This is a genomic window from Pseudomonas sp. PGPPP4 (assembly GCF_002256045.1).
GTDB classification, from domain to species: Bacteria; Pseudomonadota; Gammaproteobacteria; order Pseudomonadales; family Pseudomonadaceae; genus Chryseomonas; species Chryseomonas oryzihabitans.
In genome coordinates this window covers 1-40,564 of the sequence record NZ_NKID01000020.1, presented here as the reverse complement: position 1 = coordinate 40,564, position 40,564 = coordinate 1, and the positions used below count along the sequence as shown (strand labels likewise).

Here is a 40,564-nt window from a genome sequence, read left to right as displayed (position 1 = left end):
CGATGGCCGGAATTCGACGTTGATTTGGGGGGTAAACCGGCAGGGATGCCGGTTTAGCCGCCCTGCGCCATGGATGGCGCGTGGCGGCGGCCCCCCAAATCAATGTCGGATTACGGGCATGCCGAGCCTAGGCGAGGCACCGAGTGGTGGGGCGAAGGCCTTTTGGTTACTTTTGTCTGGGCCGGCATTCCGGCCTTTACAAAAGTGACCCGCTGTAAGAGCGGAACCCTAAGCCGCCGTTACCCAAATAACGGATATGTACACCAGCAAAAAAAAACGGGGCAATCAAAGATCACCCCAAAAGTCCAACGAGAGGCCCTACCAACCCAACTACAACGAAATCTGCTTCCTCTCCTCGTCCGTCAACCGCGCCCGCGCCTGTTCACTCAGCGGCCCCGCGCCCAGCACCTGCACCGGGCTGTTGGGGTTATACCCCGACGTCTTCTGCCCCTCTTCAACCCCACGCTGCACCGGCTCAGTCCCAAACCCGAGCACTTCCACCGTCACGATCGAAGCCCTGCCCTGCTTGGCCGCCGCCTGCTGACTGCGCGCCGCATCTTCCGCCGCCTGGGAGGCCGCTGCCCCGGCCGCGCTGGCCGAGCTCATGGCGCCGGTATTAACAGAGGCCGTTACAGGCACCCCGGACGATTTGCCCTGGGACTGGATATTCGCCGCGTTCACCACCCGCAAAGCCGCGATGTTGACGTTACCCGACACCCGAATCCCCGCCTCGCCCGCGTCGATGGTGCCCAACGGCGCGATCAGGTCGATGTCTCCCGCCGGTACTTCCGGGATCGGGTTCAGCGTGGCAATCCCCGCCCCCGTACTTGGCACCGACGGCGACAGGCCCACGTTGCCCCAGTTGTCATAAACACGCTTGGGCGGTGTGTACACCACGGTGGTCTTGGAGCCGCGACCGGCGTTGATGTCGCCCTCGGCGGTCCACCCCATGATCGAGCCGCCAAAGGTGGTCATGATGCGGCTCTGCCCCAAGAGGATGCTGCCCATGGAATACAGCTGAATGTCACCGGCACCCTGGGTGATCACACCCGCCGTGGACGGTGGCGCCGCGCCTTCGATGCCGAAGGTCTGGCCGCCGCCGGGGGTGAGCATCTGGATCGACCCACCGGCATTGGTGTGCACGCCCGAGCCGTTGAACAGTGTGATGTCGCCCTGGTAAGTGATCGGGTTGCCGGCCACGTCCCTGGTCGGGAACAACGCCGCGATCGCCGCACGGCCACGCAGGTAGCTGCCCTCGCGGACGCCGCCGTCCTGGTTGTACTCGCGGCCAGCGGCCTTGAGTTCGGCAAAATACACATCACGGGCAAACACCCGTTGTTGCTCAGCGGGTAATGCAGCGTAGTAAGCGCGGGCCTGCTCGCTGTCGCCGGCAAACCCGAAGCGCTCGGCCAGCCAGGTGGCCAGTTCGTCCTCATAGGTCTTGGCCACTTTGCCGCCCTGCAAGGACTCGCCCGTTTGTGCCTGGTTGAGCGGGTTCAGGTAGCTCTCGACGAACCGTTGGTAATCCGGTCCGGTGGCGCCGACACCGGCCTGCATGACGATGCTCGCGCCAGGGCGGTTGTCGCCCGTCAACACCGCGCCGAGGCTGGTCACGCTGTGCTCGCCGCCCGTGCCTGTCAGCAGGATATTGCGCCCGGCCGAGACTTCCAGCAGGCCGGGGCCGGCTACCTGGAAATTGCTGTAGAGAATGTCGCGCCCGGCAGACACGATGGAGATGTCCTGCGTGTTTTTATGAATGAACAGATTGTCGCTTGGCGACGCGACGGTAAAACCATCAGTGCCAAAAGTACGACCACTGCTGACGATATCCCGCCCAGCCATCATGCGGACCGCGCCATTCCCTTCATACCAGGTCTCACCTTCATGCACTGACCCGGGTGTCTTCTGGAACGTGATTATCCGACCACTGCTCACCCCGACAAGGTCGCCGTCCATCGCATAAAACCGCGCCGGTTCAGCACTGCCCGCAGATGAAGCGGCTGTGGTGCCAGACCCGAATGCGAACAATGAGAGGTTGCCCGCGTTACCCGTGACCGACAGGTTGCTGGCGACCACGGCGTTGCCCACCCGGCCTTGGTACGCAGGATTCCACGGCGTCGCCATCGCACTGTTCGCCGTGCCGGACTGGCTAACCGGCATGCCGCCGGCGTAGATCGAGTCTTGGGCGAGGAACTGCAACTGGCCGTTTTCCCCAGGCGCCAACAGCAAGGGATAACTGTAGGCGCTGTCACCGTTGGTCTGCGTCTGCGCGGCTTTACCGTAATACAGGCTGCCGCCCGCTGCGGTAGCGTTAAGGATGGACGGGTAGACCACCGCCAGGTCGGCCGTCGCTTCGGAGCGGGTGAAGGGTGTGAGGTTGCCGCCCAGTGAAAACAGATCAATCGCGGTGTCTTTAGTCCACAACGTAAACCAGCTTGAACCGCTGCCGACTTTCGCGCCTTGGGCAAAGGGTGATACGTGCGAAAGCTGTACCCGGCCCGGGTCTTCGACGTTTTGCACCACCAAGTCGCCCAGGGTCTGCAGGTTGAACGTGGCATCACCGGGCACCAGGGTCATGCCACCACGGGCAACGCCACGGGTCGCGACCAATGGGTCGAACGCGCGGGTTTCGCCCGGGCTCTGGGTGGGGGAAATGCTGCCGTAGAGCATGTCGACGCTGCCCACGCTGGTGCTGCGCAGTTGCACATCGCCGCGCAGGTTGACCAGCACACCATCACGATGGTCCGCAGTCGCGGCCACGCTGGCCGGGTTCAGCGCCCCACCGATGCGCACGCGCAAATCGCCGCCGCCGGTCAACTGCTGGCTGCCATCGCTGGCGATCCGGCCCGTGCTGCCGACCGCCAGGGCCAGGCCCTGACTGTGGGGGTTTACAGTGGTGTTGTTGAAGCCATAGCCCAAGGTATCCAAGACCCCGGCATCACCGACCACGTTCACGTCCAGATTGCCGCCACCCAAGGTGCCGAAACCGGTGAAGCCAAGCATTTTGTCCGCCGCCGTGGTCGCGGTGTAACTGCCGAAATTGATCCACCAGGCGGTGGGTTGAGCTTGCCCGCCCGTGGCCACGTCACCACTGCCCTGGCGCCACAGCCAGTTGCCGACTGCGGCCGAGTCCACTCCGGCGTCCTTGGGGTTGGGACGCGCATTGCTGGTCGCAGTGCTGGTGATATTACCGGTCAGGTCACCGCCGACATTCAGGGTCAGATTGCCCCCAGCCTCCGGGTACCAGGCCCGGTAGCGGCTGGTGGGTGAGCCGTTGACGAATTGCTCAAAGTAGCTTCCCGGATCGTTGAGCACAGCGCCGGACGGTTGAGCGTTAGGCTGGTTGTACGGGTCACCCGCAAACGTGCCGGTCGATGAAGTACCGGCGGTGTACACGCCGTACAGCGAATCCATGCTCAGGTTGCCCGCACTCAACAACTCCAGGTCGCCGCGGCCGGTGCGGATCACACTGAAGCGTGTACTCGAAGGCGTCGCCCCGTATTCGGTCGTGCTCTGGGCCGCGCAATATTCGGGAGCCAGGGCGCAGACTTCATCCACCGTAGGCAGCTCCAGGCTGGCGAGAAACTCATTGGTGATCACCGCGCCCACGGGGATGATCACACCGGACTGGTTCAACAGATCGTCAGCCGCTTGCTGCGTCCACACGTAGGTCACTTTGATCGCGCAATACTCCGGCGCGCCGGCGCAGAAGTCCTCGATCGACCCCAGGCTCAAGTCATCGAGCAATTGCTGGTCGATGGGGTCGCCCTCTTTGATGTCCAACCCAGCCTCGGTCAGCACCGCCACCGCTTCGGCCGTCCAGGTCTGAACGCCTTTGCTCGGCAATTCCTTGGCATACATGCCGTAGTGATTGTCGGCCAGGTGAATATCGCCGCTGCGCGGATGGGCTTGCAGCAGACGGCTGTCCGCGGCCTCGGTGTCGGCACCCGCCACCAGGCGCAACGACCACGATTGGGTGCCTTCGGCCAGCATCGGCGAGATGGCCCACACCTGACCGGCGTCGCCAGACACCCCAACCCGCAACTGCACCGAGGCAGCCCCGTTGGGCAACTTCACATCGGTGCCGGCGGGGATCAGCGCGCCCTTCGGCAGGGCTTTGCTGCCACTCAGTTGCACGATGTTATTGGCCAGGTTCGCCCCGTGCACCGTCGGCAGCGGTACACCTTTGGGCCAGATCATGTCTTGCAGACGGGTGCCTTGGGTCAACAGTGTCCCAGCGCCCAATTGCGTGCCCGCCACGAGGGTGTGCGCCTCGGCGAGCAACGTACCGGCGGCGAACAACAGGTTGCCCCCGGCATCACGCACGTCCGCCGCCAATACGCTGCCCGCCGGCAGAACCAGGTCCTGGCCCAATGTCGCGGCCACTGGCAAACGGGTGCCGGCGGCGACCGTCAGGCCTTTGATCGGCAGGTCGTAGTTGAGCGTGCTGCCCGCCGGGAAGGCCGTACCGTCTGCCAGGGTCACACCGTTGCCCGGCACCACGATGGTGCCGCCGCTGAAGTCCACACCGGGCAGCAGCACCCAGCCTTTGTCATCCTCGGACACCGGCGGTTTGGCGAAGCCATCGTTGATGCTGCCGTAGATGTTCAAGTCCCCACCGGCGCGCAGCGTCAGGCTGCCGGACTCGCCGGAGCCGTAGACGGCATTGTTCTTCTGGCTGTTGGGATTGAGGCTGGCATAGCGATAACCGGACAAGTCCAGGTCGCCCTGGACCACCAGGTCGCCGTCCGGGGTCTTGCTGACGATTTCCACACCGGGGCGCAGGTGGAAGGCGTCGGCGTAGGTCGCGTTATTCAAGCCGGCGAGCTTGTTATCCAGCAAGTTCGTATTGAGCAGGGCGGCATTGATGAAGGCCTCGCTCAAGGCGTGTTTCGCATCCAGATAACCTTGAGTGATTTCCTGATACGGCCTGCCACTGGCAGTCGGATCGCTTTTTTCGGGTGCATCGTCGTAGGTCGCCATGCCGTTGAGGGTGATCGAGCGCGCGCCCTGAATGGTCAAGCGTCCACTGGCGTCGATCGCCACGTCATTGCCTGCCAACCGTGGTGCATTCAGTTCCAGGGTGCCGCGATTGCGTCCGTCATTACCAGCAGCCGCGCCGGTACCGTGGCGCAGGTCGATGCGTACGCCGTCGGCGAGGGTCAGTTGGCCGCTGCCGGAGCCCAGCACCACTGTGGCGCGGTTCGGCGAGTCGATGATCTTGCCGTAGCTGTCAACGCGCAGCTTGCTGCCGTGAGCGTCGAGAACGGCTGTGCTGTCCAGGGTGAGGCCGTTCCTGCCGGCCAGGTTGATACTGCCGACGCGCTCACCGCTGGCGTCCACCAGGCCGGTCACGCGCAGGCTGCCGTTGTCCACGGACACGCTGACGGTGCCGGCCTTGAGCCCGTTGCCGATGGTCAGGTCGCCCTGCTTGAGCTGAAAGCTGCGCGCACCGAACACTTCGCCCTGGTTCAGGCGTTGGTTGAGGTCGGCAAACTGCTGGTCCAGGGAGCCGCTGCTGCCCAGGCGCTGCGCCTGGATCTCCACGGTTCCGGCTGGTTGCGGCATAGAGGTGCCACCGGCGTTGTAGTAACCACTGCTGCTGCCGAGGATCTTGCCCTGCAGATCGACGATTCCACCCGCCGCATCCGTGGCCACCGCACGCAACTTGCCGGCTTGGTTGTGCTTGGCGGACAGGTCGATGGTCGAGCCAGCCGCCTGCAGGATATTGCCGCTGCGGCTGTCGAGCAGCACATCGCCGCCCCACCCGTATTGGGTCACATCGTTGAAGGTGATCCCACGACCGGCCACGTCAATCAGCGCGTCGTCGGTCAACACCACATCGCCACGGGCACTGAGGCTGACTTTACCGCTGGGCAACACCACCGCACTGGCCACGCGGATGCTGTCGCCTTGCAGGGACAGTGCGGCACCCTGGCCGCTGGCGTTGCCACGGGGGCCTGCCGAGGCGCCGATATCGATCGCACCGCCGGCTTTGATCGTGTTCACCGAACCGGCCTCACCGGTCATCAGCGGGGTGCGAATGGTCAAGTTGCCGCCGCTGTACTGGAAGCCGCTGACCGGGTCATAGGCACCCTGGCGCTGGTACACCGACAGACTGCCCTTGTGGTTGGCGGTGATGCGCTCGCTGGCGTTGAGAGCAACGTTGGCAAAGCCCAGGGCCAGGCGGTCGAAGCTTTTTACAGTGCTGGGCTGGCCAAATTCGCCATAGCCAAACTCGATGCGCTCGGCATTGATATCCAGGCGCCCACTGCCAGTGCCTGCGCCGCCTGCCACCACCGCGCCGGGAGCGTTAGTAGCACCCAGCCAAATCAGGTTAGCGGTGTGAATGGTCGCGACATCGCTGGCACCACCGGCGCCATAGATGGACGGGGTGGACAGCATCAGGTTGCTCAGCAGCGACTTGCCGGTCAGCGGGTCATAGGTGTCGAGGCTGGCGCTGCCGTAGAAGTTAAAACCGTCACGCGCCGACAACTGCAGGGTCTCCAGGGCCGGTGCGCCTAATTGCGTGTCGCCGCGCAGCAGGCGGTCGAGCAGCGCCTGGTTCAGGGTCAGGCCGGCTGGCAAGTGGTTTGCGGCAGCCGCCGCGGCGAGGGCTTCGACGCTGCCCAGGTTGATGGTGCTCACGCCCAGGTTGAGGTGACGAGTGCCATAGCGCACTTGGTCGCCCAGTTGGAAGGTGCTGTCGGTCAGGGCCACGATGCTGCCATCGGAATACAACCCGGTCTGGCCGGTGCAGACGCTCGTGCTGCATGCGCCGATGTTGATACCACCGCTGGTCACACCGCCGACCTGAGGGGCACTCACCACGTTCAGCAAACCGTTGGACACCGCCAGCATATTGGCAACCTGGTAGATAAAACCGTCGCGGGCATCGTAGCTGGCGGCACCGCGCCCCAGGGTGTTGATCGAAGCGCCCTGCTCTACCACGATGGCGCCGGTGTTGCTCACCAGGAACACTTCGGGCGCGGCAAGGGTGGCGCCCGCACGTAAAGTCACGTTGCTATCGGCGGCGTTCACACCCGATGCCAGGCTTATGAAGTTGCCCGACTGGCCATACTCCACCATGGTCATGCCCCCCACCATCAGCCGTGAAGCACCGATGGCATTGAGGGTGTCGGCTTTAAGCGTAATGCCGGAAAAACCGGCGGTAGCCGAAGCGTCAGCCGCGATCACTTCAATGCCGAGCTTGCCAGGGTCCAGTACCGCTACCGTACCGCCATAGCCTCCCGTCGCGGCATCAAAACGTCCGATACCCTCGAAGGAGAATGCGTCGCCCCCCTGGCCGGGGCGCAGTGCCAGTTTCAGGGTCTTGGCGTCGGCTTCCAGCATGGGGCGCGGTACGCCTAACCTGGCCGCATCGGCTTTGGCGAATTGGGCGTAACTGGTTTCGTTGTATTGGGAATAACGGCGCAGGGTGTCCGCCGAAGTCAGGATCAACTGGCTGGCAGTGCTGTTGCGGATCCCGGTGTGGGCAATCGACAACTGCCCGGCCGTGGCCCACGAGCCATTGCGCATCAAGGTGGTCGCGGCGTCGCTGCCGACTCCGGCCAGGCCATTGATCTCCACGCGATAGGCGCCGGGCATCAAGGCATACGTCGACGGCATCAAGGTATAGGTGCCTGCCGGCAACCCTGGCACACCCGCGCCGATGGTGACCTGCTGGCCAACCAGCGGCGCCACGGCACCGCCCTCCGCAGCCACCGGCGCTACGCCGGGTTGCACGCCCGGCACGATGGCGTAGATCGGGTTGGTGGACAGCCCCGGCAACACAAACCCGCCGTTGGCACCAAATTGCACCAGCGGGTTGTAACGCGCATCCGTGGAACCGCCGCGCCCGGAAACAAACCCGGCGCCGAGTAACTCGCCACCGCCCGACAGGTCCAGGATGGCATCCGGCTGCACCGCAACCGACTGGCCGCCCAGAATGACGCCCACGCTCAAGTCGCTGTTGGTATTGGCCAGCCCGCCTTGGCCGAGGAATGTCACCGTCTTGCCGTTGTACTTGTAAACCTGCCCGTCCAGCGTGCCGCCATAGGGCAACACCAGGCCCTTGCCGCTCACCGAGGTGACGCTGCCCGGCAGCAATTGCACCAGGCTGCTACCCATGCTGCCGATATCGATCAGGCCCAATGGCGCGCGCACCACACCGCCTTGCTTGACGGTGGCAGCGCCCAGTTGCAGGCGTCCGAACGCCGAATACGGCAGGGGCGCGTCCGTGCTGCCGACGCGGCCAATGGTCAACGTGCGTAAAGGGTCAAACGTCAGGCCCTGCACAGCTGATGACTCGCCCAGGTAACCGGCGATGACACGGGCACTGACTTCCGTGCTCGGGTACACCTGCGCCGCCCGCAGGGTCATGTCGCCCTGAGTCAGTAACTGGGTACTGACACCGGTGATGATGTCGTTCGCGGAGGCGCCCACCAGAAAGCGCAAATCGCCCTGGCTGGTCAGGTTGACCTGATCGAAGCCACGGCGCTCAAGGCTCGCCAGGCTATTGTCGGCGCCGTACAGGCTGCTGCGATTGCCGAAGATCACATTACCGCGCACTTCCACCAGGTCGCCGTCGGCATTGAACTGCGCCTCGGTTGCACGCTGGGATGGCGCCGGCAACACCGGCACCGGACGCACGTATAAATCCTTGCCCGTCTCAGGAGGCGCAAGGTAGCCCGCCAGCAACAGGTGCGGCGCCGTCAGGTTGACACGTGAGTTGCCTGCCGCGTTTTCACTGAGGCCATAACCACGGCTGTAAAGACGCAGGCTCTGGCCCATGTCCAGGCTCACATCACCGTCAAAGCTCAATAAGCCATTGCTCAACAGCGCGAGGTTATCGAAGCCGCCGGCAGTGACTTGATCCACACCCAGGCGGCCATGCCCGTACTCCAGGCTGTCGCCCAGCGCGGTCGGTTGGTGCACCTGGCTCAACACCAGGTCACGGACCTTGAGCACCCGATCGGTGACCCCGGCTTTCTGGTAATACGGGCTCTCCAGCGCCAGGTTGAGGCTACCGCCCGCCGCGCCGGCGCCACCGGCCTTGGCGACCAGGCTGCCATCCAGGTACAGGCCATTGTTGGAGGCCAGGCTGATGCTGCCGCCGTTACTGGCGACCTGCACCGCGCCCTGCCCTGCAATATTCAGCAAGGCCTGGGTGCCGGACGCGTCCAGGCGCGCACCGTCGCGCACGACCACGAACATGTCGCTGGCCGTGGCAAGGCCGGTGTTCAGGTCAAGCGAGCCGCCAATGTTGATAGTGCCGCCGTCGCGCACCACGCCGTAAGTGCGGCCACGGTAGTCCACCGCCGTGGCCGCCCGCGCCGCCACGTCGATCAACGCCTGTTCGCCAATCCAGATCGAGCGGTCATGGCCGATGGCGTTCACCGCCTCCGAGGCGCCGGTGGTCACACCGCCCAGGCTGACACTGCCGCCCCAGGCATTGAGCGTTCCGTCCAGGGTCAATTGGCCGATGCTGCGCAGCTTGATGGCCTGGCCGGGATCGACGTTGATCACCGCGCCGTGGCCCACCGTCAGGGCTGTGCTCGCCAGTTGCGCAGCCGTGGCGTAGACCGTACCGGCGGTGAGGCTCAAACCGGCACCACGGCGTTGGGTCAGCACGCCCTTGGTCGCGTCCTCCTGGTACAGCGGCGGCGTCCATTGCTCCAAGGCCGTGGCGGGATCGCTGCCCGTTGGCGTGGTGGACGCTTGGGCGCCCAAACGATAGGTCGGCAGGCTCACATCCACTTGCGTACCGTCGGTGACGATCAGCCCTTCGTTGCCGGTGATGTCGTAGGCCGAAAAACCCTTATTGAAGAAGTCGCCAGCCAGTTTCAGGGTGTCGCTGTCCACCGCAGCCGCGCTGTTGCCGATCTGCACCTTGCGTGCCTGCAAGGCCAGGGTGCCGCCGCCACTCACGCCAAAGCCACGCACCTCGCCCTCCAACGCCAAGGCGCCGAGGGCGCCCAGGGTCACACTGCCGCCCTTGCCGCCGGTGAGCTTGCCGTCGACGCCGAGGGTCGCACCGGAGGACACATCCACCACACTGCCGGCCGCCAGGTTGACGTTGTTCGAACTGCGCAACGAGACCTTGCCGCCGTTGACATACGCCACGCCGGTGCTGTTGGTCGGGTCGAGCAGTAGGTTGTTCCAGCGGCCACGGGCGTCGAGCTTGACGCCGGCCGCGACACTCACACTCGAACCACCGGCCAGGGTCGTGTCTTCGACCTCGCCCGCTTTCAGCGGGTTGACCTGGCTGAGGATGTTGCCCGCATTGATGCTGCCACCCAGGGCTGTCAGGTTGGCGTTGATATCAACCCTCGGTCCGAACAGGGTGATGTCGCCGCCGTCGGCCACGCTGAGCGCGCCATTGAGGGTCACCTGCTGCCTGGCCGCGACCTTGATCGCGCCCAACGGGTTGCCACTGAGCTGCTCGCTGTCGAGCAGGATTTTGCCCTGGCGGTCCTGGGGCAACGCGGTGGCGAGGTCCAGGCCATCGGCGATTTTTTCCAGGCTGCCTTCGATCGACACCTCGTCGGCGTTCGCCCCTAAGGCGTAGCGCAAGGTGCCGGTGGTCTTGTTGTAGATCGGCGTGTACTGGCCAATGATCAACTGCGCGAGCTGGGCCATGGCTTTTTGGGATTGCTGGTAACCGTCCAGGTTGATGTTCGGCGCCTGGGTCTGGCGATCACCCTGGAACACCGCGCTGATCATCTGGCCTTCCAGCACTGCGCTGGCGGTGCTGACCACCAGCTTGCCGGCGTCACGGCCCACGGTATAACCGGCCTCGTTACGGCCCTGCGGAGCAATCATCGGGTTGTAGTAGTACTCGGTCTGGCCCCAGCGAACACTGGTGTCTTCATAGCCCTTGTAAATGCCGGAATAGAGAATGTCGCCGGGTGCTTTGGACAACTCGTACAACCGTCGATCCGGGCCCTTGAGCCAGGTTTGCCGGATATAGCCCCCTTGCACATCCACGGTGCCGCCCGACAAGTTGATCTGCGCGCCTTGCTGAGTCACGACATCTTTGCCGGTAAAGGTCACGGTGCCGCCCTGGGCCATCCATTCGCCCACCGAATGGCCCTGGGTGCCGAGGTAACCGCCGACTTCCAGCAGACCACCGGCGGTGTACCAGCGATCGGTGGCGTAGCCGTTGGTGCCGGCCGGGACAAACACCAGGTCGCGTAAGTCGACCCACACGTCGTTATTGATCAGTTGCCCATTGTCGCGGTTGATCGGCGCATCCCGCTGCTCGTTGCCCTGTACGTTGATCTTGATGTTGTTGGCTTCCATCGACACCTTGACGCCCACGGCGCCCGACACGTCGATCATCGCCCCATCGCGCACCAGGCTGCGTTGACCGGCGCTGACCGCCACCTGGCCGCCGGTGGCGAGGGTGATCGAGCCTTTCTGGAAGTCCACGGTGCCACCGCTGACGATCTCGATACGCGACTGGTCAGTGCGGTCGGCCACGGCGCTGAGGTGGTTGAACTGCCCCGTGATCAGGTTAGCCGGCGTGCCGTCGAGCTTGATCAGGCCGTTGTCTTTCTGGCTGTTGAGGGCGGTGCTGCCACTGGCGTCCAACAGGATTGCAGTGGTGCTGCCCTCCCCCAAGGTGACGCTGCCGCTGGTGTCGCTGGCCGAGTTGAGCAAGTGAATGGAGCCGCGGGTGTCCACCGAAGTGCTGGCCAGGACCACGCCGTTTTGCTGAACCTGGTGCCCGGTCAGGGTGACGTCGCCGGTGGAGGCAATGATCAGGCCGTTGTTGATCACCTTGCCTGCGCTGCTGCCAGGCTTGAGGCTGGCGGCGACTTCATTGCCACGGGTGGTGGAACGCTCGTTGCCCGCCGTGCCCACCCCTTTGCGAATATAAAAGCTGTCACCGGCCGCCAGGGTGGTCTGGCCCTTGGCGGTGATGATCGTGCCGGCGTTTTCCACTTCGGTGCCGAGCAGCAAGGCATAGCCGCCCGCGTCGGTGGAGGTGGCGGCGTTGTGGGTCTGGATCAACGCACCGCGCTGCACCTCGACCTTGCCCGCCGCGTCGGTGAACGTCGGTTGAGTGCCATTGGTGTCGACATAAAGGCCGCGCTGGATGAACTGGTCATCGGTGATCGTCGCGGCAGCCGCCACCAGGTTGCGCACATTGACCTGGCTGGTGCCGCTGAAGACCACGCCGTTACGGTTCATGATCATCACCGTGCCCGCGCCCTGAATCTTGCCCTGGATTTCGCTGGGGCGTGCTTCAGGGTCATTGACGCGGTTGAGCACCGCCCAGGTGGACTGCTGCTGGAAATCCACCGTGGTGTTGCGCCCGACGTTGAACGTCTCCCAATTGAGGATCGCCTTGTCGGCGGTCTGCTCAATGCTCACCGTGGTCTTGCCGCCCGCCTGGGTCTGGGTCGGCGCCTTGGCATTGGTCCAGCCCTGGGTCAGGCTGTTGTCCACCTGCAAGCCGCCCTTGCCGAGGCCATCGGGAATCGTCGAGACCTGACCGAACGCCGCCTGCCGACCGGCCGCCTGCGCCGCCTGCTGCGCCGCAATCGCCGCGACCGTGGTGTTGAGCGTGCTGATGGACCGCGCCAACTGCTGGTTGACCCGCGCCTGCTGGTTCAGCGTCGGCACCGACGGCATCTGCCCCGCATTGATCCGCGCCGCCGTCGTCGCCTGGGTCGCCCCCTTGGCCGCGAACCACGCTGGGCTGAACGCCGTCGCCGCATGGGCATTGCCCGCCACCACCAACAAGGCAATGACCTGAGCCAGAGGCTTGAGGCGCAACACAGTCTGGGCGTGCGAGCCCTGGGCATTCAGCTTGAGCGTGGGTTTGCAGCGGACCATCGGGAATCTTCCTTCTTTGTAATCGCCAGGAGCAAGACAGGCTCACGTATGAGGGTTAGGCGGTTGGCGAGGGGCGGGACTGAACTTCTGTCATGCAAAGTTCATAAAGGGCTGCTAACGCAAAAAAAATCAGCAACGGCACAGGCCGTTGCTGATCGGGGTTGCGGGTCGTTGAAAGCCTGGGTTACAGCGGACGACCGATGGCGTTGCAGACGCTGGTGTTACCGATGCCTTGAGCGCTGGAAGCGGTGGCAAAGGTGTCACGCACGGCTTTTTTCCAGTTGGCTGGCAGCGGCACGAAGCGGTTGTTGTTGATGGCGGTGTCGTTGTTGATCAGGTTGCCGTAGTGGCGGTTGAAGAACGCACGGACCTGGGTGGTCTGGGTGGCGTCGGCGTAGCACTGGCTGAAGATCACGTTAGTGAAGCCCAGGATCGGGTAGCCGCTGGATGGGTAGGCGAACGTCGCCGGGCCGCTGGCGGTGGCAGCGAATACCGGTACCCAGTTGTCCGGGTTAGTGGCGTCGATGAACGAACCATCGGCACGGGCTTCGGTTGGCGCAGGGATCTGGCCAATGGCGGTGGAAACGTTGGCAGGCGCTGGCGAAACACCGCCAATCTTGGCCACTTTGGTGGCGTCATCCAGACCGGCCAAGGTGGTCGCCGCGTAATCCGGGCTCATGTAGGTGATCGCGCCATCTTGAGCGTTCAACGCGGTCATTACGCCTTGGCTGCCGGTAGCGGCCACTGCGCCAGCAGGCAAGCCTGCACCGTAGCTGGACGAAAAGGTGGTGGTCACGGCGAACGGTTGCGTCTCAGCGCACTTGGCGTTGAGGAAGCGCGTGAACAGTTCGGTGGTACCGCTGGACTCGCTGCGGTAGATCACTTTGATCGCGCCAGTGCGACCCGAACCAGTGATCTGGCTCCAGTCGGTCAAGCGGCCCGAAAACACGCCGCACAGTTGGTTGACGCTCAGATCAACCGCGTTGGCGCCAGCCTTGTTGAATGGAATGGCGACCGAAGTGGCCACCGAAGGCGCCTGGATCAACTTGCCCCAAGTCGCTTGTTTGTTGGTTTGGTAAGCCAGCAGCTCAGCAGCCGTCAGCTTGGAATCGCTGCCTGCCCAGTGCACGTTCTTGTTAGTCACGCCCGCCACGAACTTGGTGTAATCGTTGTTCAGGAAAGCCGCCTTGCCGTTGCCGCTGCCCACGCCGACGTAGGCGGCGAAGCCAGTGGTGAGGACGCCGGAGGTTTGGTACAGCGGCTGTGGCAAGGTTGCGCCGCCGCCGTTGATGTCAGCCATTGCAGCCTGGGCCGAGCACAGTGCAGCGAGGGTCATGGATACCGCGAGAACGTTGCGCTTAAACATGAAGAATCTCCTTTCGTCGTGTTTGTACGTTTGGGGTAGATGGCTCTTGCATGACGCCATGGCTTCGGTCCCAAGCCGTGATAAAGGGGTGGCCGGGGGTGAAAACCATGGAAGAGAAAGTCGCAGTTTCCGATGACAGATGTAGGAAAAAACCTCGGGAGGAAACACTTGATTTTTAAAAAGATTCTCGGGTGTTTTGGTCATGATTCTGAGCGATTTCAGCCCAGGTGACAGCGAGGTTTCAGAGGCCCTGCCGTGGAGGCGTCAGGAACCGTTGGCAGATGACGGAATGAGGAACCCGAGGTTGGGACCCGGACATCGGGATACCAAAAAAACAACTGAAAAACGCGTTGAGTGGTGGAGGACGCTCGCCCCCCAATAGAACTGGATTTCCACGCAATGGATCTGCCCCCCGACAAAACGCGGTGTCTCAGAGAGGGTGCCGTGTCAGGTTTTGGGGTGGCTTCACCACCCAGCGCGGGGCAAGCCCGCTCACCCCAGTAAGCCCGCTCACGCCGTTTGATCAGGTAACGAGTTGGTTGATCTCGATGATCGGCAACAGCACCGCCATCACAATCACCAGCACCACCGCCCCCATCACCACGATCATCAGCGGCTCCAGCAGCGCGGTCATGCCCATGGCCCGGCGTTCGATATCCCGCGACAGCGTCTGCGCTGCACGTTCAAGCATCGGCGGCAGCGAGCCGGTTTTTTCGCCGCTGGCGATCAGGTGGATCAATACCGGCGGAAAGACTTTCTCCACCGCCAGCGCCGGCGCCAGGTTGACCCCTTCGCGTACCTTGGCAGTGGCGTCGTTGACGCACTGGCTCAGGCGCTCGTTGGACAAGGTCTGGCGAGCCGCCTCCAGCGCCCGCAACAGCGGCACGCCAGCACCGCCGAGGATCGCCAGGGTCGAGGCAAACCGCGCCGTGTTCAGACCCAGCACAAAGCGCCCTATCAGCGGCAGGCGTAGCACACGACTGTGCCAATTCAAGCGCGCCACCGGGTTGCGCAGGTACAAACGCCAACTCCAGAAACCGCCGACAATCCCGGCGAAACACAGCCAGCCCCACGCGCGGATAAAGTCGCTGGCGTTGAGCATCGCCAGCGTCAGCCCTGGCAGGTCCTGACGCGCCTGGGAAAACGCACTGACCACCTGGGGCACCACGTAACTGAGCAAAAAAATCACAATGCCGATGGACACCAGCCCCACCACACCGGGGTAGATAAACGCGGTGAGAATCTTGCCGCGCAGGTTGTTGCGTTCCTCGATGTAGTCCGCCAGGCGCTCCATCACCTGGGCCAAGTCACCGGACTCCTCCCCCGCCGCAATCAACGCACGGTAGATCGACGGAAAGTCCCGTGGCCGCGCCGCCAACGCATCCGCCAGGCGCATGCCGCCGCGCACATCCCCACGCACGGCCGCCAACGTCTGGGCGATGTGCTTTTTCTCGGCCTGCTCCACCGTGGCACTCAGCGCCGCCTCCAACGGCAGGCTGGCGCCGAGCAGGCTCGCCAGTTGCCGCGTGGCCCAGGCCAAGTCGTTGTCCGAGAGCTTGGGCGTGAACAGGCTACTGCCCGCCGCCGCTGGCTGGCCGCCTTCGATCTGCACCAACAAGGCCGTCAAACCCCGCCCGCGCAAGTGGGCAAACGCTGCGCTCTGGCTGTCGGCCTCCACATGCCCGACCTCGACTTTGCCGCTGGCATCCGCGGCTTCATAGCGATAGCGATTCATCAGGCGTCCCGTGTCACGCGCAGGATTTCTTCGGGGGCCGTGGCGCCGCTGCGCACCCAGCGCTCACCGTCTTCACGCATGCTGAACATCCCGGCCCGCCGCGCGGCCAGGCGCAAATCCTGCTCGCCGGCGCCCTGATGAATCAGGCTGCGTACATCGTCGTCGACACAGAACAATTCATGGATACCGGTACGCCCGCTGTAACCGACCTGGTTGCAGTGCGAGCACCCCACCGGACGCCAGGTGCCCGGCGCGGCAGGATCTTCCTGCTTGCAATGGGGGCACAGGCGGCGCACCAACCGCTGGGCCAACACACCCAGCAATGACGACGCCAACAGGAACGGCTCGACGCCCATGTCGATCAAGCGGTTCACCGCCGACACCGCATCGTTGGTGTGCAACGTGGCGAGTACCAAGTGACCGGTGAGCGAGGCCTGCACGGCGATCTGCGCGGTCTCCAAGTCGCGGATTTCACCAATCATGATGATGTCCGGGTCCTGACGCAGAATGGCCCGCAGCGCCAGGCCGAAGGTCATGTCGATCTTGGCGTTGACCTGGATCTGGCTGATGCCCGGCAAGTCGTATTCCACCGGGTCTTCCACGGTGAGGATATTGCTGGTGCTCGCGTCCAACCGCGCCAACGCCGCGTACAGGCTGGTGGTCTTGCCACTGCCGGTGGGCCCGGTGACCAGCACAATGCCGTGGGGCTGGCGGATCAAGGTATCGAGGCGCGCGAGCAACTGCGGCTCCATGCCCAGAGTCTCCAACTGCAAACGCCCGGCCTGCTTGTCGAGCAAACGCATCACCACCCGCTCGCCATGCCCGGTGGGCACCGTCGACACTCGAATATCAATCGGCCGCCCGGCCACACGCAACGCAATGCGCCCATCCTGGGGCAGGCGTTTTTCGGCGATGTCGAGTTGAGCCATGATCTTGATCCGCGACACCAACGCGCCATGCAGCGCCTTGCGTGGCGACACCACGTCGCGCAGCGTGCCGTCGACGCGGTAGCGCACCACGGAATGGGTTTCGTAGGGCTCGATATGAATATCACTGGCCTCGTCCCGCGCTGCCTGGGTGAGCAAGGCGTTGATCATGCGGATCACCGGCGCACCGTCCTGGGTGTCGAGCAGGTCAGTGATCTCGGGCATGTCCTGCATCAAGCGGTCGAGGTCGACCTCGTTTTCCGCCGCACCCACCACGGCCGCGGCACTGCCGGTGTCGGCGTAGGCACTGGCCAGGAGACCGTCGAGTTCGTCATCGCGTATCTGCTCAATCCGCGACTGGCCGAACTGCCGTTGCACTTCGCTGATCGACCAGCCGGGAGTTGAGGGGCAGACGGTCAGCAACATGCCGTCCTCGCCGGGGCGCAGGAGGATGCGTTGGGATTTGGCCCAGGCGTAAGGGAGAAGGCTCACAAGGTATCCTCCTGACCGAGCACGGTCCAAATGTGGGAGGGGGCTTGCCCCCGATAGCGGTGGGTCAGTGTGTACATCTGTGGCTGACACACCCTCATCGGGAGCAAGCCCCCTCCCACATTCAAATCTTCATTTGGATTCATGGCCGTGCACCTACCGGTACAGCCCGAATCACCGCCCTCGGCCCCGGCTGCTGCCCCCCCGGAATCGCCTTCTCCACCGAAGGCAACTGCGGCGCCTGCACATCCGGCATCGCCCAACTGTGTTCCGGCTGCAACCCACCCTGCGCCCGACGCATAAACTCATAGCGGTTCAAGGTAATACTGCGCCCCGCCCCACTGTCGCGAATGATGTAAGGCCGCAAAAACACCATCAAGTTGGTCTTGCTCACACTGCGCTTCTCATTGCGAAACAACGCCCCCAACCCCGGAATATCCGATAGCCACGGCACCGCGTCGTTGCTCTGGCTATAGCCATCCTGCAGCAACCCACCCAGCACCATGATCTGCCCGTCATCCAGCAGGATGCTGGTATCGATCGCACGTTTGTTGGTCACCGTGCCCGCTGCCACCGACGCCCGGGAATCCACACTGCTGACTTCCTGATAGATATCCAGCTTCACCGTGCCGCCCTCGGAAATCTGCGGGCGCACGTTTAGCTTGAGCCCCACTTCTTCGCGCTGCACGGTCTGGAACGGGTTATTGCTGGTGCCCCCGCCGCCGGTCACATAACTGCCGGTGACAAACGGAATCGTCTGCCCCACAAAAATGCTCGCCGCTTCGTTATCCAGGGTCAGCAGGTTGGGCGTGGACAGCACGTTGGTGCCGCCCTTGCTCTTCAAGGCGCGGGCCAGCACCTTGAGGTCGAGCACCTTGCCGATCCCTGGAATATCCACAGTGCCGTTGACCAGGCCAATGTTCAGGCCCTTGGGCAACACATCAATGCTGGTAGGACTGGCGGGCGTGCCATTCACACCGCTGCCGCCGAGGTTGACGCCGCCAAACCCGCCTTTGCCCGCCAGGTTGCCGGCCTGCCATTGCACGCCGAATTCCGTGGCGTCGTCCTCGCCAACTTCGACGATCAGGCTTTCGATCACCACTTGGGCGCGGCGTTGATCGAGCATGTCGATCACTTCCCGCAGGTTGCGGTACAGCGGGTCCGGCGCGGAGATCAGCAAGGTGTTGGTGGTGGCGTCGGCCTGGATGGTCACGCCGCCGGCGCTGAACGCAGTGTCCTGATCCTTGGACGGGCTGGCGGTGGAAGGTGAATCCTGGCCATAGCTCGATTGCACGCCACTGCCGGTGGGCGTACCACTGCTGTTCTGCGCATTGCTGGCTGGGGTGGTGTTCTGGCCATTGCCGCCCATGGCGCTGAGTTTGCTGCGCGCCTCGTCGCTGACCCCGGCGTCACTCTCGCCGGTCAGCAACCCGCGCAGCGACTGGGCCAGCTTGCCCGCCTGGGCGTTGCGCAGGTACACCACGTGCATGTTGCTGGGGTTGCTTTGGGCGTTGTCGAGCTTGTAGATCAAGTTACGCGCCAGCTCCGTGCGCTCGGGGCTGCCGGAGCGAATGATGATGGAGTTGGAACGCGGATCGCCAATCACATTGATCTTCTGGGTCTGGTCGGCCCCCTGGGTTTCCAGGAGCTCGGCGACCATGGCCGCGATATCGACAGCAATGCCGTTCTGGATCTGCACCACGTCAGTGTCGATGGCGCTGGGCGTGTCGATGCCACTGATGATCTGCGCGACCCGCGCGAGGTTTTCTGCATAGTCGGTGATGACAATGCTGTTGTTGCCGGGGTAGGCGTTGATCGGGTTGTTTGGCGACACGATGGGGCGCAGCACCGGGATCAGGTTCACCGCGTTTTCGTATTGCAGGCGGAAGGTACGGGTCTGCATGCCGCTGCTGCCGGCGCTGTAGATCGGCCCGCCGAGCAACTTGGCATCGGCCTCCGGCACCACCTGGGCCACGCCGCCGACATCAACCACGCTGAACCCCTGCATGCGCAGCGCCGCCAACAGCATGTCGTAGGCCTGATGCGCGGGGACCTGGCCTTCGCTGACCAGGGTCAGGTTGCCTTTGACACGTGGGTCCACCAGGAACTGCTGACCGGTAGCACGGGACAGTGCGCGCACCACGGCCTGAATATCGGCGTCGACAAAGTTGAGCTGCACCGGTTGGTCGCCCAGCGGATTACGTGCCTTGACGGTCGTCGGGGCCTGGCCTCGGGCGCTGTTGGTCACCCGGTGCTGTATGGCAGGTTTGGGGACAAGTTCGCGCTGGCGATCCAGCACGGTATCGCCGCCGCGGCGGGTCTCGGCCAACGGCTGGCCGAGTTCGCTGTCCACCAACAACGGCTTGGTGGCCTGCTGGGTGCTGCACGCACTGAGCGCCAGCAACAGCAGTGGCGCGGCCATACGAAAAGGGGGGACTGACCACTTCATGAAGCTTCCTTAGCGCCAAGCGCCTGATCCATGCGAACGGTCCCGGACACAGTGCCGGCCGAAGTGTCGACGGTGTCCGGGGCACGCTGCAAACGTGCCTCGGACACTTCCAGAGAAAAGGTTCGGGGATTGCCCAACAACCAGCCCACCACAGCGTCCGCCGGGGCGTTGTCGAAGGTCAGGCGCCAACCGCCAGCATCCAGCGCCTGCAACTGGTAATGCTCGCGCAGACCGGCGCTGTCCAAGGCCTGGCGCAGCGCAGCTTCGTCGGCGGGCCGAGGTGCTGTGACGTCCTGCAACAGCACCTGCAACGCGGCAGCCTGGGCGCGCAGCTTGGGGGTTTCGGCTTGCCAATAGTCGATCTTTTTAAGCGCGGGCTGGACCAGAATCAGCCAGGTCAACAGGCTCGCCAGCACCAGACCGGCCCCCACCAGCATGCGTTTTTCACGCAGGGCCAGGCCGTTCCAGAACACATGGGTCTGGCTGCGTACGCGGTGCCATTTATTCATCGCCGGCTCCAGGTTTTTCCGCGATCTGGGCGGGCGCAATGCTCCACCCACGGTCGTCCCGTGTGGCGGCAAAACCTGCCTGGGCCAACGCGGCTTGCCACTCGCCCTCGGCCGCCGGGCTGCGGCTGTCAGCCAGCAGTTCCAGGTGCAATCGCCCCTGCTCGAAGGTCAGGGTGTCGACGCTGCCCACCATAAACGGCAGATGGCTGCCCACCAGTTGCAGCAGGCTGGGAAAGCGCTGGCCGGGGTCGGCGGCGGCGCCAGTCTGGCGTGCAGTCAGTTGCTGACGGGCCTGCTGCAACGGGTTGAGCACCACCGGCAATTCAGGAAACGCCTGGCGTACCTGCTGGCTCATCAACGCCTTGAGCCGCTGGCCTTCATCCGCCTGGCGGGCGGCGTACAGGTTGAGGCCGACCGTCCACACGACGGCAGCCAACGCGACACAGCCCAGCGCCCTGCCCCAGCCACCGCTGGACGCTTGGCTGAGACGCGCGTGCAGGCCCCAGCTCGGCACGGCACCGGCCCAACGCTGCGCCGCGTCCACCAGCGGCACATCGAGCGCCTGCAAACCCAGCGGGTGCACCGCTGCTTGTTGCAGGCTGTCGCGCGTCAACAAATAGCCTTCATCCAACGCCGCAGCCCCTACCGGCAAGGCATAGGGCGCGGGATACAGGCCGCGCAGTTTGAGTGGCGCCTGCGCCAGGACCTGGCTGAGTCGCTCCAGCCCAGCCTTCGGCACCCAACCAACCTGCACGCGGCCATCGCTTTCGCGCGGGCCGTGAGCCACTTGCATCTGTTCCACTGGGCCGAGGATCAACGCCTGGGCCGCGCAGGCCACGGCGGCATGGGTTTTGGCGGCAGGCAGTGGCGGCAATTCGAGGCTTGTCAGCAGGCTGTCGCAGGGGTGCAGAAAGCAGTCCACCGCGTGGCGGCCCTTGCCCAATTGCGCCAGGCTCTCATGGCCTTCAGAGGCCACCGTGCCACGCTCCCACCAGGCCCATTTCACCCGGCTGTCCACACTCAATTCAGCCAGCGGCGGCAAGGCAATGCGCAAGCGTTTCATACGCCCACCCGCGACCAGATCACCTGGGGCCGGCGGTTTTCCGGACGGTGCAGCAGCGCGTCGAGGGTCACCCGACGTTGCTCCTGCCGCGCCTGGCCTTGCAGGCGAAACCACTCGCTGGTGATGCCGACCTGCACTGAGTCCACCGCCACCTGGGGCAAGTGCAGGCGATTGACGAAATCCCCCCGGTTGATAAACCAATGCCCGCCGTCACGCTCAGCCACCAGCGCCTGGGCCTGGGACAGACTCAGTTGGGGCACCACGGCGCTGAGCACTTCGGCGCGGGCGGTGTTGCCGTTGACCCAAGTCATGTCGGGCAGCACGCTGATATAGGTCTGCATGCGCTGCAACACCGCGGCGTCGAGGCCTTCCACACCGCTCAAGTCATCCAGGCTGCGCAGCATCGGGTACTTGGCGGGCGTATCGAGTTGCGCATAGGACGCGATGACCCGCTGGCTGATACGCCGGCTCACCGCCGGGTCAACGCCGATCAGGCGGCACAGGCGTTCAAAACTCTGCAGTTGCTCGGCATCCACCCGCTGGCGATTGACCAGGTTGCGCAGGTTGAACTTGCCCTGCTCGTCTTCAACCCGACCTTCGAATGTGCCGCCCTGAGCGCGGGCCCAAGGTTGGTCAAGGCGGGTCAGCACGTCTTTCTGGCGCGCCTCCCACAGCATCTGTCGGCTGCGCTCAAGCCCTCCCTGCAACAGCCACTGGCCCTGCGTGCGCATCTGCTCGGCTTCCAGGCTGCGGGTAAACACGGTCTGGCGCGTGAGCATGGCGCCGGCGATCACCGCGACCACGGCGGCGATCAGCAACGCGCTGATAATCGCCATGCCGCGCTGCTTCGCCGCTGGGGGCGAATACTGTTTCATGGCGCGCCTTACAACTGCCAGGAGCCAATATCGGCATTCACGCCATCGCCATCCGGCTGGCCATCGGCGCCGAGGGAGAACACATCGACTTCACCATTGGCGCCCGGGTTGAGGTAGTGATACGGGTGGCCCCACGGGTCATTCGGCAATCGGTCAAGGTAGGCGCGCCAGGTGTTGGTCTTGGCATCCGCCGGGCGTTCCACCAGCACTTTCAGGCCCTGGGTCATGTTCGGGTAAGTGCCGTGGTCGAGGCGGTAGAGTTTCAGCGCCTGCATCAAGCCGCCGATGTCCTGCCTGGCCGCCGTGGCCCGCGCCTGGTCCGGCCGGTCGAGCACCTTGGGCACCACCATCGCCGCCAGAATCCCGAGGATGACCACCACCACCATGATCTCGATCAAGGTAAAGCCACGCTGGCCGCGAGGGCCTGGCAATGGGGACGTTAGGCGCGCGATATCCATCTCGACATTCCTTGGGTTGGGTGCATTTCGTGGCGCAGTGTTGCAAGAACATATGTCAGTCGTATTGAAAATCCTCGGGAGGTTCGGTCGCCAATCGGTCAACTCGCGGCGCTAGTCTGCGGGCCTGTTTACGGGCTTTGAGAGCGCCATGTACGGCCATCGCAACGAGCAAGGATTTACCCTGATTGAAGTGCTGGTGGCGCTGGCGATCATTGCCGTGGCCATGGCCGCCGCTGTGCGTGTGGCCGGATTGATGACCCAGAGCAACGGGCTGCTGCGGGATAAGTCGATGGCGTTGCTGGCGGCCCAAAGTCGCCTGGCGGAGGTGCGCCTGGAGGGCGGCCTGCGCAGCGGCAAGAAGACCTTCGAGTGCGACCAGGGCCGCTTGAAGCTGCGGTGCGAACATACCGTCAGCGCCGATGGCCCGCTCTTTCAAATTAGCGTGTTGGTGCTCGACGCCAGCCGTGAGGCGCCGCCCCTGGCGCGGCTCGCCACCCAGGTCATGGCCGAGTGAGGCGCGGCAACGCAGGGGCATCCGGCAACTTATCGAGGTTGACGCGCAGCTTCTCGCCACCGCGCTCAATCTCCACGCCATCGCCTTCGATAGCCGTCAGCCGCACGCCAGGGCTGAGGCGTTCACCCAAAAGAAAACTGCGCGGCGGGCCGTCGTTGAGGCTGAGGATCGCCACCGCACCGCGCGCGCCAGCGAGTACGCCAGTGACCTTGACCTGCAACGCCGTCGGCGCATTGGCAAACCATTGCAGCGCCGGGTTATCGCTGCGTGCCGCCAGAGCCTGCGGGGTGGCCTGGGGCGTGTGGGATTCGGCGGACGTGAGTAGCAGCGGCGTCCACACCACCCCGCCAGCCAAAGCCGCCAGCAACGCACCGATCTGCACGCCCTGGGCGGGTGAAAAACGCAGGGAAAAAGCCATGAGTGGGACCTCCTGTTTGTCCGTGTCTCCAGCGTACAGGCCAATTCGCACGTTTTTATTTCACAACCTCGCCAGTTCAGCAGGTGCCCCACGATGAAACAGCACGGCTTCACCCTGATCGAGCTAATGGTGGTGCTGGTAATCATCGGCATCGCCAGCGCGGCCATCAGCCTGAGCATCAAGCCTGACCCGCTGCACCTGCTGCGCAAAGACGCCGAGCGCCTGAGCCAATTGCTGCAAGTGGCCCAGGCCGAAGCCCGCGCCGACGGCCGCCCGATTACCTGGCGCGCCGATGCCAAAGGGTTTCGCTTCAACCGTCGCCGTGATGACGGGATGGGCATGGAGGCGTTCCAAGGCGATGCCCAATTGCGCCCACGCTTATGGGAGAGCACGCCGATGCAAATCAACATCGAACCCCGGCAAACCCTGGTGCTCGATGCCGAGTGGATCAACCCACCCGTGCGTGTGGTGCTGTCCGACGGGCAACACAGCCTAAGCCTGCAACGCGATGCCGCCGGTTTGATGCGCGTGGTGAGCCAGCCATGAGTTCATCGCAGAAAGGCTTCACCCTGATCGAAGTGATGGTGGCGATCATGTTGATGGCGGTGGTCAGCCTGATCGCCTGGCGCGGCCTCGACAGCGTGACCCGCGCTGATCATCACCTGCAGGCGAGCACGGAACAGACTGAGGCGTTGTTGCGAGTGCTGAACCAGCTGCAGCGGGACATCAGCCTCCGGGCCAGCGTCGAACTGACCGCACCGACAGACGACGCCGACGGACTGGCCGCGGTGACGGTGCGCAGCTCTGACAGCAAGGGGTTTGAGTTGGACGTGATTCGTCGTGCACCGGTCGCCGGGGATGGGCTGCAACGGGTGCGCTGGTGGCTCAAGGGCGACAACCTGTATCGCGCGGCGGCGCCTGCGCGGGATCGGTTTCCGTTGCCGGCGGCCAAGGATGGCGTGGTGGTGTTGACGGGGGTGAGCGATTTGCAGGTGCGGGTGTGGGAGACGGATAAGGGCTGGCGGCAGTTGAGTGGGAATCGGCGGGGGGATCCTTTGGGGTTGGAGGTTAGGCTGGTCAGGCAGACCGCTCAGGGGGTTGAGCGGTATCGGCAGGTTTTGGGGCCTTTGCGGGTGGGGGAGTGATTGGGGGCATATCCGTTATTTGGGTGATGGCCGCTTAGGGTTCCGCCCTTACGGCGGCTCACTTTGGAAAAGCCCCAAAGTAAGCAAAGGGCTCTTGCCCCAACACTCGGCACCTCGCCTAGGCTCGGTGTGCCCGCACTCCGGCTTGAATCCGTGGGCCGCCGCGATGGGCCATCCATGGCCCAGCGCGGCTAACCCGGCGTCCTGCCGGGTTACCCACGGATTCAAGCCTGCGTTCGGCCAGCGTGTTTGACGGGGCGCCTAAGATCAAAATCAAGATCACAATCAAAAGCGCAGATCAAAAGACCGCTGACTTCGTCAGCGAAAAGGATGTAAGAGCCAGATCAAAAGCACATCAAAAGCAGAGCAAAAGCAGAGCAAAAGCGGGACAGCAGGACAGCAGGACAGCAGGACAGCAGGCTAAAACCTATCTGTCTGATCTATGGAGATCAAACTGTGGGAGGGGGCTTGCTCCCGATAGCAGTGGGTCAGTCACAACTGCATCAACTGACACACCCTCATCGGGAGCAAGCCCCCTCCCACATTTGAAATGAGGTCGACCTGAGAACCCGGTCGGCTCTAAGGCCGCCGCGCTCTTGCTTTTGATCTGAAATCGCCCCGTCAACCACGATGGCCGGAATTCGACGTTGATTTGGGGGGTAAACCGGCAGGGATGCCGGTTTAGCCGCCCTGCGCCATGGATGGCGCGTGGCGGCGGCCCCCCAAATCAATGTCGGATTACGGGCATGCCGAGCTTAGGCGAGGCACCGAGTGGTGGGGCGAAGGCCTTTTGGTTACTTTTGTCTGGGCCGGCATTCCGGCCTTTACAAAAGTGACCCGCTGTAAGAGCGGAACCACAAGCCGTCGTTACCTAAATAACGGATATGTACACCCTAACGGATACGTACACCCTAACGGATATGTACGCCGACACACCTCAACTCAACAAAACAACCCCCCCAGGCAACTCCGTACACTTAGCCCCATAAGCATCCCGTATCAACAACGCCACGCCCGCCAACTGCTGCAAACTAAACCGCGCCTGCACCCGCCGCTGCCCCAGTTCCTTGTTAAGCAACACCAACATCCCCGGCCGATAGCGGTTGATCTCATCCACCACCGTCGCCAACGTCGCGTTGTCAAACACCAGCACCTGCTCACGCCAGGCCACCACCGACTGCGTATCCACGGTGATCACGTCACTGACCCCGGCAGCGCCGTAGCTCATTTGCCGACCACGGCCCAAACTCACGCTGTTGCCGCCCACGTCCACCGACAGCGACCCTTCGATACAGGTGACACACACCCTGTGATCGGTATGACGCACATTGAACCGCGCCTGCGCCGCACTGACCCAGCCCTCCCCGGCCTGGACCTTGAGCGGCTGCGCAATATGGGCGACGACCTCGACCTCGCCTTCGAGCAATTCAATCCCCTGACCCACCCGGCTGATGCGCGTCTGGGTATTGAGTTCCAGGCTCACGCCGTCACTCAACAGCACTTGGCGCTGCTCGCCGACCTCAGTGCGATAGTCCGCCGTCAGCCCGGAAAACCCGCCCGGCACGCCGACGCGCACCATCACCACCGCCGCCGACGCGGCAATCGCGGCCCCCAGAAATGCGCGACGCCCGAACTGACGCGGCGCAGACGGTTGCTCAAGCGCCGGTGCCAATTGCTGCCACAACCCCTTCGCCTGCTCAAACGCCTGGGCATGCTCCGCGCTCTGGGCGCACCAGGCTTTGAGGGCCTTGGCATCGGCCACGGTGGCGCGGCCCGAGGTCAGCAGGAGCAGCCAGTCGCGGGCTTCATCGTGCAAGGGGCTGGCGGCGGATTGCCGGGCGATGGAGAGGCTAAAAATGTTCAAGCGCGCACATACTCACGGTTTTATCAGGGACTCAACACTAAGACGGTTTTCCGGCGCCGGGACCGAACCGCTGGATCACTTTTCTTTCCAGACGTTTGGCGCAATGACCCAGTGCGGCCTTGATTTCCTTCTCGACCATGCGCGTGGAAATGCCGAAGCGCTGGGAGATTTCCAGGTGCGGCGCCTCTTCCAGGCGGGCGGCGATCAGGATCTTGCGTCGGCGCGAGGGCAGTTCATACAGGGCTTTGACCAGGGACTGGATTTCACGTTGACCGCCCACCACCCGCGACGGGTCCTGGGCTTCGTCGGCGCTTTGCAGCAGTTCTTCCACTTCGCTGCCGGTCAGCAAACGGGCGTCGGCCTCGCGGCGGTCGGCAGCGATGTTCAGGGCCATGCGGTACAGGTAAGCATTGGGTTGCGCCAGGTTCGGCGGCATCTCCATGCGGTCAACTCGCAGGTAGGTTTCGTGCAACACGTCATTGGCCAGGTCCTCCGAGCCCAGACGCTTGCGCAAACGCACCTTGAAATCTTCGTAAGAGGCCAGGAACAAGCTGACCATCGTGCTGTGCCCGGTATTTTTCATCCGCCCGAGGCTCCTTTTACGGCTGTGCATTCCATGCGTGTTCCTGTGGTGTCGGGCATCAAGAGCAAAGTCACCGGTTGACGCAGTGAACTCGGCGCCGGGCGTTCCACCCGTGCAGCGCCCAAGCTGCGGACCAGTGCTTCATCGCGTTGTTCATCGCCGGTGGAGCTGACCAGCCGGCTGTGTTCGATCATGCCGTCGCGGTTGACCCACACCTGCACCAGCGCACGAAAACTGCCGGGCCGAGTCAGGGGCGAACGGCACAGGCTGGTCTCGATGGCCTGCTGCAAGGCCGTGGCGTAGCTGTTATTGATCCGTGCAGCACTGCGGGCCGCCGCACCATGCGCCGGGGGCGGTTGGCTGACCTCGGGCAACTGCAAGGTAAACGCATCGCTGCGTGCATAACGTGCCATCAGGCCGCTCCCTGTCAGCAACATCGCCAGAGCCTCCTGCGCCGTGAAGCGACCGCGCACGGCGAGGGAGCGTCGGCCCTGCGTCAACTCGCGGTCCACGAGCACCGCTATCCCCGTCGCGCGGCTATAGGCCTGCAGGGCGTGTTCAAGGTCTTGCGCGGGCAGGCTCAGCAGCAACAGCGGCGACTGCGCTCGCGCAACCCCGCCGCCGGCCAGCAGCAACAGCAAGACCAGGGCGCATACGGCGCGCCTCCAGGCTCCCTGTTCACCCCCTGCGTAGCATCGCTGCACGGCCGACGCGCCCTAGAAAACCGTCATCCTGAGGCCCGTTTATGAACCTGATGTTACGGTGATAGCAAAAAAAACATCACGGTGACGAGAAGCCCGCTGCACTAGACTCTCAAGCCATACCGGCCCACTCCTTCGGGCCTGCCAGGAGGCCATGATGAAACTGCTCCCGACCCTCGCCAGCCTGTTGCTGTGCGCCGCCCTGCCCTTACTCGCCCACGCCGACAATGCGCCAAGCGGTTGCACCGAGGTCACGGTGGATGGGTACAAGGCGCCGGATTACGGCTGCCTGGGCCAACAAATGGGCAATGACACGAATGCAACCAAGGCGGCGAAGAAAAACCGTGAGGCGCAGCATCTTTCTATCGAGCAGCGGCCGCCGAACGCCGTGGGCTTATCCACCCCGGCGGCAACCAGCGTGCGCATGGGCAATACGTTTGGTACGTAGGTCAAGCCGCAACGGCCGTGAGCCTTTTGACGAAATTTTCATCTTTGCCCCCCTATGATCGGCCACCTCGTTGGGGAGTAACCGGCTTCTGACCCCGTTGGAAGCGTTCGTATCAACATATTCGGCAACCTGCCGTGGTGCGAACACCGTTTTTCGGTTGGTGAGACCAGCGACACATCCATGCCTAAAGTCGGGCGCGTGGTTGTGTCGTTGTGTCCTATAGCCCGACTGGAAGCCTCACCGTGAAACCCATTTCCCTGATTCTTCTCGCCCTGGCCATGTCCACGGACGCCTTCGCGGCGGCCATCGGCAAAGGCTCCAGCCTGCACAAACCGCGTTTGACCGAAGCCCTGCGTGCCGGTGTGATTTTTGGTGTGATCGAAGCCATCACCCCGATGATCGGCTGGGCGATCGGCCACGTGGCCACCCGTTGGGTGGAAAGCTGGGACCACTGGATCGCCTTCACCCTGCTGGTCGGTTTGGGCCTGCACATGATCTGGAACGGGCTCAAGGCCGATGACGAAGAAGCCGAGAAACCGACCCAGCACTCGTTCATGATCCTCGCCGTCACGGCGTTTGCCACCAGCATCGATGCGATGGCAGTGGGTGTTGGCCTGGCGTTCGTCGACGTGAATATCCTGGTGGCCTCCGCCGCGATTGGCCTGGCGACCATGACCATGGTGACCATCGGCATGATGCTCGGGCGGGTGCTGGGCACCGTGGTGGGCAAGCGTGCCGAGATGGTCGGCGGCGTGGTGTTGATGCTGGTGGGTGCGACGATTCTTTACGAGCATCTCTCGGTCTGACGTGCACACATAACAAATGTGGGAGGTGGCTTGCCACCGATGGCGGTGGGTCAGTCAATGATGCTGTGACTGTACTACCGTTATCGGGGGAAAGCCCCCTCCCACAGGGGTTCTACGGTGGCTTGGAGGTCGAGTTTTCAGGCCGCGTGGCTTTCCTTCTTCAAACTCTCCATATCGATCACGAACCGATACTTCACATCGCCCTTGAGCATCCGCTCATACGCTTCGTTGATGCCTTGGATGTCGATCATCTCCACGTCCGAGACAATCCCGTGCTTGGCGCAGAAGTCGAGCATGTCCTGGGTCTCCTGGATCCCACCGATCAGCGAACCAGCCAGGCTGCGGCGCTTGAAAATCAGGTTGAACACGGTCGGCGACGGGTGCGGGCTGTCGGGGGCGCCGACCAGGGTCATGGTGCCGTCGCGCTTGAGCAGGTTAAGGAACGCATCGAGGTTATGCGGCGCGGCGACGGTGTTGAGGATGAAGTCCAGGCTGTTGGCGACCTTGGCCATTTCGTCTGGGTTCTTCGACACCACCACGTGGTCGGCGCCCAGGCGCAGGCCGTCTTCGCGTTTGTTGGGTGAGGTGGTGAACAGCGTGACCTCTGCGCCCATGGCGTGGGCGATCTTCACCGCCATGTGGCCGAGGCCGCCGAGGCCGACCACACCGACCTTCTTACCGGGCCCGACCTTCCAGTGATGCAGCGGTGAATACGTGGTGATGCCCGCACACAACAACGGCGCCACGGCGGCCAGGTTGGAATCGTCGTGGGAGATGCGCAGCACGAACTTCTCCTTGACCACGATGCTGTCCGAGTAGCCGCCAAAGGTATTTTCACCGCCGAACACCGGGCCGTTGTAGGTGCCGGTAAAACCGCTCTCGCAGTATTGCTCTTCGCCCTCGGCGCACGAGGCGCAGTGCTGGCAACTGTCGACCATGCAGCCGACACCGGCGAGATCGCCGACCTTGAATTTGCTGACATTGGCGCCGACTGCCGTCACACGGCCGACGATTTCATGGCCGGGGACCGACGGGTAAAGGGTGTTGTTCCACTCGTTGCGCACGGTGTGCAGGTCGGAGTGGCACACGCCGCAATACAGGATGTCGATCTGTACATCGTCAGCCCCTGGCGCGCGGCGCTCGAAGGTAAAGGGCTTGAGGACATCCTTGGCGTTCTGGGCGGCGTAGCTGTAAGTCTTGGCCATTTCGTTCACCTGTGTGATCTGACGGTAGAGGTCAGTGGACCAGCATAGACGCTGAACCGTTCAACCAAGCACACCCATACAAGCCCTTCGTCAGGTTTACGGCAATAGTGAGCTAGAGTCTTCTCGCCCCCTCAATCAGGAGTTTTCCATGAGCACATTCGTTGCCAAAGACGGTACCCAGATCTACTTCAAGGACTGGGGCAGCGGTAAGCCCGTGCTGTTCAGCCACGGCTGGCCGCTGGATGCCGACATGTGGGAATACCAGATGGAATACCTGAGCAGCCGTGGTTACCGCACCATCGCGTTCGACCGCCGTGGCTTTGGCCGTTCGGACCAGCCGTGGACCGGCAACGACTACGACACCTTCGCCGATGACATCGCGCAGTTGATCGAACACTTGGACCTCAAGGAGGTGACCCTGGTGGGCTTCTCCATGGGCGGTGGCGATGTTGCGCGCTACATCGCACGCCACGGCAGTGCCCGGGTTGCCGGCCTGGTGCTGCTGGGTGCAGTGACGCCGATCTTCGGCCAGAAGCCCGATTACCCACAGGGCGTGCCGACCGATGTGTTCGACGGTATCAAGGCCGGTTTGCTGAAAGACCGTGCGCAGTTCATCGCTGATTTCAACACGCCGTTCTTCGGCATCAACAAGGGCCAGACCGTTTCCGAAGGTACGCTGACCCAGACCCTGCAAATCGCGATGCTGGCGTCCCTCAAGTCGACCGTGGATTGCGTCACGGCCTTCTCCGAAACCGACTTCCGCCCGGACATGGCCAAGATCGACGTGCCGACCCTGGTGATCCATGGCGATGGCGACCAGATCGTGCCGTTCGAAACCACCGGTAAAGTGGCCGCCGAGATGATCAAGGGCGCCGAATTGAAGGTCTACAAAGATGCGCCCCACGGGTTTGCCGTGACCCACGCCCAGGCGTTGAACGAAGACTTGCTGGCGTTCCTGAAGCGCTGAAACCGCTCTCCTTATTTAGCCGGGCTTGCCCGGCTTTTTTTATTCAGGCAAAACGCTGACCGAGCACAAAACGCCCCGGCCCGGCGATCAGCACGCTGGTAAAGAGGATCAGCAACAACCACCCAAACTGCCCTTCAAACAATGTCCACTCTGGATGCACGACCACCATGGCGATCAACAGCACCGCCAGGATGGGCAGGCATGCCAGGCGCACCAGCACGCCGACAAGGATCAGCAACGGGCACAGCACTTCGGCAAAAATCGCCAGCAGCAGCGTGACGTGTGCGCCGAGGTGAAACGGGTCTTCGATCAGCTTCAGTTGTTCGCTGTAATTGAGCAATTTGGGCAAGCCGTGTACCCACAGCAGGAACAACGCCCCGCTCGCCCGCAGAAACAACAGCCCCAGATCCTGATGTCTTGATTCGTTCATAGGTGTTCCCTGTTGGTTGACACATCGATTGTGTCCACAGAGCGCCACTCAAGATTGCAAGCCTGTGCTGACCTTTACTCCCCCGTCCCCGCAAACCCCGCGACGATTTCATCGATGACTACCCGCACCCGCGCGGTGTGGCGCAGGTCGGCGTGGGTCACCAGCCACACGTCATAAGGCACCGGCCGCGTGCGCTCGGGCCAAAGGCGAACCAGGCCGTCACGCTCGCCGGTGTACACCGGGATCTCGCCGATACCGAGCCCGGCGGCAATGGAGCGGCGCACCAGCAGGCTGGAACTCAACGCCGCGACAATGCGCCCACGGCCCAAGGGTTCGGACACCAGGGTCAGGTCTTTGTGGGTTTGCAGATAGGGTTGGTAGACCACCAGATCGTGGCCTTCAAACAGGCTGCCGGGCTCGGGAATCCCGTGGCGATCGACGTAAGCCTGGGAAGCAAACAACCCCAGCGGCCATCGAGCGATGCGACGGGCTATCAGGTCGGGGCTGTCGGGACGGGTGTTGCGCACGGCAATGTCGGTTTCACGTTTGGCCAGGCTCAGGAACTGGGTCGATGCGTCCAACTGCACGCGCACATCCGGGTGCTGGGCGTGGAGGCGCGCAATCGCAGGGATCATAAAGTCGATGGCCAGGGAATCGGTGGTGCTGACCCGTACGGTACCGGTCAGGCGGTCATCCAGGCCTTGGATCTGCCGCTCCAGGTCCAGGGCCGAACGCTCCATTTTTTCCACCGAGTGCAACGCGGCTTCGCCCACGGCGGTCAAGGCGTAGCCCTCGGAGGTGCGCAGGAACAGCGTCGCGCTCAAGGACTTTTCCAGGGCGTTGACCCGCCGCCCGACGGTGGCCTGGTCCACCCCCAGCACCCGTGCAGCGCCGCGCAGTGTGGACTCGCGGCATACCGCCAGGAATACCCGTGCGTCATCCCAATTCATGCGTACTCCTTATGCTGCATATCTGCATCACTGTGCCGTGTAATCGCTGCATTATTGCACCGACGTTCCTCGATATGCTGGGCGCCAGAGAAAAATACTCAGGACCGCCACCATGCAAGACACTCAAGCACGCAGCACCGTCTGGCTGCCCATCTTCGCCGGCCTGTGCGCCAGCCTGGTCAGCATCGGCCTGGCGCGGTTTGCCTACACGCCGTTGATTCCATCGCTGATCCAGGCCCACTGGTTTAGCGCCAATGACGTGGTGTACCTCGGCGCCGCCAACCTGGTGGGTTACCTGATCGGCGCGCTGATAGGCCGCCCCCTCGCCCAACGCAGCTCCAACAAAAGCGCCTTGCGTCTGATGATGGTGGCGGTGACCCTGGCGTTTTTTGCCTGTGGTTTTCCGTTGTCGGTGACGTGGTTCTTCGGCTGGCGCCTGCTGTCGGGCATTGCCGGTGGCGCGATCATGGTGCTGGTGGCCGCGACCGTGTTGCCCCATGTACCGGCCGCACGCCGAGGCCTGGCCAGTGGCGCGATCTTCCTGGGCATCGGTTTGGGGATTGCCGGTTCGGGCACACTGGTCCCACCGCTGCTGAGCCTGGGTTTGCAGCAGACCTGGTTCGGTCTCGGTCTGTTGGCGGTGGTGCTGACGGCCGCCAGTTGGTTCGCCTGGCCCAACGGCACGCAGCATGAAGCACCGCAACCGGCGGGCAGCACGTTGCCGACCCCTGCTGGCGTGTACCTGCTGTTTGCCCAATACGCCTTTATGGCGGCGGGCCTGGTGCCGGCGATGGTGTTTCTGGTGGATTACGTGGCCCGCGGCCTGGGTGCCGGGGCGCATATCGGCGCGATGATCTGGGTGATGTACGGCCTGGGCTCGATTGTGGGGCCCGTCACTTATGGGTTCCTGGCAGACAAGCTCGGCGCACGCTTGAGCATCCGCGTGGTGTTGCTGGTGCAGGCGATTGCCGTTGGTATGTTGCCGTTCGCCGGCTCGTTTACGGCCCTGGCGGTACTGGCGGTCATCCTCGGCTCCTTCCCGCCGGGCATCGTGCCGCTGGCGCTGGCGCGGGTGCACGAACTGATCCCCAATCATCACCAACAGCAGGTCGCCTGGAGCCGTGCCACGGTGTCCTTTGCCACCTTTCAGGCGGTCGCGGGCTTTGCTTACTCAGCCCTGTTCAATGCGAGCGGCGGCCAGCATGCGCTGTTGTTCATGATCGCGGCCGGGGCGATAGTGGTCGCCCTTGCACTGGAACTGGTCATGCTTTTGCTGAACCGCCGGCCGCCCGACGCGGTCCCACCCCATACGCTCATCGCTGCAGGTAACTTCAAATGATGCTCCCTAACGACATGACCCTGATCGAAATCACCACGCCCGGTGGCCCAGAGGTGCTCCAACCGCGCCAGGCGCAAGTGCCCGTGGCCGGTCCCGGCGAGATCCTGATCCGCGTGCACGCCGCCGGGGTGAATCGCCCCGACGCCCTGCAACGTGCGGGCAAATACCCGATGAAGCCCGGCATGAGCCCGATTCCGGGTTTGGAAGTGGCCGGTGAAGTGGTGGCGCTGGGCGACGGCGTGACCGCGTTCAGCCTGGGCGACAAGGTGTGCGCCCTGACCAATGGCGGCGGTTATGCGCAGTTTTGCGCGGTGCCCGCTGGCCAGGCTTTGCCGATCCCCGAGGGCATGGACTGGATTCAAGCCGCCGCCGTACCGGAAACCTTCTTCACTGTGTGGGCCAACCTGTTCGGCCTCGGCGATGCGCACACCGGCCAACGCGTGCTGATCCACGGCGGCACCAGCGGCATCGGTACGACCGCGTTGATGCTGTGCCGCGAATTCGGCATCCAGGCTTTCGCCACCGCCGGCAGCGCCGACAAATGCGCGGCCATTGCGAAGCTGGGCGCCACGCCGATCAATTACCGCGAGCAGGACTTCGCCGACGTCATTGCCCAACAGACTGACGGCCAGGGTGTGGATGTGATCCTAGACATCATGGGAGCCTCGTATCTCAACAACAATCTCAAGGCCCTGGCCATGGACGGCCACTTGGTAATGCTGGGTTTCCTCGGCGGCGCCAAGGCCAACGACGTCGACCTGCTGACCATCCTCGGCAAACGCGCGGTGATTACCGGTTCGCTGTTGCGCGCGCGCAGCAAGGATGAAAAAGCCGCGATTGCCGAACAGTTGCGTGAATACATTTGGCCGGTACTGGAAGCCGGGCGCTGCTTGCCGATCATCGACAAGGTGTACGAATACACCGACGCGGCCCAGGCCCATGCGCGGATGGAAGGTGGGGATCATATTGGCAAGATTGTCTTGCGGGTCGCGTAACCAGCAGGCATTAGATAGCAAATGTGGGAGGGGGCTTGCCCCCGATTGCAGTGGGTCAGTCAATGCTGCTGTGACTGTCCTGCCGCCATAGGGGGCAAGCCCCCTCCCACATTGGTTGCATGACTACCCGAGGTACGTGGGGTAGTCGATATACCCTTCCTCACCCCCACCATACATCCCCTCTTCCCGCAGTGGATTCAGCGGCCACCCGTTGAATATCCGCTGCGGCAGATCCGGGTTGGCAATAAACGGCCGACCAAACGCGATCATATCCGCCAGCCCTGCTTCCACCAGTTTCGCGCCGCGTTCAGCGGTATAGCGCCCGGCATAGATAATGCGGCCACTGAAGGTGCTGCGCACGGCTTCACGGAAGCTGTCGGGCAGGATGGGCGCATTGTCCCAGTCGGCTTCGGCGATGGAGACATAAGCAATGCCTGACGCTTGCAGCACTTTGATCGCTTCGATGTAGGTGTGGTGCGGGTCTTCTTCCACCAGGCCGATGTACACACGGTCTTCGTCGGTGCCGCTGAACAACGGTGAAAAACGCACGCCAAGGCGTTCCGGGCCGACCACGGCGCTGACCGCTTCGACGATCTCACGCAGAAAGCGCAGACGGTTTTCCAGTGAGCCACCGTACTCATCGTCGCGGGTGTTGGAATGGGCCGAGATGAACTGGTTGACCAGGTAACCATTGGCCGAATGGATTTCCACCCCGTCGAACCCTGCGTCCAGGGCATTGCGCGCAGCCTGGGCGTAGTGCCCGACCAGTTGCTTGACCTCAGCAGTGCTCAACGCACGCGGCACGGGTGGTTGCACCAGTTCGCCGGTGCCAGGCCCGGTGGCGATAAAAGCTTTGGCTTGCAAGGCCGCCAGCGCAGATGGCGCCACGGGTGCTGCGCCGTCGGGCTGCAAGGCGTTATGGGACACGCGCCCCACATGCCACAGTTGCGCGAAGATCACCCCGCCGTCGGCATGCACCGCGTCGGTGACTTTGCGCCAGCCGTCGATCTGCGCCGGGCTGTAGATGCCCGGCGTCCAGGCATAGCCCTGGCCACGGGGTTCAATCTGCGTGCCTTCGCTGACCATGAATCCGGCGCTGGCACGCTGACGGTAATACTCAGCCATCAGATCGGTGGCGATATCGCCGGGCTGGGCGCTGCGTTGGCGGGTCAGCGGCGGCAGCACGACACGGTTAGTCAGGGTGTGATTGCCCAGTTTTACCGGGGTACTTAAAACGTTGTCAGTCATGGATTTTTCCAAATTTTGGGCGCACGAAAGCATTGGCGACTCTAAAGAGTCGCCAACGAATCGAGCGGTTGATTAAGTTAAGCGGTGAGTTTCAGCAGGGCCTTGGCGACATCGCTGGAACTGCCGGGGTTCTGCCCGGTGACCAGCAAGCCATCAACGATAACGAAGGATGCCCAGTCGGCGCCCTTCTCATACTTGCCACCCAATTTCTTGAATTCATCTTCAATCAGGAAAGGCACCACCTTTGTCAGGCCTACGGCGTCTTCCTCAGAGTTGGAGAAACCGGTCACGCGACGGCCTTTGATCAACGGCTCACCGTTGACCGCCTTGACGTGACGCAGCGCGCCTGGTGCGTGGCAGACAAAACCAATCGGCTTGCCAGCACGCTCAAAGGATTCGATCAGCGCGATGGACACCGGCGATTCCGCCAAGTCCCACAGCGGGCCGTGGCCGCCTGGGTAAAACACCGTGTCGAAGGCGTCCACGTTGACCGTGTCCAGCTTGACGGTATTGGCCAGCGCCTGCTGCGCCGCCGAGTCGGCCGCGAAGCGATGGGTCTGCTCGGTTTGCGCATCCGGTTCGTCGCTGACCGGGTCCAACGGCGGCTGGCCACCGGCTGGGGATGCCAGTACCACGTCGGCGCCGGCGTCCTTGAACGCGTAATACGGAGCGGCAAACTCTTCGAGCCAGAAGCCGGTCTTGCGGCCGGTGTCGCCAAGCTGGTCGTGAGAGGTCAGTACCATTAATACTTTCATTTTCCAGTGCCTCGATCAGTGAATGTCAGTGTGTTCAGGGTGACCCAACAACTGTCGGGTCAGCAGCAACGCCTCATCAAACGGCGCGGATGTAAGGGTGATCTTGCTCATGACACTGCTTCCCAGCCACAGCGCATACAGCTGCTGGGCCAAGTCCTGTGGGCGGTGTTGAAGCCGCAATGAGCCGTCTTCAACGCCGCGCTGCAGCGCCACAGCGAGTAATGCAATGGTGCGCGAAGTGCCGCGTTGCAGGGCCAAACGCATCGGCTCTGAAAGGTCAGACACCTCCGCACCCAGTTTGACGGCAAGGCATTTGCCCGCTTCGGTGCAGCCGGTCTGATTGTCGATCCAGGCGTCCCAATAGCGCATCAACTTGGCGTGCTGGGATAAACCCGGTTGGTCGAACAGTTGCTGCATACCGTGCACGTAGTGGTCGAAGTAGGTGTCGAGCAACACAACACCGAAGCCATCTTTAGAGGTGAAGTAGTGATAGAACGACCCCTTGGGCACCTCGGCCGCTTGAAGGATTTCGTTCAGGCCCACCGCAGAAAATCCCTTGCGGCCGACAAGCACTTGCGCCGCATCCAGAATGGTCTGTCGTGTATTTTTGGTTTCGCTGCTCATGCTTGACTCCAACCGATTAGACCAGTCGTCTAGTTCGTTGAGGCAATGTTAGGGGCCGAGTCGAACCCTCACAATGTCAGATACGCAAGGATTCCGGACATCGCCCGAGGCGGGTTGCCGTTTACCCGGCACGCGCCGACAATCCACCCCCCCGCGCCCCTTGGAGAATGAAGATGCACAGCGTTGCGCTGATGGTTTACCCGAACTTTCAATCCCTGAGCCTCAGCCTGGGCTCGGTGTTCGAGTGCGCGAACCTGTTGCGGGGCGAGCCCGCCTATGAATTTCACCTGGTGTCAGAGCGTGGCGGCGCGGTGATGACCTCCCAGGGTTTTTCGGTGAACACCTCGCCGATTCGGCCCGAGGGCTATGACACCCTGATCGTGAGCGGCTACCTGGAATTCCGCCTGCCGGAGGCCAACCTGCTGGAGTTGGTCAAGGCCGCTTCGGCGCAATCACGCCGAGTGGCCTCGTTGTGCATGGGCATCTTTGTGCTGGCCGAAGCCGGATTGCTGGAGGGCAAGCGCACCACCACTCACTGGATTCACGCCCCGGCGTTTCGCAAGCGCTACCCGGATATCCATCTGGAGGAAGACAAACTGTTTGTGGTGGACGGCCAAGTGTGGACCGGCGCGGGCATGAGCGCCGGCGTGGACATGGCGTTGGCCATGGTGGAGAACGACCTGGGCAGCGACCTCGCCCGGCGCATTGCACGCAAACTGGTGATCGCCCAGCGCCGCGGCAGTGAGCAGTCGCAATTGTCGGCGTTGCTGGAACTGGACCCCAAGTCCGACCGCGTGCAACTGGCCCTGGCCTACGCCCGCGAGAATCTCACCCATGACCTGTCCGTGGAAGCGCTGGCGGATGTTGCCCGTTTGAGCCCACGCCAGTTCAGTCGGGTGTTCCGCGAAGAAACCGGACAAACCCCAGCCAAGGCCATCGAAGCCCTGCGCGTGGAAGCGGCGCGGGCGATGATGGAAACCAGTCGTCACCCGGTTGAAGTGGTGGCCCGCGAAACCGGCTTTGGTGATCGCGAGCGCATGCGTCAGGCGTTTCTACGGGCGTTCGGGCAACCGCCCCAAGCGATGCAGCAGGCGTTTAATGCAGCGCCGCACGCGTAATCAAATAGCTCACCAACTGCGGCTCATCGTCCAGCTCGATGGTCTGCACCGGGCGCGGCAGGTTGTCCAGCACCGCGCGCCAGAACGCCTGGGACACTTCGTCCTGGTCATAAAACCGCACCAACCAATCCGATACGCCGCTGCACAGCACCTGGGTGGCGATGGCGCGGCCGATGCCTTTGCGGCGATAGCGCTTGAGAATAAACAGGTCGGCCAGTTCCAGGGCGTCGATGCCAGGCAACTCACTGCCTTCGATCAGCAGAAAGCCGGCGATATAGCCGTCGACCAGCAACAGGTTGGCGCTCCACTGCGGGTCTTGCCAGTAGCGCGTCAGGTGTTCGTCATGGATATAGAAACGGCCGTCCGCCTCGACATCTTCCTGCTCCCAGTCCGACGACTCGTAGGCGTAGTACTGGTAAAGATTGCGGATCAACTCGGATGCTTCAGGGCCGGTCTGGATCAGTTCCACTGTAGTTTCAGGCATTAGGCTCTCGATCAAAAAACGCAGGGCGCCATTGTTCACAAAACCTCGGCGCAGTCCAATAGCGCCGCGAACCTTTCTACTTGCTGAACCGATTGCAAATAGCCGTTGGCCCTGCCGAAGCGCTGAAACATTTCGAATAGACTTCGCCGAAATCTCCCTTTTCTGAAGGACACGTATTTTGACGAACGTCTGTTCCGCCGGCCTGGATGTGGGCTTTGCGTCCCTGGATTACCTGCAGATTTTTATCCTCGGTGTGATCCAGGGCTTTACCGAACTGCTGCCGGTCTCCTCCACCGCCCATATGCGCGTAGTGCCCGCCCTGCTCGGCTGGCAGGATCCCGGTTCGGCCTTTTCGGCGGCCATGCAATTGGCCGCACTGGCGGCGGTGGTCAGTTATTTCTGGCGCGATGTGCGCCAGGTGACCACGGGCAGCATCGGGGCGGTGCGCCGGGGCGACTACAACGACCGTTGGTTCAAGCTTGCGGTGGCGATCGTGCTGGCGACGATCCCTATTGGCATCGCCGGCCTGGCGTTGTCGTCGACGTTGAACGCCTGCAACTCGCCATTGCGCGGTTTGATGGTGATCGGCATTTCCTGCCTGGTGATGGCGGTGTTACTGGCGGCGGCCGAGCTGCGTGCCCGGCATACCCGCGAGATGAGCGAGATGCGCCTGCGCGATGCGCTGATCGTCGGTGTGGCACAGATTGGCGCGTTGATTCCTGGGGTGTCGCGTTCCGGCTCGACCCTCACCGCGGCGCTGTTCCTCAACTTCAAACGTGAAGAAGCCGCGCGGTTTTCCTTCCTGCTGGGCCTGCCGGCCATTGCCCTGGCCGGTTTGAAAGAACTGTGGGCGCTGCTGCGCGCCGACCTGCCGGCCCACGCATGGCCACACCTGTTGTTTGGCCTGGTGGTGGCGAGCGTCTCGGCGTTTTTTGCAATCTGGGGCCTGATGAAGTTTTTGGAGCGGTTCTCCACCTGGCCGTTCGTAATCTACCGGGCGCTGCTGGGGGTGTTCCTGATTGTGGCGGTGAGTACCGGGTTATTGGCCGGGTAAGGCGGTGTGCGCTTAAGGAATGAGCGGGCTTCGGTGGGGAGATTGCTTCTGTGGTGGGGTTGCTTCTGTGGTGAGCTTGCTTCTGTGGTGAGCTTGCTTCTGTGGTGAGCTTGCTTCTGAGATGAGTTACCTCTGTGGTGAGTTTGCTTCTGAGATGAGTTGCCTCTGTGGTGAACTTGCTTCTGAGATGAGTTGCCTCT

At 63.1% G+C, this 40,564-nt stretch carries 29 protein-coding genes and 1 pseudogene; 10 read left to right on the top strand and 20 right to left on the bottom strand.

The features are described from left to right. Nucleotides 1-330: 330 nt before the first annotated feature. From CFE50_RS21960 to gspG, 9 genes are all read right to left on the bottom strand, one after another. Nucleotides 331-12,846 carry a filamentous hemagglutinin family protein gene (locus CFE50_RS21960; RefSeq protein ID WP_286737215.1) on the bottom strand — a complete coding sequence of 4,172 codons (12,516 nt, stop codon included), beginning with the start codon at nt 12,844-12,846 and terminating at the stop codon, nt 331-333. A 184-nt stretch (nt 12,847-13,030) separates the two neighbouring features. Continuing rightward, entirely contained in the window at nt 13,031-14,212 is a 1,182-nt protein-coding gene (locus CFE50_RS21955; RefSeq protein ID WP_181644160.1) for a substrate-binding domain-containing protein, read from the bottom strand. Nucleotides 14,213-14,735: 523 nt separating this feature from the next. Next, nucleotides 14,736-15,947: a type II secretion system inner membrane protein GspF gene (gspF, locus tag CFE50_RS21950; RefSeq protein ID WP_095185996.1), complete on the bottom strand. Its 1,212-nt coding sequence runs from the start codon at nt 15,945-15,947 to the stop codon at nt 14,736-14,738. Continuing rightward, the gene (gene gspE / locus CFE50_RS21945) at nt 15,947-17,365 is read right to left on the bottom strand and encodes a type II secretion system ATPase GspE (RefSeq protein ID WP_032885400.1); all 1,419 of its coding nucleotides are present in this window, start codon (nt 17,363-17,365) and stop codon (nt 15,947-15,949) included. The genes gspF and gspE overlap by 1 nt, the downstream gene beginning before the upstream one ends. A 139-nt stretch (nt 17,366-17,504) precedes the next feature. Next, on the bottom strand, nt 17,505-19,811 hold the full coding sequence (gene gspD, locus CFE50_RS21940; protein ID WP_181644540.1) for a type II secretion system secretin GspD: 2,307 nt from the start codon (nt 19,809-19,811) through the stop codon (nt 17,505-17,507). After that, a complete protein-coding gene (locus CFE50_RS21935) occupies nt 19,808-20,320 on the bottom strand; it encodes a type II secretion system protein M (protein ID WP_122681462.1) in 513 nt (170 codons plus the stop codon). Before CFE50_RS21935 ends, gspD begins: the two co-directional genes overlap by 4 nt. After that, entirely contained in the window at nt 20,313-21,383 is a 1,071-nt protein-coding gene (gspL, locus tag CFE50_RS21930; RefSeq protein ID WP_181644539.1) for a type II secretion system protein GspL, read from the bottom strand. Before gspL ends, CFE50_RS21935 begins: the two co-directional genes overlap by 8 nt. After that, nucleotides 21,380-22,258: a type II secretion system minor pseudopilin GspK gene (gspK, locus tag CFE50_RS21925; protein ID WP_163034928.1), complete on the bottom strand. Its 879-nt coding sequence runs from the start codon at nt 22,256-22,258 to the stop codon at nt 21,380-21,382. The genes gspL and gspK overlap by 4 nt, the downstream gene beginning before the upstream one ends. 8 nt (nt 22,259-22,266) lie before the next feature. Further along, nucleotides 22,267-22,716, bottom strand: a complete 450-nt coding sequence (gene gspG, locus CFE50_RS21920; protein ID WP_032885405.1) for a type II secretion system major pseudopilin GspG — start codon at nt 22,714-22,716, stop codon at nt 22,267-22,269. Between the two features lie 148 nt (nt 22,717-22,864). On the opposite strand from gspG, the gene gspI reads away from it, so the two are divergent. Next, nucleotides 22,865-23,230 (top strand): type II secretion system minor pseudopilin GspI, encoded by a 366-nt coding sequence (gene gspI / locus CFE50_RS21915; RefSeq protein WP_286737214.1) that lies wholly within the window; start codon nt 22,865-22,867, stop codon nt 23,228-23,230. Here gspI and CFE50_RS21910 read toward each other — a convergent pair. Then, complete coding sequence (locus CFE50_RS21910; RefSeq protein WP_032885407.1) at nt 23,217-23,648, bottom strand: type II secretion system protein N; 432 nt, start codon at nt 23,646-23,648, stop codon at nt 23,217-23,219. The genes gspI and CFE50_RS21910 overlap by 14 nt on opposite strands. A gap of 93 nt (nt 23,649-23,741) precedes the next feature. Between CFE50_RS21910 and gspH the strand changes: the two genes are divergently transcribed. Both gspH and CFE50_RS21900 read left to right on the top strand, forming a co-directional pair. Next, nucleotides 23,742-24,194 (top strand): type II secretion system minor pseudopilin GspH, encoded by a 453-nt coding sequence (gene gspH / locus CFE50_RS21905; protein ID WP_032885408.1) that lies wholly within the window; start codon nt 23,742-23,744, stop codon nt 24,192-24,194. After that, on the top strand, nt 24,191-24,793 hold the full coding sequence (locus CFE50_RS21900; RefSeq protein ID WP_122681458.1) for a type II secretion system protein GspJ: 603 nt from the start codon (nt 24,191-24,193) through the stop codon (nt 24,791-24,793). The genes gspH and CFE50_RS21900 overlap by 4 nt, the downstream gene beginning before the upstream one ends. 937 nt (nt 24,794-25,730) lie before the next feature. On the opposite strand, the gene CFE50_RS21895 is transcribed toward CFE50_RS21900, so the two are convergent. The 3 genes from CFE50_RS21895 to CFE50_RS21885 are packed head-to-tail and all read right to left on the bottom strand — an operon-like array spanning nt 25,731 to nt 27,881. Next, on the bottom strand, nt 25,731-26,657 hold the full coding sequence (locus tag CFE50_RS21895) for a FecR family protein (RefSeq protein ID WP_122752921.1): 927 nt from the start codon (nt 26,655-26,657) through the stop codon (nt 25,731-25,733). A gap of 37 nt (nt 26,658-26,694) precedes the next feature. Further along, nucleotides 26,695-27,240, bottom strand: a complete 546-nt coding sequence (locus CFE50_RS21890) for an RNA polymerase sigma factor (protein ID WP_032888437.1) — start codon at nt 27,238-27,240, stop codon at nt 26,695-26,697. Beyond that, a complete protein-coding gene (locus tag CFE50_RS21885; protein WP_181644475.1) occupies nt 27,237-27,881 on the bottom strand; it encodes a secretin and TonB N-terminal domain-containing protein in 645 nt (214 codons plus the stop codon). The genes CFE50_RS21890 and CFE50_RS21885 overlap by 4 nt, the downstream gene beginning before the upstream one ends. Before the next feature lie 217 nt (nt 27,882-28,098). On the opposite strand from CFE50_RS21885, the gene CFE50_RS21880 reads away from it, so the two are divergent. Both CFE50_RS21880 and mntP read left to right on the top strand, forming a co-directional pair. Further along, nucleotides 28,099-28,389 carry a hypothetical protein gene (locus CFE50_RS21880; protein ID WP_286737216.1) on the top strand — a complete coding sequence of 97 codons (291 nt, stop codon included), beginning with the start codon at nt 28,099-28,101 and terminating at the stop codon, nt 28,387-28,389. 242 nt (nt 28,390-28,631) lie between these two features. Continuing rightward, nucleotides 28,632-29,195, top strand: a complete 564-nt coding sequence (gene mntP / locus CFE50_RS21875; RefSeq protein ID WP_286737213.1) for a manganese efflux pump MntP — start codon at nt 28,632-28,634, stop codon at nt 29,193-29,195. Between the two features lie 137 nt (nt 29,196-29,332). Here mntP and CFE50_RS21870 read toward each other — a convergent pair whose 3' ends face one another. Further along, nucleotides 29,333-30,400: an NAD(P)-dependent alcohol dehydrogenase gene (locus tag CFE50_RS21870; RefSeq protein ID WP_181644476.1), complete on the bottom strand. Its 1,068-nt coding sequence runs from the start codon at nt 30,398-30,400 to the stop codon at nt 29,333-29,335. Between the two features lie 148 nt (nt 30,401-30,548). Here CFE50_RS21870 and CFE50_RS21865 point away from each other — a divergent pair, with 148 nt between their 5' ends. Next, the gene (locus CFE50_RS21865) at nt 30,549-31,367 is read left to right on the top strand and encodes an alpha/beta fold hydrolase (RefSeq protein WP_032888427.1); all 819 of its coding nucleotides are present in this window, start codon (nt 30,549-30,551) and stop codon (nt 31,365-31,367) included. A 43-nt stretch (nt 31,368-31,410) separates the two neighbouring features. On the opposite strand, the gene CFE50_RS21860 is transcribed toward CFE50_RS21865, so the two are convergent. Beyond that, nucleotides 31,411-31,797, bottom strand: coding sequence for a DoxX family protein (locus CFE50_RS21860; RefSeq protein ID WP_099601888.1), 387 nt, complete (start codon nt 31,795-31,797; stop codon nt 31,411-31,413). A 74-nt stretch (nt 31,798-31,871) separates the two neighbouring features. Then, nucleotides 31,872-32,747 carry a LysR family transcriptional regulator gene (locus CFE50_RS21855; protein WP_032888423.1) on the bottom strand — a complete coding sequence of 292 codons (876 nt, stop codon included), beginning with the start codon at nt 32,745-32,747 and terminating at the stop codon, nt 31,872-31,874. A 112-nt stretch (nt 32,748-32,859) separates the two neighbouring features. Between CFE50_RS21855 and CFE50_RS21850 the strand changes: the two genes are divergently transcribed. Both CFE50_RS21850 and CFE50_RS21845 read left to right on the top strand, forming a co-directional pair. Further along, nucleotides 32,860-34,086, top strand: a complete 1,227-nt coding sequence (locus CFE50_RS21850; protein WP_181644477.1) for a YbfB/YjiJ family MFS transporter — start codon at nt 32,860-32,862, stop codon at nt 34,084-34,086. Continuing rightward, nucleotides 34,083-35,081, top strand: a complete 999-nt coding sequence (locus tag CFE50_RS21845) for an NAD(P)H-quinone oxidoreductase (protein WP_122681475.1) — start codon at nt 34,083-34,085, stop codon at nt 35,079-35,081. The genes CFE50_RS21850 and CFE50_RS21845 overlap by 4 nt, the downstream gene beginning before the upstream one ends. Nucleotides 35,082-35,204: 123 nt before the next feature. On the opposite strand, the gene CFE50_RS21840 is transcribed toward CFE50_RS21845, so the two are convergent. From CFE50_RS21840 to CFE50_RS21830, 3 genes and pseudogenes are all read right to left on the bottom strand, one after another. Continuing rightward, a complete protein-coding gene (locus CFE50_RS21840; protein ID WP_181644480.1) occupies nt 35,205-36,329 on the bottom strand; it encodes an alkene reductase in 1,125 nt (374 codons plus the stop codon). 77 nt (nt 36,330-36,406) lie between these two features. Next, on the bottom strand, nt 36,407-37,084 hold the full coding sequence (locus CFE50_RS21835) for a type 1 glutamine amidotransferase domain-containing protein (RefSeq protein ID WP_032888414.1): 678 nt from the start codon (nt 37,082-37,084) through the stop codon (nt 36,407-36,409). Beyond that, a pseudogene (locus tag CFE50_RS21830) lies at nt 37,081-37,708 on the bottom strand (TetR/AcrR family transcriptional regulator). Before CFE50_RS21830 ends, CFE50_RS21835 begins: the two are co-directional and overlap by 4 nt. 173 nt (nt 37,709-37,881) lie before the next feature. Between CFE50_RS21830 and CFE50_RS21825 the strand changes: the two are divergent. After that, nucleotides 37,882-38,826 (top strand): GlxA family transcriptional regulator, encoded by a 945-nt coding sequence (locus CFE50_RS21825; protein WP_032888410.1) that lies wholly within the window; start codon nt 37,882-37,884, stop codon nt 38,824-38,826. Here the strand turns inward: CFE50_RS21825 and CFE50_RS21820 are convergent. After that, nucleotides 38,804-39,310, bottom strand: coding sequence for a GNAT family N-acetyltransferase (locus tag CFE50_RS21820; protein ID WP_032888441.1), 507 nt, complete (start codon nt 39,308-39,310; stop codon nt 38,804-38,806). The two genes, CFE50_RS21825 and CFE50_RS21820, sit on opposite strands and share 23 nt — an antisense overlap. Before the next feature lie 178 nt (nt 39,311-39,488). Between CFE50_RS21820 and CFE50_RS21815 the strand changes: the two genes are divergently transcribed. Next, on the top strand, nt 39,489-40,364 hold the full coding sequence (locus tag CFE50_RS21815) for an undecaprenyl-diphosphate phosphatase (RefSeq protein WP_181644481.1): 876 nt from the start codon (nt 39,489-39,491) through the stop codon (nt 40,362-40,364). Nucleotides 40,365-40,564 lie beyond the last annotated feature (200 nt).

What these genes read in the sequence shown, in the direction of transcription:
- CFE50_RS21855 (WP_032888423.1), bottom strand. Translation starts at nt 32,747, where the DNA reads ATGAATTGGGATGACGCACGGGTATTCCTGGCGGTATGCCGCGAGTCC.
- CFE50_RS21960 (WP_286737215.1), bottom strand. Translation starts at nt 12,846, where the DNA reads ATGGTCCGCTGCAAACCCACGCTCAAGCTGAATGCCCAGGGCTCGCAC.
- gspI (WP_286737214.1), top strand. Translation starts at nt 22,865, where the DNA reads ATGTACGGCCATCGCAACGAGCAAGGATTTACCCTGATTGAAGTGCTG.
- CFE50_RS21880 (WP_286737216.1), top strand. Translation starts at nt 28,099, where the DNA reads ATGAAACTGCTCCCGACCCTCGCCAGCCTGTTGCTGTGCGCCGCCCTG.
- gspH (WP_032885408.1), top strand. Translation starts at nt 23,742, where the DNA reads ATGAAACAGCACGGCTTCACCCTGATCGAGCTAATGGTGGTGCTGGTA.
- CFE50_RS21935 (WP_122681462.1), bottom strand. Translation starts at nt 20,320, where the DNA reads ATGAATAAATGGCACCGCGTACGCAGCCAGACCCATGTGTTCTGGAAC.
- gspL (WP_181644539.1), bottom strand. Translation starts at nt 21,383, where the DNA reads ATGAAACGCTTGCGCATTGCCTTGCCGCCGCTGGCTGAATTGAGTGTG.
- CFE50_RS21955 (WP_181644160.1), bottom strand. Translation starts at nt 14,212, where the DNA reads ATGTTTAAGCGCAACGTTCTCGCGGTATCCATGACCCTCGCTGCACTG.
- CFE50_RS21890 (WP_032888437.1), bottom strand. Translation starts at nt 27,240, where the DNA reads ATGAAAAATACCGGGCACAGCACGATGGTCAGCTTGTTCCTGGCCTCT.
- CFE50_RS21860 (WP_099601888.1), bottom strand. Translation starts at nt 31,797, where the DNA reads ATGAACGAATCAAGACATCAGGATCTGGGGCTGTTGTTTCTGCGGGCG.
- CFE50_RS21845 (WP_122681475.1), top strand. Translation starts at nt 34,083, where the DNA reads ATGATGCTCCCTAACGACATGACCCTGATCGAAATCACCACGCCCGGT.
- CFE50_RS21910 (WP_032885407.1), bottom strand. Translation starts at nt 23,648, where the DNA reads ATGGCTTTTTCCCTGCGTTTTTCACCCGCCCAGGGCGTGCAGATCGGT.
- gspG (WP_032885405.1), bottom strand. Translation starts at nt 22,716, where the DNA reads ATGGATATCGCGCGCCTAACGTCCCCATTGCCAGGCCCTCGCGGCCAG.
- gspD (WP_181644540.1), bottom strand. Translation starts at nt 19,811, where the DNA reads ATGAAGTGGTCAGTCCCCCCTTTTCGTATGGCCGCGCCACTGCTGTTG.
- gspK (WP_163034928.1), bottom strand. Translation starts at nt 22,258, where the DNA reads ATGAAACAGTATTCGCCCCCAGCGGCGAAGCAGCGCGGCATGGCGATT.
- CFE50_RS21850 (WP_181644477.1), top strand. Translation starts at nt 32,860, where the DNA reads ATGCAAGACACTCAAGCACGCAGCACCGTCTGGCTGCCCATCTTCGCC.
- CFE50_RS21825 (WP_032888410.1), top strand. Translation starts at nt 37,882, where the DNA reads ATGCACAGCGTTGCGCTGATGGTTTACCCGAACTTTCAATCCCTGAGC.
- CFE50_RS21900 (WP_122681458.1), top strand. Translation starts at nt 24,191, where the DNA reads ATGAGTTCATCGCAGAAAGGCTTCACCCTGATCGAAGTGATGGTGGCG.
- CFE50_RS21865 (WP_032888427.1), top strand. Translation starts at nt 30,549, where the DNA reads ATGAGCACATTCGTTGCCAAAGACGGTACCCAGATCTACTTCAAGGAC.
- CFE50_RS21820 (WP_032888441.1), bottom strand. Translation starts at nt 39,310, where the DNA reads ATGCCTGAAACTACAGTGGAACTGATCCAGACCGGCCCTGAAGCATCC.
- CFE50_RS21835 (WP_032888414.1), bottom strand. Translation starts at nt 37,084, where the DNA reads ATGAAAGTATTAATGGTACTGACCTCTCACGACCAGCTTGGCGACACC.
- gspF (WP_095185996.1), bottom strand. Translation starts at nt 15,947, where the DNA reads ATGAATCGCTATCGCTATGAAGCCGCGGATGCCAGCGGCAAAGTCGAG.
- CFE50_RS21840 (WP_181644480.1), bottom strand. Translation starts at nt 36,329, where the DNA reads ATGACTGACAACGTTTTAAGTACCCCGGTAAAACTGGGCAATCACACC.
- CFE50_RS21870 (WP_181644476.1), bottom strand. Translation starts at nt 30,400, where the DNA reads ATGGCCAAGACTTACAGCTACGCCGCCCAGAACGCCAAGGATGTCCTC.